We start from the raw sequence: 56,655 nt of genomic DNA, 5'->3' as shown, positions 1-56,655 counted from the left end.
CCCTGCCCGAGGAGCAGCACGCGGCCGCCGCGGAGTTCGGCATCCACCCCGCACTCCTCGACGCCGCCCTGCACACCAAGGCGTTCCTGAGCGACGGCGAGCACCGCACGATGCTGCCCTTCGCCTGGAACGGGCTCACCCTGCACGCCTCCGGAGCCGCGACCCTGCGCGTGCGGGCCGCTCGGCGCGCCCCGGACGCGCTGTCCCTGGAGGCCGCCGACGAGACCGGCAGCCCGGTCCTCAGCGCGGACTCGCTGGTGTTCCGCCCGGTCGCCGCCGAACAACTGCGCACCACGGGCGGTGGCGACACGCTCTTCGGCGTCGACTGGGTCCCGCTGCCCCGGCCCGAGGACCCGCAGGCCCCCACCTGGCTCCGGGTGTCCACCGCGGAAGAGGTGGCGACCCTCGCCGAGGACACCGCGGACGGCGCCGGGCTTCCCCGCGCCGTCGTCGTGGAGGCCGTCACCACAGGCCCCCACGACACCCCGCTCGCCGTGACCGACCGCACCCTGGAGGTCGTCCAGACCTGGCTCGCCGGTGGCGGCCTGGAGGACACCCGACTCGTCGTGGTGACTCGGGGGGCGGTGCCGGCCGGTGGTGACGCGGCGGTCACCGATGTGGGGGGTGCGGCGGTGTGGGGGCTGGTGCGGGCCGCGCAGGCGGAGAACCCGGACCGGTTCGTGCTGGTGGACGGTGACACGGACGAGGTGGATCTGGGTGTCGTCCTGGCGGCCGGTGAGCCGCAGGTGGCGGTGCGTGCGGGGGTGTTGTACGTGCCGCGGCTGGCCCGGCTCGCCCCGGTCGGGGCCGGGGAGCCGGTGCTGGATGCGGAGGGGACGGTGCTGATCACGGGTGGTACCGGTTCGCTGGCGGGTCTGCTGGCGCGGCATCTGGTGGTCCGGCACGGGGTGCGGCATCTGGTGCTGGTGAGCCGTCGGGGCATGCGGGCGCGGGGGGCCGCGGAGTTGGTGGCGGGGCTGGAGGCGCTGGGTGCCGAGTCGGTGGCGGTGCCGGCCTGTGACGTGACGGACCGGGAGGCGGTGCGGGCGCTGTTGGCCGGGCTGGGCGGCCCGCGGCTGACCGCTGTCGTGCACGCGGCCGGTGTCTTCGACGCGGGGGTGGTCGGGGAGATCGAGCCGGAGCGGCTGGCGCGGGTGTTCGCGCCGAAGGTGGCGGCGGTCGAGCATCTGGACGAGCTGACCCGGGAACTGGTGCCGGATCTGGACGCGTTCGTCGTGTACTCGTCGGTCTCGGGTGTCTTCCTCGGTGCGGGGACCGGCAGTTACGGTGCCGCCAACGCCTGCATGGACGGATTGATGGCCCGCCGTCGGGCGGCCGGGTTCCCGGCGCGGTCGCTGGCCTGGGGACTGTGGGAGCAGACCACCGGCATGGCGGCCGGCGCCGACGAACTCGTCCGCGGCCGGCTCAGCCGTCGCGGCGGCGTCCTCGCCCTCACCCCCGAGGAGGGCATGGAGCTGTTCGACGCGGCGCTGGCCGGTGACCGGACCCTGGTCGTGCCGGCCAGGATCGACCTGCGGGGACTGCGGGCCGACGCCACCGCCGGGACCACCGTGCCGCCCCTGCTGCGCGGCCTCGTCCGGGCGGGCCGGCAGTCGGCGCGGACCGCCGTCACCGGTGACGAGCGGCGCCGGCTCGCCGAACGCCTGGCCGGGCTGCCGGCGGCGGAGCGGACGGACGCCCTGCTGGAGCTGGTGCGCACCCAGATCGCCGTCGTCCTCGGCTACGCCGCCACCCACCGGATCGACGCCGACGAGGGCCTGTTCGAGATCGGCTTCGACTCGCTGACCGCACTGGAGCTGCGCAACCGCATCAGCGAGCTGACCGGCGCCAAGCTCGCCGCCGGCCTCGTCTTCGACCACCCGACCCCCGCACTGATCGTCGCCCATCTGACCGAGCGCCTGTACGGCGAGGACGCGGCCGGGCCCGTGGCCCTGTCCGTCTGAGGCGTCCACCCACCGCACCGCCCCCGAAGGAGCAGATGACCGCATGTTCGACGTGGATGCCTACCTCAGCCGCCTCGGCTGGGCCGGGCGACGACCGGAGCCGGACCTCGACACCCTGCGCACCCTGCACAAACAGCACCTGATGGCCCTGCCGTACAACGTCGCGGGACAGGGCTTCACCGACGGCGTCCACCTCGTGGACGTGGACGAGGACGAGACGTTCCGCACCGTGGTCACCGAGGGCCTGGGCGGCACCTGCTTCCAGCTCAACCGGCTCTTCTTCCGGCTCCTGTCCGAACTGGGCTACGAGGTGTCCCTGCTGGCCGCGAGCACCGCCGAGGGCCGGGAGAACTTCGGCACCGAGATCGAGCACATGTTCATCCGGGCCGTGCTCGACGGTGAGGAGTGGCTGGTCGACGTCGGCTATCCCGGACCGTCGTACATCGAACCGCTGCGCGTCGGCGACGAGGTGCAGACCCAGTACGGCTGCCAGTACCGGCTCGTACGCAAGGACGCCGGCGCCGACACCGTCGCCGGCGACGACACCGCCGGGGACGCCGACGCCGACGGCGGGCCGATCGCTCTGCAGCGGCGCGGGCGCGTCACCCGGTGGAGCACCGTCTACACGTTCCGGCTGCGGGCCCGCCAGTGGCACGACTGGAAGGAACTGGAGGACCGGGCCCGCGCCCACCACGCCACCGCCTCCGAGGACGACGGCCGGGGCACCCTGTGCGGCCGGACCTTCGCCAACGGCCAGGCCGTGCTCAAGGGCCGCCGCTACCTGGTCGTCCGGGACGGCCGCGAACACGTCCGCACCGTCGTGGACGACGAGGAACACCGCGCGCTCGTCGCCGCCGTCCTCACCGGCGACCTCGACCCCGCCGGCCCCGCGTGACCGGCCGGCACCCCGGCCGAACCGACATCACCAGCACACGACCGGAAGGACATCCCATGCGCAAGAACTCGACCGACGTCGTCGTCATCGGCGGAGGACCGGCCGGCGCGGTGAGCGCCTACCTGCTGGCCAAGCGGGGGCACTCCGTGGTGCTCCTGGAGCGCGACGAGTTCCCCCGGTTCCACATCGGCGAGTCACTCCTGCCGTACATGATGGGCCTGTTCGACCGGATCGGTATCCGGGACGCGGTCGAGACCCAGGGCTACGTCCCCAAGTTCGGCGGCGAGTTCATCGACCCGACCGAGAAGAAGTTCTTCTCCGGCGTCTTCCGCGCCGACTTCGGCAAGCAGGGCGAAGGCCGGTACGACCGGGCGTTCCAGGTCGAGCGGGCCAGGTTCGACAGCATGCTGGTGGAGGAGGCCGGCAAGGCCGGCGCCGAGGTGCACCTCGGCGCCCCCGTCGGCGAACTGCTGATGGAGGGCGACCGCATGGTCGGCGTCCGCTACACCGAGGACGGCGAGGAGCACGAGGTCCGCTCCCGGTACGTGATCGACGCCAGCGGGCGGGCCGGGCGCATCGCCAACAAGTTCGGGCTGCGCAAGACGCTGGAGAAGCTCCGCATGGTCGCGGTGTTCCGGCACTACGAGGGCCTGGACGAGACGCACAACCTCGGAGTCGAGGGCGACATCCAGGTCGGCGCCCACGCCGACGGCTGGGTGTGGGCCATCCCGCTGTCCAAGGACGTCATCAGCGTCGGCACCGTGATGCCCCGCGACGTGTTCCGCGCCTCCACCCCCGAGCAGGTGTTCGAGGAGCACAAGGGGCGGGTGCCGCGGATCACCGCCCGGCTGACCGGCACCCGCCCGATCATGGACCTCAAGGTCGAGACCGACTACTGCTACCACGCCGACACCGTCACCGGTCCCGGCTGGCTCATGGTCGGCGACGCCGGCTGCTTCGGCGACCCCATGTTCTCCGGCGGCGTCCTCGTCGCGTCGGCCACCGCGGTCCGCGCCGCCGAGACCCTCAGCGAGGCCCTGGACAACCCGCGGGACGCCGACCGGCTGATCGACGAGTACGCCAACTTCTTCAAGACCGGCTACGACACCTACATCCGGCTCATCCACGCCTTCTACGACGGCGAGCTGGTCGCCGTCGCCGCCGACGCCGGCCGCACCACCGACCGCGACACACTGGAGCGCTACCTGATCCGGCTGATCGGCGGCGACTTCTGGAGCGAGCACAACGCGGTCGCCCAGGAGATGCGCCGGCGTTCCGAGTGGGACAGCTTCGCGCCGTTCCAGCGGGTCTTCGGCTGCCCCTCCTACCCGCACCTGGACGAGCAGGACCGCAAGGAGCGCGCCGAGTCCCGCATCCGCCGGGTGACCGCCGGCCAGTAACCCCCGGGGCCCCGTCCGCACGGAGCCCGGCCACGGTGTGCCGCCGCCGGCCGGGCTCCGTGCGGCCGGCCGCGTCCACGCGCCACCGAACCGACCGAACGAGGTGAGGCGGAAGTGACAAGAAAAGTCCCGGTGCGCTGCGGCGACCGGTCCTATGAGGTGCTCATCGGCCCCGGAGTGCGCTCCGCCCTGCCCGGGATCATCGACAGGCTCGGCGCCCGGCGCGTGGCGGTGGTCTCGGCCCGCCCCGACGCGTGGGTGCCCGACACCGGCGCCGAGACGCTGCTGCTGCCCGCCCGGGACGGGGAACCGGACAAGAACCTCGCCACGGTCGAGGCCCTGTGCGCCGCGTTCGTACGGTTCGGGCTGACCCGCTCCGACGCCGTCGTCTCCGTCGGCGGCGGCACCACCACCGACGTCGTCGGACTCGCCGCCGCGCTCCACCACCGCGGGGTGCCCGTCGTGCACCTGCCGACCAGCCTGCTCGCCCAGGTCGACGCCAGTGTCGGCGGCAAGACCGCCGTCAACCTGCCCGAGGGCAAGAACCTCGTGGGCGCCTACTGGCAGCCCGCCGCCGTCCTGTGCGACACCGACTACCTGACCACCCTGCCGCCGCGCGAACTGCGCAACGGCCTGGGGGAGATCGCCCGCTGCCACTTCATCGGCGCCCCCGGCCTGCGCGGACTGCCGCTCGCGGAGCAGATCGCGGCCAGTGTGACGCTCAAGGCGGGCATCGTCTCCGCCGACGAACGCGACACCGGCCCGCGGCACCTGCTCAACTACGGCCACACCCTGGGGCACGCCCTGGAGGCGGCCACCGGCTTCGCCCTGCGGCACGGCGAAGGCGTCGCCATCGGCACCGTCTTCGCCGGCCTGCTCGCCGGCGCCCTGGGCCGGATCCCGCCCGGCCGGGTGGACGAACACCGGGAGGTGGTCGCCTCCTACGGCCTGCCCACCGCGCTGCCCGACGGTGCCGAGCCCCGCGCGCTGATCGCGTTGATGCGCCGGGACAAGAAGGCCCGCTCGGGCCTCACCTTCGTCCTGGACGGCCCGGCCGGCGCGGAACTCGTCACCGACGTGCCCGAGCCGGCCGTCACCGAGGCCCTGGCCCGGATGGAGCGCGCCCCCCTCGACCGGCTGGTGACCGGCGCCCCGGACGGGGTCACGGGGACGCAGGCGGCGGTGACATGACGTACCCACCACGCTGGCCGCCCGGCACCCCGGAGCGGGACCGGCTGACGGGGGTCGAACGCGCCCTTACCGGCCGGCTCGAAGCGGCCCTGGACCGGCCCGCCGCCCAGCAGCCCGGCTGGCCGGACCCGGCCCGGGCCCGGGCCGTGCTCCGCCGGCTGACCGCCGGCGAGCCCCTCGTCACGCCCTGCGAGACCCGGCGGCTGCTCGGCCGGCTCGAAGCCGTCGCCCGCGGCGAGGCCCTCCTGCTGCAGTCCGGTGACTGCGCGGAGACCTTCGCCGACACCACCGAACCCCATCTGCGGGCCAACCTCGGGCTGCTCCGGCGGATGGCGCTCGTCCTCACCCACGCCGCCGGCCTGCCCGTGGTCACGGTGGCCCGTGCCGCCGGGCAGTACGCCAAGCCGCGCTCCGCGGCCGTCGACGCCGACGGGCTGCCCGTGTACCGGGGCGACATCGTCAACTCCGCGGAGCCGGACCGGGCGGCCCGCACCCCCGACCCGGAACGGATGGCACGCGCCCACCACCACGCCCGGGAGGCGATGGCCGTGGTCCGCCGGCTCGCCCGCGGCGACCTCGCCGACGCGCCGGCCCTGCACGAGGAGAACCGGCGGTTCGTGAACACCGCGCCCGGAGGCCGCCGGCACACGGCACGGGTCGCGGAGATCGGCCGCGGGCTGCGCTTCATGACCGGCGTCGGCGCCCCCGCCCCACGGCTCGGCGAGATCTGGACCAGCCACGAGGCCCTGCTCCTCGACTACGAACGCACCCTGCTGTGGATCGACACCGAAGGCCCCGAACCCCGGCTGTCCAGCGGACTCGCCCACTTCCTGTGGATCGGGGAGCGCACCCGGCAGCCCGACGGCGCCCACATCGCCTTCGCCGAACTGCTGGCCAACCCCATCGGCGTGAAGATCGGCCCCGGCACCACCCCGGAGCAGGCCGTGGAGTACGTGCGCCGCCTGGACCCGCACGGCGTGCCCGGCCGGCTCACCCTGATCAGCCGGATGGGCCACGACCGGGTGCGCGAGGTGCTCCCGCCGATCGTGGAGAAGGTCACCGCGTCCGGCCGTCAGGTGATCTGGCAGTGCGACCCCATGCACGGCAACTCCCGCACCACCGCCACCGGTCACAAGACGCGCGACTTCGAGCACATCCTCGACGAGATCACCGGCTTCCTGGAGGTGCACCGGGCGCTGGGCACCCATCCTGGCGGCCTGCACCTGGAGGCGACCGGCGAGGACGTCACGGAGTGCACCGGCGGCGCCCGCGGCCTGTCCGAGGACGACCTGCCCGCCCGCTACCGCACCGCCTGCGATCCCCGGCTCAACGCCGAACAGTCCATGGAACTCGCCCTCGCTGTCGCGGAGTTGTACGCGGCCGGGGCGGCGCGCAGCACGGAGGCACGACGATGACCGACCCCCGACAGCCGACGGCCACCTCCGATCCGTCCGGCGCGGACACCGGCACGGCGTATCCGTCCGGCGCGGACACCGGCACGGCGTATCCGTCCGGCGCGGACACCGGCACGGCGTATCCGTCCGCCGCCGCCACTGCCGCGACCACCCCCACCCCCGCCCCCGCCACCGGCACGGCGCGGCCCCCCGCCACCGACTCCCCGCGACAGACCCTGGTCAGCGGAACCACCCGGCTCTACGCCGTCCTCGGCGACCCGGTCGGCCAGGTGCAGTCGCCCGGACTGCTCAACCCGCTCTTCGCCCGCCTCGGCATCGACGCCGTGCTCGTCCCCGTCCACGCCCGCCCCGCCGACCTGCGCACGGTCGTCCGGGGACTCCAGCGCGTCGGCAACCTCGACGGCCTCTTCGTCACCGTCCCGCACAAGGCGGCCGCCGCCCTGCTCGCCGACCGGCGCAGCCCCACCGTCGAGATCACCGGCAGCGCCAACGCGCTGCGCCGCGAACCCGACGGGACCTGGCTCGCCGAGAACTTCGACGGCTCCGGCTTCGTGTCCGGCCTGGACCGGGCCGGACACCGGCCCGAAGGAGCCCGGGTGGCGCTCGTCGGCGCGGGCGGGGCCGGCAGCGCCATCGCGGCGGCCCTGCTCGACGCGGGCGTGCGCCGGCTGACCGTCACCGACCCCGACACCCCGCGGCTGACCGCGCTCGTCGACCGGCTGGCCGCCCACTGGCCCGGACGCGTCCGGGCCGCCGGACAACCGCCCCTGTCCGACAGCGACATCGCCGTCAACGCCACCCCGCTCGGCCTGCGCCCCGACGACCCGCTGCCCTTCTCGCCGCGCGCGCTGCCGCCGGGCGCCGTCGTCGCCGACATCATCATGAAACCCCGTGACACCCGCCTGCTGCGCGAGGCCGCCGCCCAGGGCCTGCGCACCCACCACGGACACCACATGCTCACCGGTCAACTTGACTCCTACCGGGCTTTCTTCGGCCTGCGCGCACCCTGACCCGCCGCACTACCAGACCGGGGGATGGGAGGCCCGGCACGCCGCGTCCTAGTCTGAGGACGGCCAGCACCGCGCGCACCGTCCGGACCGGTTCCGTCGCCCTCCCCGCCTCGCCCGCTCTCTCTCGGACAGCCCGTTCCCGACGGACCTTTGGAGAACCATGAACGCGCGACCGACACCCGCATTCCCCACGTGGCCGCAGTACGACGACGACGAGCGGACCGGACTGGTCCGGGCCCTCGAACAGGGCCAGTGGTGGCGCATGGGCGGGGAGGAAGTCGACTCCTTCGAGCGGGAGTTCGCCGACTTCCTCGGCGCCCCGCACGCCCTCGCCGTCACCAACGGCACCCACGCCCTCGAACTCGCCCTCCAGGTCATGGGCGTCGGCCCCGGCACCGAGGTCATCGTCCCGGCCTTCACCTTCATCTCCTCCTCCCAGGCCGCCCAGCGCATCGGCGCGGTCGCCGTCCCCGTCGACGTCGACCCGGACACGTACAACATCGACGTCGCCGCGGCCGCCGCCGCCGTCACCCCGCGCACCCGCGCCGTCATGCCCGTGCACATGGCCGGCCTGATGGCGGACATGGACGCCCTCGGCAAGCTCTCCGCCGACACCGGCGTACCGATCCTGCAGGACGCGGCCCACGCCCAGGGCGCCCGCTGGCAGGGCAAGCGGGTCGGCGAACTCGGCACGGTCGCCGCGTTCTCCTTCCAGAACGGCAAGCTGATGACCGCCGGCGAGGGCGGCGCCGTCGTGTTCCCCGACCGCGACCGGTACGAGGCCGCGTTCCTGCGGCACAGCTGCGGCCGGCCGCGCACCGACCGCCGTTACCTGCACCAGGTCGCCGGCACCAACATGCGCCTCAACGAGTTCTCCGCCGCCGTGCTCCGCGCCCAGCTGCGCCGGCTGCCCGCCCAGACCGCACTGCGCGACGAGCGGTGGGCGCTGCTGTCCCGGCTGCTCGGCGCCGTCGACGGCGTCGTGCCGCAGGGCGGTGACGCGCGCGCCGACCAGAACACCCACTACATGGCGATGTTCCGGATCCCCGGCATCCGCGAGGAGGACCGCAACGCCCTGGTCGACCGGCTGGTCGAAGCCGGACTGCCCGCCTTCGCCGGGTTCCGCGCCGTCTACCGCACCGACGCCTTCTGGGAGATCGGCGCCCCCGACGAGACCGTGGAGCAGGTCGCCGAGCGCTGCCCGAACACCGAGGCCATCAGCGCCGACTGCGTCTGGCTGCACCACCGGGTGCTCCTCGCCGGCGAGCGGGACCTGGAGATCACGGCCGAGATCATCGCGGACGCAGTGGCCGCCGCATGAGCGTGCGGGCCGCCGTGGTGGGGCTCGGCTGGGCGGGGCGGGAGCTGTGGCTGCCCCGGCTGCGCTCCCACCCGGACTTCGACCTGGTCGCCGTCGTCGACCCCGACCCCGCGGCCCGCGCGGCCGTCGGCACGGCGACGGGCACCCCCGTCCACGCTCGGCCGGACGCGCTCGACGCCCGCCGTGTCGACCTCGCCGTCGTCGCCGTACCCAACCACCTGCACACCCCGGTCGCCGCCGGTCTGCTCGGCCGGGGCGTGTCCGTCTTCCTGGAGAAGCCGGTGTGCCTGTCCGGCGCCGAGGCCGACACCCTGGCCGAGGCCGAGCGCCACGGCGGCGTGCTGCTGGCCGGCAGCGCCGCCCGGCACCGCGCCGACGTACGGGAACTGGCCGCGCTGCTGCCCGAGCTGGGGCGGGTACGCCACGCCGACCTGGCCTGGGTGCGGGCCCGCGGGGTGCCGCGGGCGGGCGGCTGGTTCACCCGGCGCGACGAGGCCGGCGGCGGCGCGCTGGTCGACCTCGGCTGGCACCTCCTGGACACCCTGACCGCGCTGCTCGGCCCGTCCCCGGTCCGCCAGGCCGTCGGCGCCACCTCGAACGACTTCCTCAACGCCGGCGCCTGGGCCGCCGCCTGGCGCCGCGAGCGGCCCGCCGGCGCCCTCACCGGTGACGTCGAGGACACCGCCCGCGGGTTCCTGCTCCGCGCCGACGGCGTCTCCGTGTCCCTGCGGACCAGCTGGGCCTCGCACGAGGCGACGGACCTCTCCCTGATCCGGATCGAGGGCAGCGGCGGCACCGCCGAACTGCGCTGCACGTTCGGCTTCAGCCCCAACCGGCAGCCCGAGTCCGTGCTGACCCTCACCCGCGAGGGCACCACCCGCGCGCTGCCGGTGCCCGCCGAACCCATAGGCGCGGAGTACGGACGGCAGCTCGACGGCGTGCCGGCCCTCCTCGCCGACCCGGCCGGCCGGGGCCGGGCGATCGCCGAGGCACGGACCACCGTGGGGCTCGTGGAGCGCCTCTACGCCTCCGCCGGGGCCGTCCAGGACGGACCGGGCGAGCCCGTGCCCGAGCAGACCACCACCAGATGAGGACCCCATGACAGTCCACTCGCCCGACATCGCCCCGGCCGGCCTCCTGACGACACCCCGGCGGGCGGTCGTCTTCGACCTGGACGGGGTGATCGTCGACAGCTTCCCGGTCATGCGGGAGGCCTTCGCGGTCGCCTACGCGGAGGTCGTCGGCGACGGCCCGGCGCCGTTCGAGGAGTACGTGCGCCACCAGGGGCGCTACTTCCCCGACATCATGCGGATCATGGGGCTGCCGCCGGAGATGGAGGAGCCCTTCGTCCGGGAGAGCTACCGGCTCGCCCACCGCGTGGAGGTCTTCGACGGCGTCCTCGAACTCCTGCTGACCCTGCGGGTACGCGGCCTGCGGCTGGCCGTGGCCACCGGCAAGGCCGGGGACCGCGCCCGCTCGCTGCTCCGGGGACTGGGCCTGCTGCCGTTCTTCGCGCACGTCATCGGCTCCGACGAGGTGGCCCGGCCCAAGCCCGCGCCGGACATCGTGCGGCGCGCGCTGGAACTGCTGGACGTGCCGCCCGAACAGGCCGTCATGATCGGCGACGCGCCCACCGACCTGGCCAGCGCCCGCGGTGCCGGTGTCGCCTGCGCCGCCGCCCTGTGGGTCGGCCCCGACGAGGAGGAACTGCTCGCCGCCGGGCCCGACGCGGTGCTGCGCCGCCCCGGGGACCTGCTCGCCCTGTGCCCGGCCGTGGCGGGCGGCTGAACGTGCCGGCCCTCCGGGACCGGCGGCCCGGCGCCGCCCCCGCGCCGGGCCGCCTCGGCATCGACGTCGGCGGCACCAAGGTCGCGTTCCGCGCGGAGAGCGGCGACGGCCGCGTCGAGGAGTCGTCCTTCACCTGGGGTCCGCACCGGGACGCCGGCCGCGACCTGGCCGATCTCGCCGCCCACCTGGAGGCGTCCCCCGCCCTCACGGACGTACGGGCCGTCGGCGTGGCCATGCCCGCCACCGTCGGCCCCGACGAACGGATCACCGCCTGGCCCAGCCGCCCCGCCTGGGCCGGGCTCGCCCTGGGCCCGGCCCTGCGCGCCCTGTTCCCCGGCGCGGCGGTCGCCTGGGCGGACGACGGCGACCTCGGCGCCCTCGCCGAGGCGGACGCGGCGGACTGCGCCCACCTCCTCTACCTCGGGGTCGGCACCGGAGTCGGCGGCGGCCTCGTGCTGGGCGGCGCCCTGTGCCCCGGTCCCGCCCGCGGCTCCTTCGAGATCGGCCACCTCGTGATCGACCAGGACGGGCCCGCGTGCGTGTGCGGTCGCCGGGGATGCCTCCAGGCGACCGCGTCCGGACCGGCCACCCTCGCCCACGCCGCCTCGCTGCGCGGCGCCCCGGTCACCTTCGACGAACTGCGGACGGGACTGCGCGACCGCCTGCCCTGGGCGGTCGCGTCCCTGGACCGTACGGCCCGCGCCCTGGCGACGGCCATCGCGGGCGTCGGCGAACTCGTGCGTCCCGAACGCGCCCTGCTGGGCGGCGGCTTCGCCGCGGGCGTCCCGGACCTCCTGGCCGCCGTCACCGCCCACCTGACGTCCCTCGCCCGCCCCGGCCACCCCACCCCACCGCTCGCCCCGGCCCGTCTGGGCGGCCTGTCGTCCCTGCGCGGCGCGGTACTCCTCGCGCACCGCCTCTGACCCGCCCCGCCGGGGGCTTCCCGCCCCACCGGCACGGCGGCACCTGTCCGCACGGCGGCGATCGCCCGCGGGACGGTCGCCCGCGGGACGGTCACCCGCGGGGTGGTCACCCGCGGGGTGGTCGTGCCGCCCGGTCCGCCGCCGGCTTCTCGCCGCGGGGGAGCTGCCCGCGCGCGACGCCGACCGGCCACCGGGCGGTCGCGCCGTCCGGTCCGTCGTCCGTTTCCGGTCGGGCGGGCTATGTCTGGCTCCGTGTGCGGCCGGTCCTCTGCCGGGCGGTCGTGCCGTCCGGTCCGTCGTCCGTTTCCGGTCGGGCGGGTTATGTCTGGCTCCGTGTGCGGCCGGTCCTCTGCCGGGTGGTCGTGCCGTCCGGTCCGCCGCCCGTCGCCGACCGCGCGGTCGCCTCTGCTTCCGCGCGCCCCCGGTGGCCTGCCGGGCGGCCCCGCTGCCTCGGGTCCGGACCCGGCCCCGGACCCGAAGCAGCGCCCGCTCCCCGCCGGGCGCCCCGGCAGCCCGCGCCGTCCCGGCAGTTCCGTGCAGCACCCCTGTCCCCCCGTCACCTCCGTTGCCCCCGTCGAGCCCGTCACCCCTGTCGCCCCCGCCGAGCCCGTCACCTCCGTTGCCCCGTCGACTCCGCGTCTCCCCGGCCCGGCCCGGCCCGTCCTGGCCCGTCCCGTTCAGCCGACGCGGCTCGCGGGCGCCGGTGCCGGGGCGGGCGCGGTCAGCCGGGTGCGGAAGCCGTCCACCAGCGCGGCCACCCCGGCCGGACCGTCCGCCGCGCCGAAGACGTGGTAGTCGGGACGGACCAGCAGCGCGGTCGCCCCGTACCGGTCGAGGAAGCCGGACAGCACCCCGTCGCCGTCCACCGCGTCGACCGGCCCGCCCGCGCCCTCGTACGACGCGCCGGCCGGTCGCAGGCGGACCACCTCCGCGCCGACGGTCCGCAGGAAGGACAGCCGTTGCGGCGTGAGCGCCGACTCCGCCCCGGACGTGACGAACAGGACGAAACCACGGCCCACCGGGTCGTCCAGCATCTCCCCGTCGGCCGGCCGCAGCAGCCGGCCGTGCGGCAGCACCTCGCCCGCCGGCGGCACCCGGGTCTCCGCGCCGGCGCCCGGCGGGCGGTGCAGCAGGCCGCAGGTGACCGGCCGAGCCGGATCCGGCCGGCCCGGCCCCCGCCGGTTCGCCAGCACCGTCGCGTCGCGCTCCGCCGCGGCCGTCGCGTCCGTCACACAGATCAGCCGCCCCAGCTGCACCGACGCCAGGATCGACTCGCGCACCTGTGCACGGCGCTCCTCGGTGTAGGTGTCGAGCAGTGACCGGGGGGCGGTGCCGCGCAGCACGAGGTCCAGCCGCCACGCCAGGCCGGCCACGTCCCGGACGCCCGAGCACATGCCCTGCCCAGCGAACGGCGGCATCAGATGGGCGGCGTCCCCGGCCAGCAGCACGTGCCCCGTCCGCCACTCGTCGGCCCACCGGGCCTGGAAGATGTACGTCGTGCTGCGCAGCAGCCGGGCCGTGTCCGGGGTCACATCGAACGGGGCGAGCAGCCGCCACGCGGTCTCCTCCCGGTTCAGGTCGGCCGCCCGCTCGCCCGGCAGCCGCATGAACTCCCAGCGCCGGTGCCCCGGCCCGCTACCGACCATCGTGGTGGGCCGCGCCGGGTCGCAGAGCTGCACGTTGGTCGGCACGAACGCGCGCGGCTCGCGCAGCTCCACGTCGCACAGCAGCCACTCGTAGGAGAACCCGAGGTCGGTGACGGACACGCCCATCCGGTCCCGTACGAAGCTGTTGGCGCCGTCGCAGCCGACCACCCAGCGCGCCGGGAACGTCCGCGTCCTCCCGTCGTCGTCCTCGGCGGTCACCGTCACCCCGTCCGGGCCGTCGGCGAGGTCCACGACCCGCTGCCCGCGCAGCACCGTGATGCCCGGCAGCCGCGCGGCGCGGGCGGCGAGCAGCTCCTCCAGCGCGGGCTGGTGCATGGTGTTGGCGTCGGGCCAGCCGTAGGGGCCCTCGGTGGTGAACTCGATGTCCAGCAGCGTCTTCCCGTCCGCCGTCCGCCACTGGTAGCCGGTGCCCGGCTCGGTGATCCGGCCCAGCTCCCCGCCGATACCCGTACCGGCCAGCAGCCGGGCCGTCTCCCCGTCGAAACTCGTCGCCCGGGGCAGTGTGTACGGCCGCCGCCGGCGTTCGAGGACGGTGACCCGCCAGCCGCGCTGCGCCAGCAGCACGGACAGTACCGAGCCGACCGGCCCGTACCCGACGACGAGCACATCCGTCCCCGGTGAACTGGTGGACGTCGTCGCGTCGTCGGATGACACATCGGACATGGGAACCCCCTCGGTGCGGCCCGGGCGACGGCCCTGCTCGGGTGACTCCGGTGAGCGTACGGCCGGGCGGCGCGTTCGGGCGGGGTCGCGCGCGAGGGCTATCAGGTTGGGGGATACCGGCCCCGCGACGGCCCGGCCTACGCTGCCGAAGTCCCGCACCAGACGCTGATCCCCGCGGTCTCCGACGTGAAAGCGAGCCATTCGGCATGCCTGGAGCAACGGCACAGTTCGAGAAGTGGGTCAGTGTCTTCCGCCCCTCGCCGAACAGCGCGGTACGGCTCGTCTGCCTGCCCCACGCCGGCGGTTCGGCGAGCTTCTTCTTCCCGGTCGCCACGGCTCTCGCGCCCACGGTGGAGGTCCTGGCCGTCCAGTACCCGGGACGGCAGACGCGCCGCGACGAACCCGGCATCGACAACATCCCCGACTACGCCGACCAGATCTTCGCGGCCCTGCGCCACCTGGACGACCGGCCGCTCGCCCTGTTCGGGCACAGCATGGGCGCCGTCCTCGCCTACGAGGTGGCCCTGCGCATGCGCGAGGCCCGGATGCCCGCCCCGGTACGGCTGTACGCCTCCGGCCGGCGCGCCCCCTCCCGGTACCGCGACGAGCACGTGCACGCGGCGACCGACGAGGAGGTGCTGGCGGAGCTGCGCAACCTCAGCGGGCCCGGCCAGGAGATCCTCGCCGACCCCGAGGTGCTGGCGATGTTCCTGCCGGCGATCCGCAGCGACTACGCCGCCGTCGAGAACTACCGGCACGACCCCGGCCGGCTGCTCGACTGCCCGGTGACCGTGCTCACCGGCGACGCCGATCCCCGGACCACCCTGGACGAGGCACGCGCCTGGGAGGCGCACACCACCGGGCCGACCGACGTACACGTCTTCCCCGGCGGCCACTTCTTCCACGTCGAGCGGAGCGCCGAGGTCATCGCACTGCTGGCCCGCGGTCTGAGCGGCCAGGGCGCCGGAACCGTCCGCTGACTCCGTCGAACCGCTCCCGAAGAGGGAAGAGCCCATGACGCTCGCCAACCCGGTGCCGACCATGGCCCCGCACTCGCTCCTGGTCTTCCTCCTCCAACTCGCCTTCCTGCTGCTGTTCGCCCTCGTCCTGGGCCGGCTCGCCGAACGCTTCCGGATGCCCGCGGTCGTGGGCGAGCTGTGCGCGGGCATGCTGCTGGGACCGTCCCTGCTCCAGCACCTGCTGCCCGCCTTCTCCGACTGGCTGCTGCCCCGGCAGCCGGAGCAGATGCACATGCTCGACGCCACCGGCCAGCTCGGGGTGCTGCTCCTCGTCGGGGTCACCGGCGCCGAACTGAACTTCGGCCTCGTCCGCAAGCGCGGGGTCACCGCGGCCCGGGTCAGCGTCGCCGGCCTGGTGCTGCCGCTCGGCCTCGGCATCGCCACCGGGTTCGCGCTGAGCGGCGTTCTCCTGCCGGACGGCGTCGACTCCACGGTCTTCGCGTTCTTCCTCGGCGTGGCGATGTGCGTCACCGCGATCCCGGTGATCGCCAAGACCCTGCTCGACATGAACCTGCTGCACCGCGACATCGGCCAGCTGATCCTGTCCGCCGGTGTCGTGGACGACGTCGTGGGCTGGTTCCTGCTGTCCGTGGTCTCCGCGATGGCCACCGCCGGACTGACCGCGGGGGTCATGGCGGTCTCCGTGCTCTACCCGGTCGGTGCCGTGCTGTTCGCCCTGCTGATCGGCCGCCCGGTGGTGGGGGCCCTGCTGCGGTGGGCGGGACGGGCCGACGGCCCCGCGCCCACGATCATGACGGTCGTGGTCCTGGTCCTGTTCGGGGCCGCGGCCACCCAGGCCATGGAACTGGAGGCGATCTTCGGCGCGTTCGTCGTCGGCGCGCTGGTCGGTACCAGCCGGGACCTGGACCGGGAGAAGCTGGAACCGCTGAAGACCACCGTGCTGGCCTTCCTCGCGCCGCTGTTCTTCGCCACCGCCGGACTGCGGATGGACCTCACCGGCCTGCGCCACCCGGAGGTCCTCGCCGCGGCCCTCGCCGTGCTCGCCGTCGCCGTCGTCGGCAAGTTCTCCGGCGCCTTCCTCGGCGCCCGGTTCAGCCGCCTCAACCGCTGGGAGGCGCTGGCCCTGGGGGCCGGGATGAACTGCCGTGGTGTGGTGGAGGTCGTCGTCGCGATGACCGGCCTGCGCCTGGGCGTCCTGGACACCGACTCCTACACCATCATCGTCCTGGTCGCGATCGTGACCTCGCTGATGGCGCCGCCCGTGCTGCGGGTGGCGATGACCCGCGCCGAGGAACGCGCCGAGGCCGAACTCACCCGTGAGGACCCCGGCTCCGGCACCGCCGGGCCCCTGCCCGGTCCCGGGCGGCCCGGCGCGTCGAACAGTGAGGTGACCCCATGAGGACCCTGCTCCTGCTGAACGGCCCCAACCTCGGCATCCTGGGCCGCCGCCAACCGGAGATCTACGGCACCGAGACCCTCGCCGACATCGAGAAGTCCGTCACCGCCGAGGTGAGCGGCGCGGGCTGGCAGGTGCTCTCCCTCCAGCACGACTCCGAGGGCGACCTGGTGCGCGACATCAACCGGCACCACGACACCGTCGGCGCCATCGTCAACCCCGGGGCGCTGATGATGGCCGGCTGGAGCCTGCGCGACTCCCTCGCCGCCTACCCGCGGCCCTGGATCGAGGTGCACCTGAGCAACGTGTGGGCCAGGGAGCGGTTCCGGCACGAGTCCGTGATCGCCCCGCTGGCCTCCGGCGTCGTCGTCGGCCTGGGCGCCCTGGGCTACCGGCTGGCCGCGAAGGCACTGCTGGAACTGGCCGAGGCGGACCGCTGACGACCGGCGGACCAGCCCTGCCGTGCCCGCGCCCGCGCCTCACCGCACCCGCGTCCACGCCCTGCCGTGCCCGCGCCCGCGCCTCACCGCACCCGCGTCCACGCCCTGCCGTGCCCGCTCCTCACCGCACCCGCGCCTCACCGCACCCGCGTCCGCGTCGCGAAAGGAACCCGGCTCATGAAGCTCGCCCTGCACGAGGTCGGCGACGGCGACCGGACGGCCCTGCTCGTCCACGGCGTGATGTCGTCGGCGGCCACCTGGCGCCGGGTGGCCCCGGCCCTCGCCGAGCGCGGTTACCGCGTGATCATGCCGGACCTGCGCGGCCACGGGGACAGCCCGCACGCCGACGCGTACACGCCCGAACTGCTCGCCGCCGACCTGGTGGAGTCGGTCCAGACCCCCGTCGACCTGGCCCTCGCCCACTCCTTCGCCGCCCCCGTGCTCGCCCTCGCGGTGCCCGGCCTGCGCCCGGCCCGGGTCGTCTACAGCGACCCGGCGTGGCGGCTCGGCGTCAAGTCGGTCGACGAGGTACGGGAGTTCGCGCAGGCCACCAAGGCGGCGACCGCCGAGAGCATCCGCCGGCTCTGCCCCCGCTGGCAGCCCGAGGACATCGAGGCGGAGCTGGCCGGATACGCCCGCTGGGACGTCCGGGCCATCGAGTGGCTGCGCAGCGACCGCGACCTGGTCCCCGCGCGCGCCGAGGTGCCCACGCTCGTCCAGGGCGCCGGCGATCGCCACCTGGTACCGGACGAGATGGCCGAACGGCTCCGCGGGCTGGGCTGCGAGGTGGTGTACGTGCCGGACACCGGCCACTGCGTCCACCGCGACGACCTCGACGGCTTCCTGAAGTCCCTGGACGGCTGGCTCTGACCACGGGGCAGGGCGCCCGGCCGGCGCCCCGCCCCGTGCTAGGTTGACGCGATGTGCGCAGATCACCTCACGCGGGCACAGGCGGGGAGCGTCCCGGCCGCCGGCCCGACGCCCCGCGTGCTGCACGGCTCGTTCACGCTCGACCTGGACTTCTCGGTGCCCCGCGCCGAGGTCTTCCGCGGCTTCTCCGACCCGTCCCTGCGGCGCCGCTGGTCCCGCCTGCCGGGCGGGTCCGCCACCGCCGAGCACGAACTGGACTTCCGGGTCGGCGGCGGCGAGATTGCCCGCAACGTCTTCGTCTCGGGTGACACCGAGGAACACCTCGCCTACCGCTCCCGCTTCCTGGACATCGTGCCGGACACCCGGATCGTCCACGTCTACGAGGCCGAGGTCGACGGCATCACCCGCTGGGTCTCCCTCGTCACCGTCGAACTGGACGACGACCCCGCCGGTTCCCGTCTGACCTGGACCGAGCAGTACACGTGGCTGGTGCCCAGCGGGGACGGCACGCAGGACACCGCCCACCTCCGCGGCGGCACCCGCCTGCGGCTCAACGGCCTGTCCACGGTGGTGGACCCCGGCCGCCACCGCGGCCTGTACCGCCCCGGTGCGCCGACCGGCACCACCGCGCCGTAGCCGGCCTCGCGGACAACCACCGGCGTGCCGCCGGCTCTCCTCCTGTCCGTTCCCGCGGCCCCGTCGCGCCGACGGGACCGCCCCGGGTGATCCGGGAGGCGCCGGCCGGCGGCTGCCGTCGCGACCGGCGCCTCCCGCGTCCGGAAGACCGTCGGGTCCACCTCTGTGGCCGCCTGCCGGCCCCGGTCCCTCCTCTCCCGTACCCGTCGGGTGCGGTGCCGCGGCCACCGCTTCCCAGGACGCGACCGAGCCAGAAGCGCGGGCAGGACCGGACCCCCGCGGCCCCGGTGACGTACCGGCAGGCGGTCGTGGTCCCGATGCCGAAGCTCGCCGCGAGCTGGGTGTATGGGCGTGGCGCAGGTGGGCGAGCGCGAGCGGGTCCTGCCGGCCGGCGTTCAGCCGACGCCACCGGCTGCTGATCGCACGGCGGCGTTCACGCAGACGGGCGGTGAGGAAGTGATGATGCGCGCTGGACAGGTCCAGCCGGGACGGGCGGACAAGCGCGTGAAGCCTCCGGCGGAACGGGTGATCTTGGTTGTGAACCCGTCCGTCAAGGGCTTCACCCGTCTGTCACGCCAAGGGTCGAACCGCATCAGCACGTTGGAAAAGGATCATTGACAGTCCGAGCTGCGTCCGAGTCGCCCTGTGCCAACCGCGGGAAAAACACTCGCGGCCGTCGGCGCGGGTGGCTACGCTCATGTTCATTCTCGCGGCCGCTGCGTGCCGCTGTTGTCCGCTGTGCGTGATCTTGGAGGTGTTGACCGATGGCTGTCGTTGCGATGGGCGTTGCCCGCATCCGGAAGTTCATCAAGTCCACCTCTGTGGTCGCCGGCTGATCTCACTCTCATCGCGCGTCCGACCGCGCGGCGCCGGGGCCACCCATGCGAAGGGTCACCCCTTGTCTCTCTCCTCTCTGCCGAGTCCGGCTTCGTCGCATCCTCTGGCCCCGTATGGCTGGGACGCGAACTGGGCGTCCGAGTTCGCTCCCTACGCCGAGCAGGGTCTCCTGCCCGGCCGGGTCGTCCGGGTCGACCGTGGCCTGTGCGACGTCGTCACCCCGGCCGGCACCGTCCGCGCCGACACCGAGTTCGTCGTTCCCCGTGACCCGATGAAGGTCGTGTGCACGGGGGACTGGGTCGCTGTCGACCCGGAGGGCAGCGAGCCGCGGTACGTACGGACCCTGCTGCCGCGCCGCACCGCCTTCGTGCGCTCGACCTCCTCCAAGCGTTCCGAGGGCCAGGTGCTGGCCACCAACATCGACCACGTCGTCATCTGTGTGTCGCTCGCGGTCGAGCTCGACCTCGGGCGGATCGAACGGTTCCTGGCGCTCGCCATGTCCAGTTCGCACGGTGAGGCCCTGCTGCGCGGGCCGGCGCTCTCCCGGGAGCCCGGCGCGCAGCCCGTCGTCGTGCTCACCAAGGCCGACCTCGTGCCCGACCCGGTGACGCTGGCGCACCTCGTGCGGGACGTCGAGACCAGTGCGCCCGGTGTGCCGGTGCTGCCGGTCAGCGCCGCGCTGGGGGAGGGGCTGGACGTCCTCGGCGCCGTCGTCTCCGGGGGCACCGCCGTGCTGCTCGGACAGTCCGGCGCGGGCAAGTCCACCCTCGCCAACGCGCTGCTCGGCGAGGACGTCATGGACGTACGGGCCACCCGTGACGTCGACGGCAAGGGACGGCACACCACCACCACCCGCAACCTGCTCGTCCTGCCCGGCGGGGGTGTGCTGATCGACACGCCGGGGCTGCGCGGGGTCGGGCTGTGGGACGCCGGGCACGGCGTCGGTCAGGTGTTCGCCGAGATCGCGGAGCTGGCCGAGGAGTGCCGGTTCCACGACTGCGCCCACGAGAGCGAGCCGGGCTGCGCGGTGCTGGCCGCCGTCGACACCGGCGAACTGCCCGGACGGCGGCTGGAGAGCTACCGCAAGCTGCTGCGGGAGAACCAGCGGATCGTCGCCAAGAGCGATGCCCGGGTCCGGGCCGAGCTGCGCAAGGAGTGGAAGCGCCGGGGAGCCGAGGGGCGGGCGGCCATGGAGGCCAAGCGGGGCCGTCTCGGATGACCCCGCCGGACGCGGTGTCCGATTTCCGCCAGCCCGCAGGGGCGGGGTGGCGGAGACTGGACGGTGTGGAAGGCGACGACGACAGCAGGTACGAGGCCGTGCGGAGCCGGGACGGCCGGTTCGACGGGGTGTTCTTCTTCGCCGTCGAGACGACCGGTGTGTACTGCCGGCCGAGCTGCCCCGCCCGCACGCCGAACCGCTGCAACGTGCGGTTCTTCGTGACGGCCGCCGCCGCGCAGGGCTCCGGGTTCCGGGCCTGCCGGCGGTGCCGTCCGGACGCCGTGCCCGGCTCGGCGGAGTGGGACGTGCGCGCCGACGTCGTGGGCCGGGCCGTGCGGCTGATCGGCGACGGCGTCGTCGACCGGGAAGGGGTGGCGGGGCTCGCCGGCCGGCTCGGGTACAGCAGCCGGCAGGTGCAGCGCCAGCTCACCGCCGAGCTGGGCGCCGGGCCGGTCGCCCTGGCCCGCGCCCAGCGGGCGCACACCGCGCGCGTGCTGCTCCAGACCACCGGCCTGCCGGTCACCGAGGTCGCGTTCGCCGCGGGCTTCGGCAGCGTGCGGCAGTTCAACGACACCATCAGGAGCGTGTACGCCGACACCCCCCGCGGGCTGCGCGCCGCAGCCCCGGCCCGCGACCGGGCGGCCCCCGGCGCCGGCATACCGCTGCGGCTCGCCCACCGGGGGCCCTACCCGGCCGGGCCCGTCTTCGACCTGCTCCAGCGGGAGGCCCTGGCCAAAGTGGAGGAGGTGAGCGGGGTGCCCGGCCGCCGCGTCTACCGGCGCACCCTCCGGCTGCCCTACGGCACCGGCGTCGCCGCCGTCGACGAGCGGCCGGGCGGGCGGGGCGGGGGCTTTGGCGGCTGGCTCGACGCGCGGCTGCTGCTCACCGACCCGCGCGACCTGACCACCGCCGTACGGCGCCTGCGGCGGCTGTTCGACCTGGACGCCGACCCGTACGCCGTCGACGGACGGCTCGGCGCCGACCCCCGCCTCGCCCCGCTGGTCGCCGCCCGCCCCGGCCTGCGCTCACCGGGCGCCGCCGACCCGGAGGAACTGGCGGTACGGCTGCTGACCGGCGGGGCGGGCGCCGAACGGCTCGTCGCACGGTACGGCAAGCGGCTCGACGCGCCCTGCGGCGGCCTCACCCACCTCTTCCCCGAACCGGCGACGATCGCCGAGGCCGAGCCGCACGGCACCCTCGGCGCGCTCACCGCCGCCCTCGCCGACGGCACCGTACGCCTCGACGCGGGCGCCGACCGGGACGAGGCCGAGGCCGCCCTGCTCGCCCTGCCCGGCATGGACCCGGCGACCGTCGCCGCCGTCCGCACCCGCGCCCTCGGCGACCCGGACGCGGCCCCGCCCGGCGCCGACGTCCCCGACACCTGGCGCCCCTGGCGCTCGTACGCCCTGAACCACCTGCGCGCAGCGGGGGAGTTGGAGTGATCACACAGATGGACACGCACAGGAAGACGCACATGGACACGCGTACGTACTGGACCGAGGTCGACAGTCCCGTCGGGCCGCTGCTGCTGACCGCCGGGGCGGACGGGGCGCTGACCTCGCTGTCCGTGCCCGGGCAGAAGGGCGGGCGGACCGTCCGGGACGGCGAGGACTGGCGGGCCGACCCCGGCCCCTTCCGGGAGGCCGTGGCACAGCTCGGCGCCTACTTCGCCGGGGAGCTGACCGTCTTCCGGCTGCCGCTGCGCGCCGAGGGCACCGCCTTCCGGACGAAGGTGTGGGAGGCCCTCGACACCGTGCCCTACGGCACGACCACGACGTACGGCGCGATCGCCGCCCGGGTCGGCGCCTCCCGGGCCGCCGTACGGGCCGTGGGCGGTGCGATCGGCGCCAACCCGCTGCTGATCCTGCGCCCCTGCCACCGGGTGATCGGCGCCGACGGCTCCCTGACCGGGTACGCGGGCGGCCTGGAACGCAAGACGCGGCTGCTGCTCCTGGAGGGAGTCCTGGGCGCGGATCAGCCGGCGACCACCGCGCCCAGCCACGCCCCGGCGATCAGCAGGCAGGCGAACAGCTCCGTCAGCACGCTCCAGCCGCCCGAGCGCATCGCCGAGCGCACGGCCGCGACCGCCTCGCCGTGACGGCCCAGACGCAGCCGTTCGGCCAGGTAGATCCCGCCGAGGAAGCCGGGGACGGTGCCCACCACGGGGAGCAGGACGAACCCGAGGAGGGCGCCGCCGCCCGCGTACGCCGCCAGCCGGCCCTCGGCGTTTCCCGCCCGCCGCCGGGACGGCAGGGCCCAGCGCACCGCCAGGGACAGCAGCAGCACGCCCGTCGCGCCGGCCAGGACCGCCCAGGCCAGGGGGCGCGGGTCCTTCAGCGCCCACCACAGGACCGCCGCCCACACCAGCCAGGACCCGGGGACACCGGGCAGCAGGACGCCGCCCAGCCCGAGCAGGACGACCAGGCCCACGAGCAGGAGGTCCACCACTCCCATCCGACCAGGGTGCGCCCGCGGGCGCCCGTCCGCAGAACGGGGGGCCGGGACGTCAGCGCTCCCGGGTCACCCAGCCCCGCTCGTAGGCGTGCCAGCCCAGTTGCAGCCGGGTCGCCACGCCGGTCAGGTCCATCAGCCGCCTCACCCGGCGCTGCACGGTCCGCAGGCCCAGGTCGAGCTGTTTGGCGGCGCTCGCGTCGGTCAGCCCGGCCAGCAGCAGGGAGAGTATCTCCAGGTCGGTGGCGTCGGGGCGGCCGGGGGAGTCCTCGGTCACGCCGCGGGCGCCGAGCCGCAGCGGCAGGGCGTCCCGCCACACCGACTCGAACAGGCCGGTGAGCAGTTCCAGCAGGCCGCTGGCGTGCACCACCAGCGCGGCGGGCTCGGCGGACCGGGCGGTGAGCGGTACCAGCGCGAGGGTGCCGTCGACGACCAGCAGCTCGGCCGGCACCCGCTCCACCACCCGGACCTCCTCGCCGCGGCCGAGGGCCGCGGTCAGCTCGGTGACGCCGTCCGTCCGGTCCAGTACCGCCCGCTCCACCACCGCCCGGTAGCGCACGCCCCGCGCGGCGGCCTCCTCCCGCGCGTGGTCCTCCACGCCGGTGACGGCGACCGGGGCGCCGGTGACCAGCGCGCACACCTCCTCGGCCGCGCCCAGCCGGAGCTGGAGGAAGCGCCGGGTGACCGCCGCGGCACCGGTCACCACCTCGACCAGGTCGTGCACCGCGGGCTCGCCGGCCGCCGCGCGGTACTCCTCGGCCAGCAGGGCGGCGGCCAGTTCCGCCTTCTCCAGGGCGTGCCGGTGCTGGGTGAGCAGGGCGCCCAGCGCCACGCCCGGCGGCGCCGCCACCCAGCGGCCCGGCCGCACGGGGGACTGGGCCGCCAGACCGTTCTGTTCCAGCCGTCGCAGCGCCCGCTCGGTGTCCCGCTCGCCGAGCGCCAGCCGCCGGGCGAGATCGGGCACGTCGGCGGCGCCCACGGACACCAGGGCGCGGTACGCCGACTCCTGGGCCTCCTCCAGCCCCAGCACTCCCAGCATCGAACGCCGTCCCTCCCCTTGATCCCGGCTGACGCCGACCCGTGGACCGCTCTCCGTGGCGGGAAGCGGCCACGGCGCGAACCCGCCTCGGGAACATCATCGCGGTAGTGGCGGCCACCGCGCCAAGGCGGTGTCACCGAGCCGCCCGGTGGCGCCCGGCATCCGGCGGCCGTCGCGCCGCCGCGCCGTGATCGGAGCCCTGACCTGAGCCGACGCGCGCGGGGACACGGGACCGGTGCGCCGTGCTGCCGTCCCGCTGCCGCCGGGCGGTCCTCCCGTGGGGTGCGGGACTGCCCGGCGGCCCCCACCGCGCCGGTTCTTCCGGACGCGCCGTTTCCAACCGGCCCGGGCGGTGGACAATTGGGGGCATGAGTCAGCAGGGGGAAAGTCCCACCGGCCGGGAGGACCACTGGTGGGGGGAGCTGTACGACGACTCCAGCGACGACACCGGGGAGACGGCCGCGGCCGACTCCCTCGACGACCGGTTCGCCTCCGCGACGGGAGCGCTGGACGACCACCCCGGCCGGCGCCCCCCTCCCCCCACCTCACCCCCACCCCCGCTCCCCGCGAACTGGCCCCCGGCCCACCGCGACGACCCGTCCCCCGCGCCCCCGGCCCACCGCGACGACCCGTCCCCCGCGCCCCCGGACCCCCGAGCCGGGACGGACGGAGCGCCACCGGCCCCCGCCGGGTCGGCGTCCGGCCAGGCCGGCCGGCTCCGTCGGCCCGTTCGGCCCCGCCGGCCCGGCCGCCCCTTCGCGGCGGACCGCGTCGGCTCGGGCCCGCCCCCCTGCGACCCGGAGCCTGCCGCCCTGCCGCCCGCCGACCCGGAGGCCCTCGGCGACCTGGTCCCGGACACCGTGCTGGACGGCGCCCGGTACGGGGCCTGCACACTGCGGGCGCTGTCCGCGCGCGGCGACCTCGCGCGCCACCGGGGGGACCCGCGCCGCGACGCCCTGCTCACCGCCCGCTTCGGGACGGGCGACGACGCCCTGGTCCTGGTCGCGATGGCCACCGGCGCCCGCGCCGCGACCGGCGCCCACCGCGCCGCCGCCGAGCTGTGCCGCTGGATCGGCCGGGCCGTGGGCCGCAGCCACGTCCGGCTGGCCGAGGACCTGCGGGCCGCCCGCCGCGGTGAGCTGAAGTCCGGTCTGCGCCGCCTCACCGACCGCGGCCTGGGCCGGCTCCGGGCCAGCGCCACCGAGCAGGGCCTGGCGCCGGAGGAGTACACGGCCGGGCTGCGCTGCCTGCTGCTGCCCGCCGACCCCGGCTGCCGCACCCGGGTGTTCTTCGGCGTCGGCGCGGGCGGTCTGTTCCGGCTGCGGGACGGCGTCTGGCAGGACATGGAGCCCCCGCCCGCCGACCTCACCGGCGAACCCGTGGTCGGATTCGGTTCGCCCCCCGCCGGGGCGGCCCCCGAGGCCCCCGGCGGTGATCGGCTCACCCTGGACCTCGGCGCCCCCGCGCCGCCGGGCCCGTACGACGAGCCGGGCGCCGGGCCGCCCCGCCGGCCCTTCCGGTTCCGGGCCTCCGTCGCCCGCCCGGGTGATGTCCTGCTGCTGTGCACCGAGGGCCTGGCCGGCCCCCTGCGGGGCGAGCCCGCCCTCCGTGACCACCTCGCCGGACGGTGGTCCGGCCGCACCCCGCCGGGCCTGGCCGGCTTCCTCGCCGACGCCCGCGCCCGGGTCGAGGGGTACGCCGACGACCGTACGGCCGCCGCCGTGTGGGAGGCATGAACGGGGCCCTTGTGCCTACATGGACAGCATGGCCAAACAGAAGAACGTCGCCGAACAGTTCGTCGACATCCTCGTCCGCGCCGGAGTGGAACGCCTCTACGGTGTCGTCGGCGACAGCCTCAACCCGGTCGTGGACGCCGTGCGCCGCCACTCCGGCATCGACTGGGTGCACGTACGGCACGAGGAGACCGCCGCCTTCGCGGCCGGTGCCGAGGCGCAGATCACCGGCAGGCTGACCGCCTGCGCCGGGTCCTGCGGCCCCGGCCACCTGCACCTGATCAACGGCCTGTACGACGCCCACCGCTCCATGGCGCCCGTGCTCGCCCTGGCCTCGCACATCCCCTCCAGCGAGATCGGTCTCGGCTACTTCCAGGAGACCCACCCCGACCACCTCTTCCGCGAGTGCAGCCACTACTGCGAGATGATCTCCAGCCCGAAGCAGATGCCCCGGCTCCTGGACACCGCCATCCAGAACGCCGTCGGCCGCTCCGGCGTCAGCGTCGTCACCCTGCCCGGTGACATCGCCGGCGAGCCGGCCCCCGAGGCCGCCGTCGAGACCGCCCTCGTCACCTCCCGGCCCACTGTCCGCCCCGGCGACGAGGTGATCGACCGGCTGGTGAAGCTGATCGACGACGCCGACAAGGTCACCCTCTTCTGCGGCAGCGGTACGGCGGGCGCGCACGCGGAGGTGATGGAGTTCGCCGGGAAGATCAAGAGCCCCGTGGGACACGCCCTGCGCGGCAAGGAGTGGATCCAGTACGACAACCCGTACGACGTCGGGATGAGCGGTCTGCTCGGGTACGGCGCCGCCTACGAGGCCACCCACGAGTGCGACCTGCTGATCCTGCTCGGCACGGACTTCCCCTACAGCGCCTTCCTGCCCGACGACGTCAAGATCGCCCAGATCGACGTCCGGCCGGAGAACCTGGGCCGCCGCTCCAAGCTGGACCTGGCGGTGTGGGGCGACGTGCGGGAGACCCTGCGGTGCCTGATCCCGCGTGTCAAGGAGAAGAAGAGCCGCAAGTTCCTCGACCGGATGCTGAAGAAGCACGCGGACGCCCTGGAGGGCGTGGTCAAGGCGTACACCCGCAAGGTCGACAAGCACGTGCCGATCCACCCGGAGTACGTGGCCGCCGTACTGGACGAGGTCGCCGCCGACGACGCGGTGTTCACCATCGACACCGGGATGTGCAACGTCTGGGGCGCCCGGTACATCACGCCCAACGGGCGGCGCCGGATCATCGGTTCGTTCTCGCACGGCTCGATGGCCAACGCGCTGCCGATGGCGATCGGGGCCCAGTTCACCGACCGCGGGCGGCAGGTCGTCTCGATGTCCGGCGACGGCGGGTTCTCCATGCTGATGGGCGACTTCCTCACCCTCGTCCAGTACGACCTGCCGGTGAAGGTCGTGCTGTTCGACAACTCCTCGCTGGGGATGGTCGAACTGGAGATGCTGGTCGCCGGGCTGCCGTCGCACGGCACGGCCAACAAGAACCCCGACTTCGCCGCCGTCGCCGAGGCCTGCGGCGCCTTCGGGGTGCGGGTGGAGAAGCCCAAGGACCTGGCGGGCGCGCTGAAGGCGGCGTTCAAGCACAAGGGCCCGGCCCTCGTCGACGTCGTCACCGACCCCAACGCCCTGTCCATCCCGCCGAAGATCAGCGCCGACATGGTGACCGGGTTCGCCCTGTCCGCCTCCAAGATCGTCCTGGACGGCGGCGTCGGCCGCATGCTCCAGATGGCCCGCTCCAACCTGCGCAACCTGCCGCGTCCCTAGAAGGCCGGTGACGGCCGCGGGCGACGGTGTTCGGCCATTTCCTGGCCGAACACCGGGTATGGACGGTCACCGTGGGTGTCCGGATGACTGCCCGGCCCGCCACGGGGGCATGGAACACCGTGAACGTGTTCGAGCGCGGCGGAAGAGCGGTACCGGGACGCGGGCGGGGGACATGGAGCGGCAGGCACGCAGGGGCGGACCCGTGGCGGTGGGGATCCGCCCGGTGGACGAGGCGGCGGACGAGAAGGCCGGCGAGAAGGCGGACGACGGCGAGAAGGCCGGCGACGCGATGGACGGGGCGTCCGGGATCAGGTGCCGGCTCCGGCGGTGCGACCTGGAGGCGGTGCCCGAAGCGCGCCGGGCGTTACGGGCGCTGCTGCGGCACTGGGAGCGGCCCGGCCGCTCGGAGACCGCGGAACTGCTCGCCAGCGAGCTGGTCACCAACGCGCTGGTCCACACCGACCACGACGCGGTCCTGACCGCCACCCTGGGGCCCCGGGGGCTGCGGGTGGAGGTGCGGGACTTCGTGTCCCGGTGGCCCCGGCCGCGCGCCGTGGACCCCGGTGCCAGCACCAGCGGCAGGGGGCTGCTGCTGGTCCAGTCCCTCGCCGACGCCTGGGGGGTGCGGGCGCACGCCGTGGGGAAGTCGGTCTGGTTCGAACTGGACGCCTGACCCGCCTGAATTCGCAGGACGACGGGAACGCCGAAGGGGCGCGGCCCACGGGCCGCGCCCCTTCCGGCACCGGTGCGCCGGCGCCTAACCGAACTGCTGCTCGAGGTCCTTGAGCTTGCGCTCCAGGGAGTCCAGCCGCGGCAGCGCCTGGGTGTCGTCCTCGGCGGTGAGGTCCACGGTGACCGGGTCACTCGTGCCGCGTACGGGCTGCAACGAGGGAAGGCGGCGTGCGGGCAGTTGCTCCAAAGGCGCTATGGCAGGCTCCGCGGAGGCTTGATCGGAGCCCCGCTCCACGGCCTGCACCTCGACCTGGCGTCCGCCACGGCCGGGGAAGCCGCGGTGGCCCCGGCTGATCGCCTTCAGCTGCGCCCGCTCCAGCCGGCCGTGCTCGCGCTGGCGCCGCTTCTCCTCGTCCCTCTTGCGCTTGTCGTCGCGCACCTCCTCGACCGCCTCGTCCAGGCTGCGCACGCCCTCCAGGAGCATCAGCGACCAGGCGCCGTAGGTCTCCCGGGGAGCGCGCAGCCAGCGGACGATACGGATCTGCGGCAGCGGACGGGGCACCAGGCCCTGCTCGCGCAGCGCGGCCCGGCGGGTCTGCTTCAGCGCCCGGTCGAACAGCACGGCCGCCGACAGGGACATGCCCGCGAAGAAGTGCGGAGCGCCGGCGTGGCCCGCGCCCCGGGGGGCGTGCACCCAGTTGAACCAGGCCGCCGCCAGGGCGAACGTCCACACCAGAATGCGGGAGCCGAGCGCCGCGTCACCGTGGCTGGCCTCGCGGACCGCGAGGACGGAGCAGAACATCGCCGCACCGTCGAGGCCGAACGGGACCAGGTACTGCCAGCCGCCGCTCAGGCCGAGGTTCTGCTCGCCGAAGCCGACCAGACCGTGGAAGGAGAGCGCCGCCGCGACCGCGGCACAGCAGAAGAGGAGGAGGTAGGAGAAGGCGCCGTACAGGGTCTCCTTGCGCCTGCGACGCTCCTCTGCCCGCTCCCACGAGTCGTCCGCGCTCGCGTCCTTCCCCGAGGAGCGCTTGCCGCGCGCGAGCACCGCCACCGCCGCAAGCATGCCCAGGAGCAGTACGGCGCCCGGAAGCAGCCAGTTCAGCGATATGTCGGTCAGTCTCATCTAGGGGTCCCTTGCATTGGGATAGGGCGTAACGCCCGCCATAGTGGCCCAACTCCGCCTGCCCTCAGGGGTTTTCGGGGCAAGAGGCCGCCAAGGGAGTGCGTGGGGGCGGTCCGGGGCGGCATTCTGCTCGAACTGGCGCTGGAGTGGCGAGAGTTGAGTTCGAACAAGAATACCCGCACGGGTGGTTCCGTGGGAACTTCCTGCAACCCATGGGGAAGGTGTGAATGGGCGTGGCGGTGCGGGTGTCACCCGCGCGGACGATCTTAAGCGACGGCCGCGGCACTCCCGTCCGACGGGGTGCGTCACGGGGCGTCCGCCGGGCCCGGGCGGAGGCGGCGTCAGCCCGCCTGGGCGAGGAGCTTGCCGACGCGGTCCGCCTCGGGCGTGCGCGGACAGGCGGCGCAGGCGTCCTGGGGGCGCAGGGTGTAGAACATGCAGCAGCTCGCCCGGTCTCGGGTGGGCAGCGACTCGCCGTTCGGCCCGGTCAGCTCGCGGAACGCCGCCGCGCCGACGTACGGCCGGGTCGAGCCCGGCAGCAGCAGCTCCAGTTCGCGGCGGGCCCGGTCGCGCTCGCCGAGCAGGTGGGCGACGTACCACAGGCCCTCCACGACCTCGTCGGTCGCCATGCCCCACAGGGCCCGTCCGCGCCGGCGCATCCGGGGGCCGAAACCGGCCAGCAACGGTTCCAGGTGGTCCGCGACCGCGGCCCGCACCTCGGCGCGCAGCGCCTCCTCGTCGGCGACGACGCGGGCGCCGGGCAGGGCCGCGGCCGGATCGCCGGGCAGGCAGGCGAACCCGTCCGGGCGGACGGCCATGCGGCCCAGCGGCAGGTCCTCGGCGCCGCGGTGGTAGGCGACGCGCGTCACGGGCAGGCGGGGGACCCTGCGGTGCAGGAACCAGGGGACCGTGATCAGCAGACAGGCCGGCCAGGCGTACCGGTGCAGGCCGAAGGTCGCCACCACGTCCGGCCGCGCCCGCTGCCCGTAGTTCCGTACCACCTGCGCCTCGTCCCAGGCCAGGAACGCCTCCAGGGCGTCCCCGCCCTCCGCGAGCGCGGCGGCCGTCACCCAGCCGCCGCCCTCGGGCAGCGGCTCCTCAGGGGCCCGCTCCAGGGCGGCGAAGGAGGGCAGCACCTCGGACAGGCGGGCGTAGGAGTCCGCGACGGACGAGCGGGGCACGGGCATGCGGGGACCACCGATCCACGTCGGTCGAACGAGCTGTTTAAAGGTAAGCCTAACCTTACCCAAGATCCCCGGAATGTGAACTGGCGCGATGTGCCCCTAAGGTGCTTGACGGACGAGTGGCAACCCGCCGTAATGACCTCAAGTACCGACACGTCCCCAGGAGGACCCCGTGGACCCCGTGAGGGAGGGCGCGCAGAGCCTCGCCGAGACGGGGACCCCCGCCCTGCGGACGGCGTCGGCGGCCGGGGTGCCCGGGCCCGCGCCCGTACGCGGTGAGCACACCCGCGCCGGGACGCCGCCGCCCCCTCCCCGCCCCCGGCCCCTCGTCCAGCGGTCCTCCGTGCGCGGACAGGTCCTGGACGCCCTGCGCACCGCGCTGGCCGCCGGCGAACTGCGGCCCGGCGAGGTCTACTCGGCGCCCGCGCTCGGCGAGCGGTTCGGGGTGTCGGCCACCCCCGTGCGGGAGGCGATGCAGCAGCTCGCGCAGGAGGGAGCCGTCGCGGTCGTGCCGAACCGGGGTTTCCGGGTCGTCGAGCGGGGCGCGCGCGAGCTCGCCGAACTGGCCGAGATCCGTGCGCTGATCGAGGCCCCGGTACTGCTGCGGCTGTCCCGTACGGTGCCCGCCGAACGCTGGGCAGAGCTGCGCCCGCTGGCCGAGGCGACCGTCCGGGCCGCCTCCTCGGGCACCCGCGCCGGCTACGCCGAGGCCGACCGCGCCTTCCACCGCGCGGTGCTGGCGCTGGCCGGCAACGAGCAGCTGGTGCGGATCGCCGAGGACCTGCACCGCCGGGCGCAGTGGCCGCCGGCCGGCGTCCCCGTCCCGCGCGGCCGGGCCGACCTGATCGCCGACGCCCACCAGCACACCGCGCTGCTGGACGCGCTGATCGCCGGGGACGCGGAGCTGGTGCGGACCCTGGTGGGGGAGCACTTCGCGACGGAGGGCGGGCCGGCGTCCCCGTGAGGGGCGTCGCGCCGCAGGTCACGCCGTGGCCGCCCCCGCCGCCGGCGGACTCAGCTGCCGGGCCAGCCAGGTCGGGACGCCGCCGAGGAGGCGGAACAGGCGGCGGGCCTCCTCGCGCAGCCGGGACGCCTCCGGCTCCGGTTCCGTCTCCGCCAGGGAGACCAGCGCCGGGGCGGTGCCCACGAGGTACCCCAGCTCCTCCCGGATCCGCAGGGACTCGCTGAAGCCGTGCCGGGCCTCGGCCCGTTCACCGTCCCGCAGGGCCAGCCCGGCCAGGTGCCGCCACGTGCACGACAGCAGCAGCGGGTCGGCGTGCGCGGTGGCCCCGGCGTGCGCCCGCCGGTAGGCGGCCCGCGCGGCCTGCGGGGAGCCGGTGAGGTTCTCTGCGAGCAGCCCGCGCCGGAAGTCCAGCAGGGCCCGTCCCGGCGCTCCCGGGGTGATCAGCGCCGCCGCCCGGCCCAGCGCCGCCCGCGCCTCGTCGGCCCGGTCCCGCACCCCGTGCAGCGTCGCCGCGTACGCGAGCTGTCCGCGTTCGCAGGCGGCGGCCCCGCGCTCGTCGTCGCTGTCCGCCAGCGCCTCCGCCGTGCGCAGCGCGTCCTCCGCCTCCGCCCAGCCCTGCTCGGTGTACAGGCACCGCTCCACCAGCAGCGCGGCCCGCTGGAGCGCCAAGGCCGCGGTGGCCGGTTGCAGGAGGGCGGCGGCGTCGGCCCAGCAGGCCCGCGAGCGCAGCCGCCACACGGCGGTCCCGAGCGGATCGTCACTGGCGGTGGTTCCCGTACCGGACATGGCGGAGTGCGCCACGTTGCCCTCCCTAGCACGCCGTCGAGCCCGAGTGGTGGCCGCATCTCAGCACGGAACGAGGGGCCCGGCCAAGGGGGCGGGTGAAGGATTTCACAAAGTCGTGGGACTCCGGGCGGGGAGGTCCGGCGCGGTCCCTCAGCCCATCCGCAGCGCCAGGAAGAAATCCAGCTTGTCCTCCAGGCGCGACAGGTCACGCCCCGTCAACTGCTCGATCCGCCCGACGCGGTAGCGCAGCGTGTTGACGTGCAGGTGCAGCCGGCCCGCGCAGCGCGTCCAGGAGCCGTCCGACTCCAGGAACGCCTCCAGCGTCGGGATCAGCTCGGCGCGGTGGCGCCGGTCGTACTCCCGCAGGGGGTCCAGCAGCCGGGCGGTGAAGGCCCGGCGCACGTCGTCGGGGACGAAGGGCAGGAGCAGGACGTGCGAGGCCAGTTCCTGGTGCCCGGCCGCGCAGACCCGGCCGGGCCGCGCCGCGGCCACCCGCCGGGCGTGCCGCGCCTCCTCCAGCGCGCCGCGCAGCCCCTCCGCCGAGTGCACGGCCGCGCTCACCCCGACCGTGACCCGCCCGTCGTCGCCGAGCCCGGCCGACAGCGGTTCCCGTACGGCCTCCAGGAGGGCGTCGGCGAGGAAGCCCGCCTCACCGCCGTCGTGCTCCCGGGCGACCGCCGGCAGCGGTACGAGGGCGACGGCCTCGTCACCGGCGTGCGCGACGGCGATCCGGTCGGAGTGCTCGGGCCCGCGGGCGCCGGGGTCGACCAGGATCTCCTCCAGCAGCGCCTGGGCGACCGCGCCGGTGCCGGCCGCCGGTCCCTCGGGCCGCCCGGCCTCCCCGGCTCCCCCGGACTCCACCCGCGCCACGACCACCTGCCAGTGCGGGGCGGCGCCGAGGCCCGGCAGCAGCACCGGCGCCGCGACCCGCAGCCGCGCCGCGATCTCGGCGGGCGCGGCGCCCGACTGGACCAGTTCGAGGATCTCCTGCGCCAGGCGCCGCCGGACCGTGCGGGCCGCCTCCCGGCGGTCCCGTTCGACGGCTATCAGCTGGGTGACGCCGTGCAGCAGGTCCAGCCGCTCCTCCGCCCAGTCCCCGGCGTCCGCCTCGACGGCCAGCAGCCACTCGGAGAGCACCGCCTCCCGCACGCCGGGGGAGGCCCCCGCACCCCGGCCGGGCCGCTGCCCCCCGCCGCGCACCGGGAAGAGGCTGTACGCCGTCGGGCCGACCCGCACCCGGTGCGGGGGCCGCCGGCCGGCGCGCGTGGCCGCCAGGTGCTCCGCCGCGAGCCGCGCGCGCACCTCACCGGGGAGCGCGGACCCCGCCGTCTTGGCGCCCGCGACCTGCCGCCCGGTCGGCGACAGCACCCAGGCCCGCAGGTCCAGGTCGGTGCCGAGCAGCTCCAGGACGACGTCCGGGCCGCCGCCCGCCGGGCCGGAGGACATCATCCGGCGGTGCCGGTCGACCACGGCCGCGAGGTCCCCGGCGCGCTCCCCGGAGACCTGCCGTACCACGTGCTCGGTGATCGTCGCGAACGCCACCGACTCGTGCACCGCGAACAGCGGCAGCCGGTGCCGGGCGCACGCCACCACCAGGTCCTCCGGGACACTGCCCAGCTCCGCCTCCCCGGCGGCGAGCGCGGCCACCCCGTTGCGCACCAGGATGCGGACGAACGGGTCGGAGTCCGCCGCGTCGCGCCGCCAGGCCAGCCCGGTCAGGACCAGTTCGCCGCCGGAGAGGTAGCGGCTGGGGTCCCGCAGGTCGGTGGTCATCACGCCGCGCACCGCACGGTCCAGCTCGTGCTCGCCGCCGAGCAGCTTGAGGCCCAGCGCGTCGGTGTCCAGCAGTGCCCGCAGCCGCATGTCGTCGCCGCCGTTCCCTGTCTCGAAGCGGTCTTCCGGGTCACGCCGACGGGTCGCGCGTTTCCACGGGGAATTCGGAGAGGTTGCCGAAGACCTCTGTTCATATGAATCTACAAGATGACCGCGCTGGCCAGCCAACTCCTTCATGGTTTCCGCGGCTGACACCGGCGGGGCACAGGGCTGTGCGCCGGGAGCGCGCCACGTGAACAGCGCGTGAACGAGCCGGGGCCGCCGCGCCCGGTGTGGCTCGTTCCGTGCGGCCCGCACGATGAGGATGAGGGGGAGAGCCGCCCACGGACTTCCTCCGCCCCGCCGGCTGGGAGGAGGCGCTCGCCGCCGGGGCCGCGCACCCCACCGCCGTACCGGTCGCGGAAGGCACCGACGCGGCGGCCGGGACCAGCTTCGGCCACCGCAGGCCCGAGTACCTGGTGGACCTCGGCCGCGTCACCGGGCTGAGCGGGCGGGAGGGGGCGGGACGGGCGTGTGGCGGCCGCCGCCGGGGAACCCGTCCGTCCGCCCCGTTGCCGAGGAGACCGACAGATGCTGGACATCGCCGAACAGCTGCACCGGTGGGTCGAGCAGGGCCGCGACTTCGCCGTGGCCACCGTGGTGGCCGTCAGCGGCAGCGCGCCCCGCCGGCCCGGAGCCGCCCTCGCGGTGGACACCGGGGGAACCGCGCTCGGGTCGGTCTCCGGGGGCTGTGTGGAGGGCGCCGTCTACGAGCTGTGCCGGCGGGCGCTGACGGACGGCGAGAGCGTGGTCGAGCGCTTCGGACACAGCGACGCGGACGCCTTCGCGACCGGGCTGACCTGCGGCGGCGTCATCGACATCCTGGTCACGCCGGTACGGGCGGACGATCCCGTCCGCCCGGCGCTGGCCGCCGCGCTGGCCGCCGCCGCCCGCGGTGAGGCGGCGGCCGTGGCGCGGATCGCGGCCGGCCCCGCGGACCTGGTGGGCCGCGCGCTCACCGTCCGCCCCGACGGCACCCGGTACGGCGGCCTCGGCGCCGGCCCGGAGCTGGACCGCGCCGTCGCCGCCGAGGCGGGCGCCTTCCTGGACGCCGGCCGCACCGGCACCGTGGCGACGGGCGCGGCGGGCTCGCGGTGCGGGGCGCCGCTGACGGTGCTGGTGGAGTCCTCCGTACCGCCCCCGCGGATGATCGTCTTCGGCGCGGTCGACTTCGCCGCCGCGCTGGTGCGGGCCGGGAAGTTCCTCGGCCACCGGGTCACGGTCTGCGACGCCCGGCCCGTCTTCGCCACCGAGGCCCGCTTCCCCGACGCCGACGAGGTCGTCGTCGCCTGGCCGCACGTCTACCTGGAGGCGACGGACGTCGACGCCCGGACCGTCCTGTGCGTCCTCACCCACGACGCCAGGTTCGACGTGCCGCTGCTGGAGCGGGCGCTGCGGCTGCCGGTGGCGTACGTCGGCGCGATGGGCTCGCGCCGCACCCACCTGGACCGGGAGGCGCGGCTGCGCGCGGCCGGCCTGGGCGACCCGGAGCTGGCCCGCCTCAGGTCCCCGATCGGCCTCGACCTCGGCGCCCGCACCCCCGAGGAGACGGCGCTGTCCATCGCCGCCGAGATCGTCGCCGTCCGGCGCGGCGGCACGGGCGTCCCGCTGACCGGCGCGCGCACCCCGGTCCACCACGACGCGGCGCCGGTTCCGGCCCGCCCTGCGTCCCGCACTCCCTGAGGTACGGTCCCCGGGCGGCCTTCGTCGCCGAGCGGTTGCTCGCCGCGCCAGTGCCGTGCCCGCGCCGCGCCGGCCCCGCCCCGGCGTGCCCGCGGGCCGGGGGACCGGCGGGCCGGGGGCGGCGGGCGGTGGACCGGCGGGGTGGTGGCGCCGCTGCCGTCCGCCGGGCCGCCGGGTGCCTTCGGCGGTGGGGTGTCTCCGGTGGTCGGGTGCCTTCGGCGGTGGGGTGTCTCCGGTGGTCGGGTGCCTTCTGCGGCGGGGTGTCTCCGGTGGTCGGGTGCCTTCTGCGGCGGGGCGCCTTCGGTGGTCGGGTGCCTTCTGCGGCGGGGCGCCTTCGGTGGTCGGGTGCCTTCTGCGGCGGGATGCCTTCGGTGACGGGGTGCCGAGGGCGGGTACGCCGTGCTCACGGCGGTGGCCGCGGTCGTGGGGCCCGCTCCGGGCGGGGCCGCCGGGCACGGGGACGCGCGCCCCGCGCGGGACCACGCGTCCGCCGCGCGGTGACCCCGTGCCGCATCCTGTACAGCCGTACCGCCGACGAAGGGACACCGCACCCATGCGCATCGCACTGAGCCAGCTGACCACCGGTACCGATCCGGCGCGCAACCTGGAGCTGATCGGGCGGGAGACCCGGCGGGCCGCCGAGGCCGGCGCGCGGGTCGTGGTCTTCCCGGAGGCGTCGATGACCTGCTTCGGCACCTCGCTGAGGCCGGTCGCCGAACCGCTGGACGGCCCCTGGGCCGAAGGCCTCCGCGAGATCGCGGCGGCCTCGGGGACCGTGGTGGTGGCCGGCATGTTCACCCCCGCTCCGGACGGCCGGGTCACCAACACGCTGCTGGCCACCGGCCCCGGCGTCGAGGCGTCCTACGACAAGATCCACCTCTACGACGCGTTCGGCTTCGCCGAGTCGGACACGGTGGCCCCCGGCTCGCGGGTCGTCACCATCGACGTGGACGGCGTCCGTCTCGGCCTCGCGACCTGCTACGACGTCCGTTTCCCGGAGCTGTTCCGGGCGCACGCCGACGCGGGCGCGGTCGCGACGCTGCTGGCCGCGTCCTGGGGCGCGGGGCCGGGCAAGCGGGAGCAGTGGGAGCTGCTGGTGCGGGCCCGCGCGCTGGACGCCACGCTGTTCGTCGCCGCCGTCGACCAGGCCGACCCGCAGGCGAGCGGCACGCCGGTGCCGCCGAAGGCGCCCACCGGCATCGGGTACAGCCTGGTGGCCGGCCCGGACGGCACGGTGCGCCGGGCGGCGGGCGCGGGGCCGGAGCTGGTCGTGGCCGACCTGGACCCGGCGGAGGTGGGGGCGGTGCGGGAGAGGATCTCGGTACTGGCGAACCGGCGGCTGTGAGTCCGGTGCCGGCGGAGGCCCGGCCGGGAACGGCCACCCCGTGCCCGCCGGTGGACGGCGGCCGGCCGTGTCAGGGCCGTCTGAGGAGCCGGTTGACCGCCCGTCCGAAGACGTACCGGCCGAAGCGCTCCAGGGCCGCGTCGAGCGCCGGCGGCAGCGGGCGGACGGTCAGCTCCTCGTGCCAGCGGACCCGGGTGCGGCCGCCGGGGCCGGGGCGGACCTCCAGCTCCGCCCAGCCCCGCACCACCCGGCCCCGCTTCTCCAGGCGGCACCGGCCCGGTGTGCCGTTGCGCGGCGGTTCCCAGACGGTCACCTCCATCGGGTCGTCGACGGTGAACGGCCCCAGGCCCGTGCGGGCGACGAAGCGGGTGCCGGGGCCGGTGGGCGGGGCGGTGGTGACGGTGATCCGGGTCAGCGGTATCGCGTCGCCGTGCCGGTGCCACTCGGTGAGCCGGCGCCAGGTCTCGTCCAGCGGGAGCGGTGCCGTGCGTTCGAGCAAGAAGGTGGCCACGTCACGATCGTAGGGAATCCGCCGCCGGGTCTCCTCCCCGCGGCCGGCCGCGGCACCCGCCTCGAATGCGAGTTCGGGGTACGGGGGGCCGTCACCGGTTACCCGCCGACACGCAAGTGAACACGAGAGTGAGGAGAGCCCCGTGAGCGAGAGCCTCGTGAGCGAGAGCCTCGGCGGCGGCCGGACCTGGCGCCGGGCGCTGGTCACCGGCGGCGCCGGATTCGTGGGATCCCACCTGTGCGGCCGGCTGCTCGCCGCCGGCGCCGAGGTCGTCTGCCTGGACAACCTGGCCACCGGCGCCCGGAGCAACGTGGCCGCGCTGGAGCGCGGGCGGGGCTTCCGCTTCGTCCACGCCGACGCCACCGACCCCGCCGCCCTGCGCGGCCTGCCCGGCCGGTTCGACCTGGTCCTGCACTTCGCCTGCCCCGCCTCCCCGGCCGACTACCTCCGCCTCCCGCTGGAGACCCTCGACGTGGGCAGCAACGGCACGCGCAACGCCCTGGAGCGGGCCCGTGCCGACGGCGCCCGCTTCCTGCTCGCCTCCACCTCCGAGGTCTACGGCGACCCGCTGGAGCACCCCCAGCGCGAGAGCTACTGGGGCAACGTCAACCCGGTCGGCCCGCGCAGCGTCTACGACGAGTCCAAGCGGTTCGCCGAGGCCCTCACCACCGCCCACCGCCGGGTGCACGGCACCGACACCGCCATCGTCCGCATCTTCAACACCTACGGCCCCCGGATGCGCACCGGCGACGGCCGCGCCGTGCCCACCTTCATCGCCCAGGCCCTGGACGGCGTACCGCTCACCGTCGCCGGCGACGGCGGCCAGACCCGCTCCCTGTGCTACGTCGACGACACCGTCGACGGGGTCCTCGCCCTCGCCGCCTCCCGGGAGACCGGGCCGGTGAACATCGGCGGCGGCGAGGAGATCACCATGCTGGAGCTGGCCCGCCGCGTCGTCGATCTCACCGGCTCCCGCTCCCGCATCCGCTTCGTCGAACGCCCCGTCGACGACCCCGGGCGCCGCCGCCCCGACACCACGCTGGCCCGTGAACGGCTCGGCTGGCGGCCCCGCACCGACTGGAACGAGGGCCTGGAGCGCACCATCGGCTGGTTCACGCACGCCGTCGCGGCCTGAACCCCTGGGGCGGACGACTACACAGGGTGCTTTTGTCCTTTCTTTCCGGAGATGAGCTGTTTTCAAGTGTTTGAGACAGCTGTCCCGCGGCACCCGCGACCCGGAAGCGACACAGGACGGAGCACATCCCATGCGCATCCTCGGTATCAACGCCCTGTTCCACGATCCCGCCGCCGCCCTCGTCGTGGACGGCCGGACCGTCGCGGCGGCCGAGGAGGAGCGCTTCAGCCGGCGCAAGCACGGCAAGCGGCCGGTGCCGTTCTCCGCCTGGGAGATGCCGGAGCTGTCGGCCCGCTGGTGCCTGGAACACGCCGGTGTCCGCCCCGGGGAACTGGACGCCGTCGCGTACTCCTTCGACTCCGGGCTCGCCCGGCCCGCCCGGGACATGGGCCTGGACGACCCCTGGGACCCGCTGCGCCTGGAGTACGCCCGCCGCGCCCCGCGGTTCCTCGCCGACGCGCTGCCCGGACTCGACCCCGACCGGGTCGTCTTCGTCCCGCACCACGTCGCGCACGCCGCCTCCGCCGGACCGGCCTCCCCGTACCCCGACAACGACGTCCTCGTCCTCGACGGACGCGGCGAGTGCGCCTCCCACCTGGCCGGCCGCTACCGCGACGGCAAGCTCGACGTCCTCGCCGCCCAGGCCCTGCCGCACTCGCTCGGCCTCGTCTACGAGGAACTCACCGAGCACCTCGGCTTCCTGCGCAGCAGCGACGAGTTCAAGGTCATGGCCCTCGCCTCCTACGGCAGGCCCCGCTTCGCCGACCGGATCCGCGAGCACGTCCACGCCACCGGCGACGGCGGCTTCCGCGCCCACGGCGTCGACTGGGCCGCCCTCGCCCCGGCCCGCCCCGCAGGCCAGGAGTGGACCCAGGTCCACGCCGACCTCGCCGCCAGCGCCCAGGCCGTCCTGGAGGAGACCCTCCTCGACCTCGTCCACTGGCTGCACCGCGAGGCCGGCGGGGACTGCCTCACCCTGGCCGGCGGCGTCGCCCTCAACTGCGTCGCCAACACGAGGATCGCCCGCGGCGGTCCCTACCGGCACGTCTGGGTGCAGCCCGCGGCCGGCGACGCCGGGACCGCCCTGGGCGGCGCCCTGCACGTCGCCGCCGCCCAGGAGGGCACCGCCCCCCAGCCGATGCCCGGCGCCGACCTCGGCCGCGGCTGGAGCGACGCCGAGATCCGCGCCTGGCTGGAGACGGCCGCGGTCCCCTACGAGGAACCCGGCGACATCGCCGAGACGGTCGCCGAGGAACTGGCCCGAGACGGCGTCGTCGCCTGGTTCCAGGGCCGTAGCGAGTACGGGCCGCGCGCCCTCGGACACCGCTCCCTGATGGCCCACCCGGGCCGCGCGGAGAACCTGGAGCGCCTCAACGCCGTCAAGGGCCGCGAGGAGTTCCGCCCCGTCGCCCCCATGGTGCTCGCCGACCGCGCCGCCGAGATCTTCTCCGGCGGGCCGCTGCCCAGCCCGTACATGCTCTTCGTGCACGACGTCGCCGCCGCCTGGCGGGACCGTGTCCCGGCCGTCGTCCACGTCGACGGCACCGCCCGCATCCAGACCGTCGAGGAGCGCCGCGAGCCGCTCGTCGCACGGGTGCTGCGCGCCTTCGAACGGCGCACGGGACTGCCGGTCGTCGTCAACACCAGCCTCAACACCGCCGGCCGGCCCATGGTCGACGACCCGCGCGACGCCCTGGAGTGCTTCGGCTCCGCGCCGGTGGACCTCCTCGCCATCGGACCGTTCGCCGTCCGCCGGGGGAGGGCCTTCGCATGACCGGGCACTCCGAGAGCCGCTCGCCCGGCTACTCCGTGGTGGTCCCCACCCTCGTCCGGGCGACGCTGGCCGACTGCCTGGCCGCGCTGGCCGCCGCGACCGGACCGAAGCCGGACCGGATCGTCCTCGTCGACGACCGGCCCGCGCCGGACGCCGACGCCGAGCCCGGCGCGCTGGAACACCCGCTGGCCGTCCTCGGCGAACTGCGCGAGCGCGCCGTCGTGCTGCGCGGCGGCGGACGCGGACCGGCCGCCGCCCGCAACACCGGCCTGCGCGCCGTCACCACCGAGTGGACCGCGTTCCTCGACGACGACGTCCAGGTCGGCCCCCACTGGTGCGACCAGCTCGTCCAGGACCTCGCCGGGGCCGCCCCCGACACCGGCGCCGTCCAGGGCGTCATCGCCGTGCCGCTGCCCGGCGAACGCCGCCCCACCGACTGGGAGCGCGGCACCGCCGGCCTCGCCACCGCCCGCTGGATCACCGCCGACATGGCCTACCGCACCGAAGTGCTCAGGGAGGTCGGCGGCTTCGACGAACGCTTCACCCGCGCCTTCCGCGAGGACGCCGACCTCGCGCTGCGCGTCCTCGACTGCGGCTGGCGCATCCGGCAGGGCCGGCGCACCACCCGGCACCCGGTGCGGCCCGCCTCGCGCTGGGTGTCCCTGAGACAGCAGCGCGGCAACGCCGACGACGCGCTGATGCGGCGCCTGCACGGCCCCGACTGGTGGGACAAGGCGGTCGCGCCCCGGGGCCGGATCCGCCGCCACATGGCCGTCACGGCGGCCGGCGCCGCCGCCCTCGTCCTCGCCGCCGCCGGACGCCCCCGGGCCGCCGCCGTCGCCGGACTCGGCTGGGCCGCCGGCACCGCCGAGTTCGCCTGGGCCCGTCTGGCGCCCGGCCCGCGCACCCGCGACGAGGTGACGACCATGCTCGTGACCAGCGCGCTCATCCCGCCGGCCGCCACCTGGCACCGGATCGGCGGAGAGCTGCGGCACCGGTGCGCCCCCGCCTGGCGGGAGGTGGCCGCATGAGGACCGGCGAGACCGCCGCCGGGCCGGACGCCACCGCCGTCGAGGCCGTCCTGTTCGACCGCGACGGCACCCTGGTGCACGACGTCCCCTACAACGGCGACCCCGAGCGGGTGCGCCCGGTCGACGGTGCCCGCGAGGCCCTGGAGCTGCTGCGCGCGCACGGCGTCCGCACCGGCGTCGTCACCAACCAGTCCGGCGTCGCGCGCGGCCTGCTCACCGACGCCGACGTACGCCGCGTCAACCGCCGGATCGACGACCTGCTCGGCCCCTTCGACGTGTGGGCGGTCTGCCCGCACGGCCCCGACGACGGCTGCCACTGCCGCAAGCCGCGGCCGGGGATGGTCCTGTGGGCGGCCGGCCGGATCCGCGCCGCCCCCGCCGCCACCGTCGTCATCGGCGACATCGGCGCCGACGTCGAGGCCGCGCGCCGGGCCGGCGCCCACGGCGTCCTCGTCCCGAACGAGGCGACCCGCCCCGAGGAGACGGCCGCCGCCGCCCATGTGGCGCCGGATCTGCTGACCGCCGTACGGGCGCTGCTCGACGGCCCGCCCAGGGGCCGGGTCCTGGCCGACGAACGCCCCGTCGCGAACGCCTGCGCCCTCGGCGGCCCGGCCGCCCCGGCGGACACGGCGACCCGGCGGGCCCCGGCCGCCGGCGACACCCCCGGGAGGCCGCGATGAGGGCGATCGTCACGCGGCTGGACAGCTTCGGCGACGTGCTGCTGGCCGGGCCCGCCGTCCGGGCCGTCGCCGCCCGCGCCGACCACGTCACCCTGCTGTGCGGCCCCCGCGGCGCCCCCGCCGCGCGGCTGCTGCCCGGCGTGGACGAGGTGCTGGTGTGGGACGCGCCCTGGGGCGGGTTCCAGCCGCCCCCCGTGGACCGCGCCGGGATCGACGCGCTCACCGCCCGGATCGACGCCGACACCGGCCTGATCCTGACCTCCTTCCACCAGTCCCCGCTGCCCACCGCGCTGGTGCTGCGCCTGGCCGGCGTCCGCCGCCTCGCCGCGGACAGCGTGGACTACCCCGGCTCCCTGCTCGACGTGCGCCACCGGCGCGCCCCGCACGCCCACGAGGCCGAAGCCGCCCTCGACCTGGCGGAGGCGGCCGGCTTCCCGCGCCCCGACGACGGCCGGCTGCGCGTGCACGAGCCGCCCGACACCCGGCGGCTGACCGGGACCGGCCGGTACGTCGTCCTGCACCCCGGCGCCAGCGTCCCCGCCCGCGCCTGGAGCCCCGGCCGCGCCGCCGAAGCCGTACGCGAACTGGCCGCCGCCGGACACCGCGTCCTGGTCACCGGCGGCCCCGGCGAACGCGAGCTGACCGCCCACGTGGCGGGGGAGCACGGCACCGACCTCGGCGGCCGCACCGAGGCCCCGGAACTCTCCGGCGTCCTCGCCGGCGCGGACGCCGTCGTCACCGGCAACACCGCCCCCGCCCACCTCGCCGCCGCCGTCGGCACCCCCGTCGTCTCCCTGTTCGCCCCGGTCGTCCCGGCCGAACGCTGGCGGCCGTACGGGGTGCCTCACGTCCTCCTCGGCGACCAGGACGCGCCCTGCGCCGGCAGCCGGGCCCGCCAGTGTCCCGTACCGGGCCATCCCTGCCTGAACACCGTCACCGCCACGGACGTGGTGGCCGCCGTCGAGAAACTCGTGGGGGAGACGTCATGAGGATCCTCATCTGGCACGTGCACGGATCGTGGACCACCGCCTTCGTGCGGGGCCCGCACACCTACGTCGTCCCCGTCACCCCCGACCGCGGCCCCGACGGCCTCGGCCGCGCCCGCACCTGGGAGTGGCCGCGGTCGGTGATCGAGGTCCCCCCGGAGAGGCTGCGCGACGAGGAGATCGACCTCGTCGTCCTCCAGCGCCCCCACGAACTCGGCCTGGTCGACCGCTGGCTGGGCCGCCGCCCGCCCCTGGTCTACCTGGAGCACAACGCCCCGCACGGCTCCCCCGGGGTGCCCGACACCCGCCACCCCGCCGCCGGCCTGCCCGGCGTCACCCTCGTCCACGTCACCCACTTCAACCGGCTGATGTGGGACGCGGGAACGACCGAGACCACCGTCATCGAACACGGCATCGTCGACCCCGGCCCCCGCTGGACCGGCGAACTGGACCGGGCCGCCGTCGTCGTCAACGAGCCGATCCGGCGCGGCCGCACCACCGGCACCGACCTGCTGCCCGCCTTCGCCCGCGCCGCCCCCCTCGACGTCTTCGGCATGGGCACGGACGGACTCGCCGCCCACCTCGGCATCGACCCCGACCGCTGCCGCACCCGGGACGTCCCGCAGAGCGACCTGCACACCGAACTCGCCCGCCGCCGCCTCTACGTCCACCCCGTCCGCTGGACCTCCCTGGGCCTGTCCCTCCTGGAGGCCATGCACCTGGGCATGCCGGTGGTCGCCCTCGCCACCACCGAGGTGACCGAGGCGGTCCCGCCCGGCGCCGGAGTGGTCTCCAACCGCCTCGACGTACTGACCGACGCCGTACGCGACTTCCTCGCCGACCCCGCGCACGCCCGCGCGGCCGGCGAGAAGGCCCGGGCGGCGGCCCTCGCCCGCTACGGGCTGTCCCGCTTCCTGGACGACTGGGAGCGGCTGCTGAAGGAGGTGACCCGATGAGGATCGCCATGGTGTCCGAGCACGCGAGCCCGCTCGCCGCGCTCGGCGGCGTCGACGCCGGGGGACAGAACGTCTACGTGGCCCGGCTCAGCGAGGAACTGGCCCGGCGCGGCCACGACGTCACGGTGTACACCCGCCGCGACGGCCTCGACCTGCCCGACCGGGTACCGCTGCCCGGCGGCGCGGTCGTCGAACACGTACCCGCCGGGCCGGCCGAACCCCTGCCCAAGGACGACCTGCTGCCGTACATGCCCGCCTTCGGCGCCCACCTGGCCCGGGCCTTCACCCGGGAGCGGCCCGACGTGGTGCACGCCCACTTCTGGATGTCGGGCCTCGCCGCCCAGATCGGCGTACAGCCGCACGGCATCCCCTTCGTGCAGACCTTCCACGCCCTGGGCACCGTCAAGCGGCGCCACCAGGGCCTCAGGGACACCAGCCCGCACCAACGCGTCGGCATCGAGCGGCAGCTCGGCCGCTCCTGCGCCCGGGTCCTGGCCACCTGCACCGACGAGGTCGTCGAACTGGGCGACATGGGCGTGCCCCCGCGCCAGGTCTCGGTGGTGCCGTGCGGGGTGGACTCCCGCCACTTCCGCCCCGGCGCCGACACCGGCCGCGCCCCCGCGCGCCGCCACCGCCACCGGCTGCTGGCCTGCGGACGGCTCGTCCCCCGCAAGGGCTACGACCTGGCCGTCCGCGCCCTCGCCGACATCCCCGACACCGAACTGCTCGTCGCCGGCGGCCCGCCCGCCGACGACGTCGACACCGACCCCGAGGCCCGGCGCCTGACCGCCGTCGCCCGCCGGGCCGGCGTCGCCGACCGGGTACGGCTGCTCGGCGCGGTCGACCCCGAGCACATGCCGACCCTGATCGGCAGCGCCGACCTCGTGCTGTGCACCCCGCACTACGAGCCGTTCGGCATCGTGCCGCTGGAGGCGATGGGCTGCGGCGTGCCCGTGGTCGCCACCGACGTCGGCGGCCACCGCGACTCCGTCGCCGACGGCGTCACCGGCCGGCTCGTGGAACCCGGCAGCCCCCGGGCGATCGCCGACGCGGCCCGCGGCCTCCTCGCCGACGAACGGCTGCGCCGCGCCCTGGGCACCGCCGGACGCGAACGCGTCCTCAAGCACTACACATGGCGGCGCGTCGCCGACGGCGCCGAACAGGTCTACCGCCTGACCCTCGCCGACCACGAACTGTCCCAGGAGGTGGCGTGATGACCGTGCACCCGCCCGTCGTCGGGCACTGCGACGAACTCAAGGACGCGCTGGCCGCGTTCCGCGCCTCCGCGCACGTCACCCAGCGCTGGGGCGAACAGCTCGCCACCGTCCTCTGCGGCGGCGGCCGGCTGCTCGCGGCCGGCAACGGCGGCAGCGCCGCGCAGGCCCAGCACCTGACCGCCGAACTCGTCGGCCGCTACCGCGACGACCGGCCGCCGTTCTCCGCGATCGCCCTGCACGCCGACACCTCCTCCACCACCGCCATCGCCAACGACTACGGCGTCGACGAGGTCTTCGCCCGCCAGGTCCGCGCGCACGGCCGCGAGGGCGACGTCCTGATGCTGCTGTCCACCTCCGGCGCCAGCGCCAACCTGCTGTCCGCCGCGGACGCGGGCCGCGCGGCGGGCATGCGGGTGTGGGCGCTGACCGGCTGCGAACCCAACCCGCTGATGGCGGGCAGCGACGAGGCCCTGTGCGTGGAGGCGGCCACGTCGGCGACCGTCCAGGAACTCCACCTGGTCGCCGTCCACATGATCTGCGTGGCCTTCGACGCCGCCTTGGACCAGCGCGAGCGGGGCCGGGGCGCGCGGGGAGGAGGCACCCATGAGTGACAGGTCCCCGCTGGTCGTCGTCGGGGACGCGCTGCTCGACCGCGACCTGGCCGGCTCCGCCGACCGGCTCGCCCCCGACGCGCCCGTGCCGGTGGTGTCGGAGTGCGCCGAACGCGTCCGGCCGGGCGGCGCCGCGCTCGCCGCCTACCTCGCCGCCCGCGACGGCCGCGACGTCACCCTGATCACCGGCCTGGGCGACGACCCGGCCTCCGGCGAACTGCGGGAACTCCTCGAACCCTGGCTGACCCTGGTCCCGCTGCCGCTGGGCGGCACCCTGTCCGAGAAGACCCGCGTCCTGGCCCAGGGAAGCCCCGTCGTCCGCCTCGACCGCGGCGGCGGACGCGCCCGCGCCGCCACCGACGAGGCCCGCGCCGCCCTGCGCTCCGCGCCCGCCGTACTGGTCTGCGACTACGGCCGCGGCGCCGCCGACGCCCTGCGCGAGGAACTCGCCGGCCACCCGCCCCTGGTCTGGGACCCGCACCCGCGCGGCGGCGTTCCCGTGCCCGGCACCCGGCTGGTGACGCCCGCCGAGAAGGAGGCGCACGGCTTCGCCCCCGGCGACGCCCGGCCGGACGGCACCCTGCGCGCCGCCGCGCACATCGCCGCCGACCTGGTCCGCGACTGGCGGGTGGCCGCCGTCGCCGTCACCCTCGGCGCCCGCGGGGCCCTGCTCTCCTACGGCGACCACCCCCTCCTCGTTCCCGCGCCCGCCGCCCACCCCGGCGACTCCTGCGGCGCCGGTGACCGGTTCGCCGCGACGGCCGCCGGACTCCTGGCCGACGGGACACTGGTCGGTGAGGCCGTGGAGGGCGCGGTGGGCGCCGCGAGCGCGTTCGTCGCCGCGGGCGGCGCGGGTGCGCTGCCGCGCGCCGACTCCCGGCCGCGCGCCGTGCCGTCCCCCGACCGCGACGACCCGCACGCGCTGGCCGCGCGGATCCGTGCCCAGCACGGCACCGTCGTCGCCGCGGGCGGCTGCTTCGACCTGCTGCACGCCGGGCACGTCGGCCTGCTCCAGGCCGCCCGCGGGCTCGGCGACTGCCTGGTGGTCTGCGTCAACTCCGACGCCTCCGTCCGCCGCCGCAAGGGCGAGGGCCGGCCCGTCAACCCCCTCGCCGACCGCATTCGCGTCCTGCGCGCCCTGGCCTGCGTGGACGCCGTCGCCGTCTTCGACGAGGACACCCCCGAACGGCTCCTGGGAGACCTGCGCCCCGACGTCTGGGTCAAGGGCGGCGACTACGCCGGCGCGGACCTCCCCGAGGCCGCGCTCCTGGAGGAGTGGGGCGGCCAGGCGGTGCTCCTGCCCTACCTGGACGGCCGCTCGTCCACGGCCCTGATGGTCCGGGCGGCGGAGGGGGTGCGGTGACGGTCCCCTTCCGGGCCGGACACCCCGCCCCGCCGGCGCCGGCCACCGGCCACCGGGCCACCGACGCCACCGGGACAGCGGTACGGCCGACGGGGTCCGATGACGGGGCCCGGATCGGTTCGGGGGCGGTACGGCCGACGGGGTCCGATGACGGGGCCCGGATCGGTTCGGGAGCGGTGCGGCCCTCGGGACCCGGTGCCGGGGATCGGGCCGGTTCGGGGGCGGTGTGGCCGTCGGGGTTCCCTCCCGCGGCCCAGTCCGGCTCGGGAACGGTGCCGCTTCCGGTGCTCGTGCGGGGCGGGCGGGACCCGGCGGGGCGTGGTGCCGCGGCCTCGTCGTCCGGGGACCGGTCCGGTGCCCGGGACCGGGCCGGTTCAGGTGGCCGGCCGGCGGTGGCCGGGGCGCGGGCCGGGACGCCCGGCGTGCCGGGCGACGGCCACGCGCCCCGTCTCCTCGTCCTGCGCGCCCTCGGTCTCGGTGATCTCCTCGCCGGGGTTCCCGCGCTGCGCGCCCTGCGCCGGGCGTACCCCGGCCACGAACTGGTGCTGGCCACCCCCGCGGAACTGGCCCCCGTCGTGACCGCGACCGGCGCCGTCGACCGTCTGCTGCCCGCCGCCGCACCCGGCCGCGCCGTACCCCGCGCCCTCGACTGGACCGGCCCGCCCCCCGACCTCGCCGTCGACCTGCACGGCAACGGCCCGGCCAGCCACCGCCCGCTGGCCGCCCTGCGCCCCCGCAGGCTCCTGGCGTTCGCGGCGGCCGACGGGCCGCCCTGGTTCGCCGAGGAACACGAACGCGCTCGCTGGTGCCGCCTGCTCGAGGCGTACGGCATCGACGCCGACCCCGCCGACCTGCTGCTGCCCCGCCCGCCGGTGCCGTCCCCGGCCCCCGGCGCGGTGGTCGTGCACCCCGGCGCCGGCGCCCCCTCCCGCTGCTGGCCGACCGAGCGGTACGCGACCGTCGCCGGGACACTGCGCGCCCGCGGCCTGCGGGTGGTGGTGACCGGCGGACCGGACGAGAACGACCTCGTGGCCCGGCTGGCCAAGGACGCCGGCCTGCCCGACACCGACGTCTTCGGCGGCGGCCTGCCCTACGACCGGCTCTCCGCCCTCGTCGCCGACGCCCACGCCGTGATCAGCGGCGACACCGGCGTCGCCCACCTCGCCGTCGCCCACGCAGCCCCCTCCGTCACCCTCTTCGGCCCCGTCCCGCCCAGCCGCTGGGGGCCGCCCCCGCACCCCCGTCACCAGGTCCTGTACCGCCCCGGCCCGGACGACGACGGCGACCCGCACGGCGACACCCCCGACCCCGCGCTGCTGCGCATCTCCGCCGACGACGTCCTGCACGCAGTCGACACCCTGAGCGAGGCACCATGAACCACGCCCCCACCACCACCCCCGGACACACCCGCGCCGACCAGAAGCCGCACGCCCCCGTCGGTGTCGTCATCGCCACCCGCAACCGCTCGGCACGCCTCGCCACCACCCTGCGCCACCTCCTCGACCTCCCCGAACGCCCCGAGATCCTCGTCGTCGACAACGCCTCCACCGACGACACCCGCGCCATGCTCACCCGCGACTTCCCGCGGGTGAGAGTGGTGTCCATGCCCGTCAACCGCGGCGCCCTCGCCCGCACCCACGGCGTCCGCGCCCTGGACACCCCGTACGTGGCGTTCAGCGACGACGACTCCTGGTGGGCCCCCGGCTCGCTCGCCACCGCCGCCCGCCTCTTCGACGAACACCCCCGGCTCGGCCTGCTCGCCGCCCGCACCCTGGTGGGCCCGGCCGAGTACGCCGACCCGCTCAACGGCGTCCTCGCCGCGTCCCCCCTCGGCCCGGCCACCGACCTCCCCGGCACCCAGGTCCTGGGCTTCCTCGCCTGCGCCTGCGTGGTCCGCCGTGAGTCCTACCTCGACGCGGGCGGCTACCACCCCCTCCTCTTCTTCGGCGCCGAGGAGACCCTCCTCGCCTACGACCTCGCCGCCCGCGGCTGGGGCGTCACCCACTGCCCCGAGGTGACCGCCCACCACGACCCCGACCCGAACCCGCGCGCCGACCGTCCGTCCGTCGCCCGCCGCAACGAACTCCTCACCGCCTGGCTGCGCCGCCCCCTGCCGCACGCCCTCGCCCGCACCCGTGCGCTCGCCCTCGAAGCCCGCCGCGACCCGCACGCCCGGCACGCCCTGCGGGAGGCCCTCGTCCGGCTGCCCGCCGCGCTCCGCGACCGCAGGGCCCTGCCCCCGCACGTGGAACGGGCCGCCCGCCGCCTGGACGGAATAGGAGCGGCCCCATGACCGACCCCCGCACCACCGTCGTCGTCATCACCCACAACCGGTGCCCCGAACTCCTGCGCACCCTCGGCCACTTGGCCGTCCTGCCGGAGAAACCCCCGGTCATCGTCACCGACAACGCCTCCACCGACTCCACCGCCGCCGCCGTCGCCCGCCACCACCCGGAGGTGCGGCTGCTGCGGCCCGGCCGCAACCTCGGCGCCGTCGGCCGTAACCTCGCCGTCCGCCAGGTGCAGACGCCCTACGTCGCCTTCTGCGACGACGACTCCTGGTGGGCGCCCGGATCGCTCGCCGGGGCGGCCGACCTCCTCGACCGGCACCCCGCGCTCGGCGCGGTCACCGCCCGGATCGTCGTCGAACCGGACGGCACGGAGGACCCGATCGTCGAGGAACTGCGGGACTCACCCGTCCCCGGCCCGTCCTGGCTGCCCGGCCCCGCCCTCGGCTCGTTCCTGGCCGCCGCGACCGTGCTGCGCGCCGACGCGTTCCGCGCGGCGGGCGGCTTCCACCCCCGGCTGTGGCTGGGCGGCGAGGAGGAACTGCTCGCCGCCGACCTCGCCGCGGCCGGCTGGTGGCTGACCTACGCCGACCACCTGACCGTCCATCACCACCCCTCGCGGGTACGGGACGCGACGCTCCGGCGTACGCACGGCATCCGCAACACGCTGTGGTTCACCTGGCTGCGCCGCCCCGCCGGGTACGCCCTGCGCCGCACCTGGCACCTGGCGCGCACGGTCCCCCGCGACACCGCCTCGCTGCGCGCCTTCGCCGAGGCGACCGCCGCCCTGCCCTGGGTCCTGCGGGAACGGCGTGTGCTGCCGCCGGACGTCGAGGCCCGGCTGCGCACCCTGGAACCGGAGCAGCGCCGGTCGACGGCCCGCAGCTACATCGGCTGACGCCGGTCAGGAGCTTTCCGTCCAGCGGCACAACAGCCGGAACACCGCGCACAGCGTGAACGGCCACACGGCGGCGAACGCCCAGATCACCCCGGGTTCGGAGGTGATGATGCCGGTCACCATCAGGACGACGGAGACGGCGAGCAGCAGCGGGACCGTCAGGGCGCGCGGCCGGCCGACCGGCCGTCGCGCCGGGCCGGACCGACGGCTCGGGCGGAAGGTGCGCAGCCGCCGCTCCAGCCGGCGGTCGCGACGCAGCGCCCGTTCGATCTCGTCGAGGACGCGCTGCTCGTGCTCGGAGAGGCGGCCGGGGTTCACGGTGTCTCCTCCGGGGCCGGGGCCGGGGCCGGGGACGGGCCGACGGCTCGCCGAGTGCCCCCGTCGGCCCCCGTCCAACGGATTCCGAGCGCCTCGGCCAGCCCGTCGGCGGCGTCCGCCACGGCGCCGGCCCGGAACGCCGTACCAATCCGCCGGGCCGTCTCCCGCCCGTCGTCGCTCAGGCACCAAGCCCACCACCGCTCCAGCTCCCTGGTTCCCGGCTTCTCGGTTCCTGACTTTTTGGGTCCCAGCTTTCCGGTCCCCGGCTTCGCGGGGCCTGGCTTCGCGGGTTCCAGCTTTCCGGGCCCCAGTTCCTCAGTTCCCGGCTTCGCGGGTTCCAGCTCTCCGGGCTCCGGCTTCGCGGGTTCCAGCTCCCCGGGCTCCGGCTCTCCGGGTCCCAGCTCTCCGGGCTCCGGCTTCGCGGGTTCCAGCTCCCCGGGCTCCGGCTCTCCGGGTCCCAGCTTTCCAGTCCCCGGCTTCTCGGGTTCCGGCTTCTCGGGTTCCGGCTTCTCGGGTTCCGGCTTCTCGGTCCCCAGCTTTCCTGGCCCCAGTTCCCCGGTCCCCGGCTCTCCGGTCCCCAGCTTCGCGGGCCCCGGTTCTGCGGGTTCCAGCTTCTCGGCCGCGACCAGTGCGGGCCAACCGCAGGCGCGGGCCTGTGCGGTGACCTTCGCGCCGCCCGCGACCGGGTCCACCGCGAGCGCCGGCACCCCGGCCCGCAGCGCCAGCACCAGTCCGTGCAGCCGGTCGGTGACGACCAGGTCCAGCCGGGCGAGGACCGCCTCCAGTTGGGCCGGGGTCGCGCACAGCCGCCAGTCCTGGGTGTCGAGCCGGGTCTCCAGTTCCAGCCGCGCGCACTCCTTGCCGCCCAGCCATCCCGTCACCGCCTCGGCGACCTCGGCGTGCCGCCGCCGGCCGCCGTACTCGCGCTGCCCGTGCGTGAGGATCACCCCGACGACCGGCGGGGCGGCCACAGCGGGAGCGCGGGCGGCGAGGTCCGTGGTCGGCCCGGTGCCGGGCGCGTCGCGGGCCAGGATCCGGTGGAAGCCGGTGACGGCCGCGGAGCCGGGATCCACCACCGAGACACCGACGGCGATCCGCACGCAGTGCGCGAACCGCCGGTGCACCTCCTCGACCCGCGGCCCGTGCGCGGGCCCGCACACGAAGACCAGATGCGTGTACGCGGCCGGATCGACGTCCTCGAAATGCGTACCGTCCGCCCGGAACCCGGGGCTCCACACGACGTCGTACGCCGCCCCCGCCTCCCGCAGCACCGCCTCCACCCGCTCCAGCGCCAGCACGTCACCGGCGGTCGCCTCCCCGTGCAGGAAGCTGAACCACCCGGTCACCAGGATTCTGCGGGGTCCGTGCACAGTGCCCCCGGGTGCCCGGCCGGCCGGGAGCCACGCGCCCCGGCCGGGGAAGCACCGGGCCGACGGAAACGCGAACACATGGCGGAAGAGTGCCACCTCCCCGCTCACATGAGCGAGTAGATGACGGCGGAGGCGGAAGTGCTCACCGTTTCCGTCACGGCAGGGAACCGCGCGCGATACGGGTGACCGCGGACGGAACCCGTCCGCCACCGGCGCTGCCGTGCGCGGTAGCGACGCCCAGGCGTCCGCGGTACCCGCTCCCGTCCTCGGCCCCGTGCGCTCGGCCGCGCCGCCCGCGTCCGCCGACTCCCGTCGGCCCCTGCCGCGCCGCTCCCCGGTGACCGCCGAAGCCGCCGTCACCCGCCTCGTCGGCCTCCGGGCGCGGCCGGCACGTCCACCCGCACGTGGTGGGAGGCCGGACGCGGTGGGAGGCCGGACGCGGTGAGAGGAGGGGACGGCCGCGGCGGAGCGGACGCACGCGACGGTGCGCCCCGGACACCCCTGCGGCATCCGCTCCGGCACGCTACGGGGTGGGTGTCCACCCTGTTCGGGACTGGTGCGACCAGGGCGGACGACCCGAAGATGGCAGCGAGCCGCCCGGAGATGATCCGGCACCGAGGAGGACACGATGACGACGGCGACGGAGAGCTTCCGCGAGGCCCGCGACTTCCTGCTGGAACACCGCGAGGACTACGCGACCGCCCACGCGGGCTTCGCGTGGCCCCGCCCCGAACACTTCAACTGGGCCCTGGACTGGTTCGACGTCATCGCGGACGGCAACGACCGTACGGCGCTGCACATCGTGGAGGAGGACGGGACCGAAACCCGGCGGTCGTTCGCCGAGATGTCCGCCCGTTCCGACCGGGCCGCGAACTGGCTGAGGCGGCGGGGAGTCGCGCCGGGCGACCGCGTCCTGGTCATGCTGGGCAACCAGGTCGAGCTGTGGGAGACGGCCCTGGCCGCGATGAAACTCCGCGCGGTCGTCATCCCGGCCACCCCCCTGCTCGGCCCCGCCGATCTGCGGGACCGGGTGGAGCGCGGCCGGGTGGCCCATGTGATCGCCCGCGCCGAGGACACCGCCAAGTTCGCCGACGTGCCCGGCGGTTACACGCGCGTCGCGGTCGGCGGAGCACCGGACGGCTGGCAGCCGTACGAGGACGTGGACACCGCCCCGGAGGCGTTCGTCCCCGACGGGCCGACCCGCGCCGACGACCCCCTGATGCTCTACTTCACCTCGGGCACGACCGCCCGCCCCAAGCTGGTCGAGCACACCCACGTCTCCTACCCCGTCGGGCACCTGGCGACGATGTACTGGATCGGCCTGAAGCCCGGGGACGTGCACCTGAACATCTCCTCGCCCGGCTGGGCCAAGCACGCCTGGTCCAACCTGTTCGCCCCGTGGAACGCCGAGGCGACGGTCTTCCTCCACAACTACACCCGCTTCGACGCGGCCCGTCTGATGGCCGAGATGGACCGCGCCGGCGTCACCACCTTCTGCGCCCCGCCCACCGTCTGGCGCATGCTGGTCCAGGCCGATCTGACCCGCCTGGCCACCCCGCCCCGGGAGGCCGTGGCGGCCGGCGAGCCCCTCAACCCCGAGGTGATCGAACAGGTCCGCCGCGCCTGGGGCGTGACCGTCCGCGACGGCTTCGGCCAGACCGAGACGGCCGTACAGATCTCCAACAGCCCGGGCCAACTGCTCAAGACCGGCTCGATGGGCCGTCCCAGCCCCGGCTACCGCGTCGAACTCCTCGACCCGGTCACCGGGGAACCGGGCGCGACGGAGGGCGAGATCGCCCTCGACCTCTCCACCCGTCCCGTCGGCCTGATGGCCGGCTACCACGGCGACCCGGACCGTACGGCCGAGGCGATGGCGGACGGCTACTACCGCACCGGTGACATCGGCTCCCGCGACGCCGACGGATACCTCACCTACGTGGGCAGGTCCGACGACGTCTTCAAGGCCAGCGACTACAAGATCAGCCCCTTCGAGCTGGAGAGCGCGCTGCTGGAACACGAGGCGGTCGCGGAGGCCGCCGTCGTCCCCGCCCCCGACGAACTCCGCCTCGCCGTGCCGAAGGCGTACGTCGTCCTGGCGGCCGGCTGGCAGCCCGGCCCCGACACCGCGAAGGTCCTCTTCGAACACTCCCGCCGGACCCTGGCCCCCTACAAGCGCCTGCGCCGCCTGGAGTTCGCCGACCTCCCCAAGACCGTCTCCGGCAAGATCCGCCGGATCGAACTCCGCGAGGCCACGGCCGCGGGCTCGAAGGCGGAGTACCGGGAGGAGGACTTCCGGTAGCGGCGAAGTCCCGCTGACACGAGGTCACCACCGAAGGGAGCGGGCCGGCCCGCGCCTGCCGCGCGGTGCCGCGCCCCGCATCTGCCCGGACCCGGACCCGGGCGTGGCACCGCGCCGGAGTTCCCGCACGGTCCGTTCACGTCCGCTCGCGGCGCCGGTCGGAGGGCGGCCGGCGCAGGGAGCGGACGCCTGGCGGGCAGTGCGCGGGCGGTGCTGGCCGAGGCCGTCGGAGCGTACGGCGTCGGCGGGCGGTCGCTCGTCCTTCCCGGCCCCGGCGACCCGTCCGGCACCGCGCCGGAGTTCCCGCACGGTCCGTTCACGTCCGCTCGCGGCGCCGGTCGGAGGGCGGCCGGCGCAGGGAGCGGACGCCCGGTGGGCAGCGCGTGGGCGGTGCTGGCCGAGGCCGTCGGAGCGTACGGCGTCGGCGGGCGGTCGCTCGTCCTTCCCGGCCCCGGCGACCCGTCCGGCACCACGGCGGAAGGCGCGGACCCGCCGCCGTACGGCGGTGACCCCGGGGGCGTCGCGGATCTCGCGAGCGGGCCGCGCAGGCCCGCCCGCGCGCCCAGGCGGGATCCGGTGGCCGCCCGCCGGCGCGAACCGGGTCAGTCCGCGTCGGGGGCGTCGATCACCCTGCCGTTCCCGTCCAGCGTGTGGGTGCGCCAGTACACATCCCACTTGTCGTCGACCTGCCGCGGCACCTTGCCCTCCGGGTAGCGCGCGTAACCCGCCGGCGGCTCCTCGTCGTCCGGCACACAGGCGGAGCCGGTGCCGCCCACGGAGAGAACGGGGTACTCGCCACCGCCGCAGACGTCCTCCTGGTACCCGAGGCCGGCACATCCGGTGAGGGCCACGACCGCGGCGCCGCCCGCGAGGGCGGCGAGGAGCAGGCGGAACCGTCCGGTTCGCGAGGGGGTGGTCATGAGGGGCGGGCGCATCGTCTTCTCCAGTCGCTCGGTCTGCCCCCACTCTCGCCGCCGCGGGCCCCCGCGCCCTGAGTACGCGTACTCAACCCGGCCCGCGCGGGCACCCAGACGGTCCTCGGCTCCCGCCCCGTCACCTCATCCGGCGCCGTCGGCGGCCGTCGCGGCCAGGGCCGCCGCCGGGGCGTTGGCCGGGCGGGGGCCGGTGCCGGGGCCGAGGACGAACAGCGCGACGTGCAGCAGGTCGGCGCGGGCCCGGACGTCGGCGGGGTACGCGGCCAGCGAGAAGTGCAGGGCACGCCGGGCCGAGCGGGACACGGCCGTCAGCCACAGGCACTCCACGTCCCGCGCGGTGGCGGGGGAGCCCGTCGGGTCGACCTGGACGAGGACGCCGCCTCCGGCGAGCCCGACGCCGGCCGTGAGCCCGCGCCGGGCGCGGTGCAGGTCGTGGTGGCCGAGCGTGCGCAGGTACCGCACGACGGCCGTGACCGAGTCGAAGGGGGCGTGCACCGGCAGGCTCAGCACCGTGCCGCAGGGACAGCCCAGTTCCGGCCGGGGCCACTGCCCCTCGTCACCGCAGGCGGCGCAGCGCACCCCGATCCACTCCTCCTCCCAGGCGCGGTGGCGGACCTCCGCCACCGCTCCGTCGGGGTCCAGCGCGGGGGCGACCGGCACTCCGCAGGCGCACGGATACGCGGGTGCCGTGTAGCGGTGCGCGCGTCGGCAGACCGGGCAGCGCACCGTGAGGCTCTCGGTCATGCCCCTCATCGTCCTCCCTCCGCGCTCCCCGGCCACCCGCTTACCCGACTTCCGGCATGCGAGGGACGGATTCCGTCATACGGAGGCGTGGACGTTGTCCGGAGCGGACGCGATTCGGCGCGGACGCGACGGGCGTGGTTCCGATCAGGTCCCGGCCGGCGGGAGCACTCGATGACCCGTACGACCGTTGTCCGCACGGCGGTCGGGAGCCTGGAGCGCGAGGACGTCACCGCCGCGTCCGGTGTGCCGGGAGCGGCGATCGACCCCTTCCGCGCGGTGCTCGAGGCAGCCG

General features: G+C 75.8%; 47 protein-coding genes and 4 pseudogenes (1 of these 51 cut by a window edge). 38 read left to right on the top strand and 13 right to left on the bottom strand.

The annotated features are described in order from the left end of the window. The 10 genes from ACY1JF_RS19750 to ACY1JF_RS19705 all read left to right on the top strand — a co-directional run. Window positions 1–1,964 carry part of the coding region annotated (locus ACY1JF_RS19750) for a type I polyketide synthase (protein ID WP_462706475.1) on the top strand (this coding region is incomplete at its 5' end). The annotated region extends 1,145 nt beyond the left edge of the window, so 1,964 of the 3,109 annotated nt are shown. A 43-nt stretch (window positions 1,965–2,007) separates the two neighbouring features. Beyond that, window positions 2,008–2,859: an arylamine N-acetyltransferase gene (locus ACY1JF_RS19745; protein WP_462706474.1), complete on the top strand. Its 852-nt coding sequence runs from the start codon at window positions 2,008–2,010 to the stop codon at window positions 2,857–2,859. Between the two features lie 56 nt (window positions 2,860–2,915). Continuing rightward, window positions 2,916–4,259 carry an NAD(P)/FAD-dependent oxidoreductase gene (locus tag ACY1JF_RS19740; protein ID WP_462706473.1) on the top strand — a complete coding sequence of 448 codons (1,344 nt, stop codon included), beginning with the start codon at window positions 2,916–2,918 and terminating at the stop codon, window positions 4,257–4,259. Window positions 4,260–4,373: 114 nt separating this feature from the next. Continuing rightward, window positions 4,374–5,450, top strand: coding sequence for a 3-dehydroquinate synthase family protein (locus ACY1JF_RS19735; protein WP_462706472.1), 1,077 nt, complete (start codon window positions 4,374–4,376; stop codon window positions 5,448–5,450). Continuing rightward, entirely contained in the window at window positions 5,447–6,865 is a 1,419-nt protein-coding gene (locus ACY1JF_RS19730; protein ID WP_462706471.1) for a 3-deoxy-7-phosphoheptulonate synthase, read from the top strand. The genes ACY1JF_RS19735 and ACY1JF_RS19730 overlap by 4 nt, the downstream gene beginning before the upstream one ends. Next, complete coding sequence (locus ACY1JF_RS19725; RefSeq protein WP_462706470.1) at window positions 6,862–7,875, top strand: shikimate dehydrogenase family protein; 1,014 nt, start codon at window positions 6,862–6,864, stop codon at window positions 7,873–7,875. Before ACY1JF_RS19730 ends, ACY1JF_RS19725 begins: the two co-directional genes overlap by 4 nt. 160 nt (window positions 7,876–8,035) lie before the next feature. Continuing rightward, entirely contained in the window at window positions 8,036–9,196 is a 1,161-nt protein-coding gene (gene rifK, locus ACY1JF_RS19720) for a 3-amino-5-hydroxybenzoate synthase (protein WP_462706469.1), read from the top strand. Beyond that, window positions 9,193–10,287: a Gfo/Idh/MocA family protein gene (locus tag ACY1JF_RS19715; RefSeq protein ID WP_462706468.1), complete on the top strand. Its 1,095-nt coding sequence runs from the start codon at window positions 9,193–9,195 to the stop codon at window positions 10,285–10,287. The genes rifK and ACY1JF_RS19715 overlap by 4 nt, the downstream gene beginning before the upstream one ends. A gap of 7 nt (window positions 10,288–10,294) precedes the next feature. Further along, window positions 10,295–10,984, top strand: coding sequence for an HAD-IA family hydrolase (locus ACY1JF_RS19710; RefSeq protein ID WP_462706467.1), 690 nt, complete (start codon window positions 10,295–10,297; stop codon window positions 10,982–10,984). 2 nt (window positions 10,985–10,986) lie between these two features. Further along, entirely contained in the window at window positions 10,987–11,907 is a 921-nt protein-coding gene (locus ACY1JF_RS19705; RefSeq protein WP_462706466.1) for an ROK family protein, read from the top strand. 677 nt (window positions 11,908–12,584) lie between these two features. Here ACY1JF_RS19705 and mhpA read toward each other — a convergent pair. Then, the gene (gene mhpA / locus ACY1JF_RS19700) at window positions 12,585–14,237 is read right to left on the bottom strand and encodes a bifunctional 3-(3-hydroxy-phenyl)propionate/3-hydroxycinnamic acid hydroxylase MhpA (RefSeq protein WP_462706465.1); all 1,653 of its coding nucleotides are present in this window, start codon (window positions 14,235–14,237) and stop codon (window positions 12,585–12,587) included. A 206-nt stretch (window positions 14,238–14,443) separates the two neighbouring features. Between mhpA and ACY1JF_RS19695 the strand changes: the two genes are divergently transcribed. The 5 genes from ACY1JF_RS19695 (at window position 14,444) to ACY1JF_RS19675 (ending at window position 18,559) form a co-directional block, all read left to right on the top strand. Further along, window positions 14,444–15,217, top strand: coding sequence for a thioesterase II family protein (locus tag ACY1JF_RS19695; protein ID WP_462706464.1), 774 nt, complete (start codon window positions 14,444–14,446; stop codon window positions 15,215–15,217). A 34-nt stretch (window positions 15,218–15,251) separates the two neighbouring features. Then, a complete protein-coding gene (locus ACY1JF_RS19690; RefSeq protein ID WP_462706463.1) occupies window positions 15,252–16,616 on the top strand; it encodes a cation:proton antiporter in 1,365 nt (454 codons plus the stop codon). Beyond that, window positions 16,613–17,053, top strand: a complete 441-nt coding sequence (locus ACY1JF_RS19685; RefSeq protein ID WP_462706462.1) for a type II 3-dehydroquinate dehydratase — start codon at window positions 16,613–16,615, stop codon at window positions 17,051–17,053. Before ACY1JF_RS19690 ends, ACY1JF_RS19685 begins: the two co-directional genes overlap by 4 nt. 177 nt (window positions 17,054–17,230) lie before the next feature. Continuing rightward, window positions 17,231–17,923, top strand: coding sequence for an alpha/beta fold hydrolase (locus ACY1JF_RS19680; RefSeq protein ID WP_462706461.1), 693 nt, complete (start codon window positions 17,231–17,233; stop codon window positions 17,921–17,923). 51 nt (window positions 17,924–17,974) lie between these two features. Beyond that, window positions 17,975–18,559 carry an SRPBCC domain-containing protein gene (locus ACY1JF_RS19675; RefSeq protein ID WP_462706460.1) on the top strand — a complete coding sequence of 195 codons (585 nt, stop codon included), beginning with the start codon at window positions 17,975–17,977 and terminating at the stop codon, window positions 18,557–18,559. A 280-nt stretch (window positions 18,560–18,839) separates the two neighbouring features. Here ACY1JF_RS19675 and ACY1JF_RS19670 read toward each other — a convergent pair. Then, window positions 18,840–19,042 (bottom strand): annotated as a pseudogene (locus ACY1JF_RS19670) (transposase family protein); the annotation flags it as partial. Window positions 19,043–19,457: 415 nt separating this feature from the next. Here ACY1JF_RS19670 and rsgA point away from each other — a divergent pair. The 3 genes and pseudogenes from rsgA to ACY1JF_RS19655 form a co-directional block, all read left to right on the top strand. Continuing rightward, on the top strand, window positions 19,458–20,615 hold the full coding sequence (gene rsgA / locus ACY1JF_RS19665; RefSeq protein WP_462706459.1) for a ribosome small subunit-dependent GTPase A: 1,158 nt from the start codon (window positions 19,458–19,460) through the stop codon (window positions 20,613–20,615). Beyond that, the gene (locus tag ACY1JF_RS19660) at window positions 20,612–22,057 is read left to right on the top strand and encodes a DNA-3-methyladenine glycosylase 2 family protein (RefSeq protein WP_462706458.1); all 1,446 of its coding nucleotides are present in this window, start codon (window positions 20,612–20,614) and stop codon (window positions 22,055–22,057) included. Before rsgA ends, ACY1JF_RS19660 begins: the two co-directional genes overlap by 4 nt. A 32-nt stretch (window positions 22,058–22,089) precedes the next feature. Next, a pseudogene (locus ACY1JF_RS19655) lies at window positions 22,090–22,581 on the top strand (methylated-DNA--[protein]-cysteine S-methyltransferase); the annotation flags it as partial. A gap of 8 nt (window positions 22,582–22,589) precedes the next feature. Here the strand turns inward: ACY1JF_RS19655 and ACY1JF_RS19650 are convergent. Then, a complete protein-coding gene (locus ACY1JF_RS19650) occupies window positions 22,590–23,069 on the bottom strand; it encodes a DUF456 domain-containing protein (protein WP_462706457.1) in 480 nt (159 codons plus the stop codon). A 52-nt stretch (window positions 23,070–23,121) separates the two neighbouring features. After that, window positions 23,122–24,105, bottom strand: a complete 984-nt coding sequence (locus ACY1JF_RS19645) for a helix-turn-helix domain-containing protein (RefSeq protein ID WP_462706456.1) — start codon at window positions 24,103–24,105, stop codon at window positions 23,122–23,124. Window positions 24,106–24,473: 368 nt separating this feature from the next. Here ACY1JF_RS19645 and ACY1JF_RS19640 point away from each other — a divergent pair, with 368 nt between their 5' ends. The 3 genes from ACY1JF_RS19640 to ACY1JF_RS19630 all read left to right on the top strand — a co-directional run bounded on the left by ACY1JF_RS19640 (window position 24,474) and on the right by ACY1JF_RS19630 (window position 28,288). Beyond that, window positions 24,474–25,841, top strand: coding sequence for a protein phosphatase 2C domain-containing protein (locus ACY1JF_RS19640; protein WP_462706455.1), 1,368 nt, complete (start codon window positions 24,474–24,476; stop codon window positions 25,839–25,841). Between the two features lie 28 nt (window positions 25,842–25,869). Then, window positions 25,870–27,615: a pyruvate dehydrogenase gene (locus tag ACY1JF_RS19635; protein WP_462706454.1), complete on the top strand. Its 1,746-nt coding sequence runs from the start codon at window positions 25,870–25,872 to the stop codon at window positions 27,613–27,615. A gap of 289 nt (window positions 27,616–27,904) precedes the next feature. After that, entirely contained in the window at window positions 27,905–28,288 is a 384-nt protein-coding gene (locus tag ACY1JF_RS19630; RefSeq protein WP_462706478.1) for an ATP-binding protein, read from the top strand. Between the two features lie 84 nt (window positions 28,289–28,372). Here ACY1JF_RS19630 and ACY1JF_RS19625 read toward each other — a convergent pair whose 3' ends face one another. After that, window positions 28,373–29,413: a DUF2637 domain-containing protein gene (locus ACY1JF_RS19625; RefSeq protein WP_462706453.1), complete on the bottom strand. Its 1,041-nt coding sequence runs from the start codon at window positions 29,411–29,413 to the stop codon at window positions 28,373–28,375. Between the two features lie 341 nt (window positions 29,414–29,754). Beyond that, a complete protein-coding gene (locus tag ACY1JF_RS19620) occupies window positions 29,755–30,600 on the bottom strand; it encodes a (2Fe-2S)-binding protein (RefSeq protein WP_462706452.1) in 846 nt (281 codons plus the stop codon). 169 nt (window positions 30,601–30,769) lie between these two features. Between ACY1JF_RS19620 and ACY1JF_RS19615 the strand changes: the two genes are divergently transcribed. Further along, window positions 30,770–31,561 carry a GntR family transcriptional regulator gene (locus ACY1JF_RS19615; RefSeq protein WP_462706451.1) on the top strand — a complete coding sequence of 264 codons (792 nt, stop codon included), beginning with the start codon at window positions 30,770–30,772 and terminating at the stop codon, window positions 31,559–31,561. Between the two features lie 18 nt (window positions 31,562–31,579). On the opposite strand, the gene ACY1JF_RS19610 is transcribed toward ACY1JF_RS19615, so the two are convergent. Next, window positions 31,580–32,362 (bottom strand): hypothetical protein, encoded by a 783-nt coding sequence (locus tag ACY1JF_RS19610; RefSeq protein WP_462706450.1) that lies wholly within the window; start codon window positions 32,360–32,362, stop codon window positions 31,580–31,582. A gap of 135 nt (window positions 32,363–32,497) precedes the next feature. Then, on the bottom strand, window positions 32,498–34,210 hold the full coding sequence (locus ACY1JF_RS19605; protein WP_462706449.1) for a PucR family transcriptional regulator: 1,713 nt from the start codon (window positions 34,208–34,210) through the stop codon (window positions 32,498–32,500). Window positions 34,211–34,450: 240 nt separating this feature from the next. Between ACY1JF_RS19605 and ACY1JF_RS19600 the strand changes: the two are divergent. The 3 genes and pseudogenes from ACY1JF_RS19600 to ACY1JF_RS19590 form a co-directional block, all read left to right on the top strand. Beyond that, window positions 34,451–34,668: pseudogene (locus tag ACY1JF_RS19600) on the top strand (FAD binding domain-containing protein); the annotation flags it as partial. Between the two features lie 82 nt (window positions 34,669–34,750). Beyond that, window positions 34,751–35,902 (top strand): XdhC family protein, encoded by a 1,152-nt coding sequence (locus tag ACY1JF_RS19595; protein WP_462706448.1) that lies wholly within the window; start codon window positions 34,751–34,753, stop codon window positions 35,900–35,902. Window positions 35,903–36,455: 553 nt separating this feature from the next. Next, window positions 36,456–37,247 (top strand): carbon-nitrogen hydrolase family protein, encoded by a 792-nt coding sequence (locus tag ACY1JF_RS19590; RefSeq protein WP_462706447.1) that lies wholly within the window; start codon window positions 36,456–36,458, stop codon window positions 37,245–37,247. Window positions 37,248–37,317: 70 nt separating this feature from the next. Here ACY1JF_RS19590 and ACY1JF_RS19585 read toward each other — a convergent pair whose 3' ends face one another. Further along, on the bottom strand, window positions 37,318–37,758 hold the full coding sequence (locus tag ACY1JF_RS19585) for an SRPBCC family protein (RefSeq protein WP_462706446.1): 441 nt from the start codon (window positions 37,756–37,758) through the stop codon (window positions 37,318–37,320). A 142-nt stretch (window positions 37,759–37,900) separates the two neighbouring features. Between ACY1JF_RS19585 and ACY1JF_RS19580 the strand changes: the two genes are divergently transcribed. From ACY1JF_RS19580 to ACY1JF_RS19525, 12 genes are all read left to right on the top strand, one after another. Continuing rightward, window positions 37,901–38,893 (top strand): UDP-glucuronic acid decarboxylase family protein, encoded by a 993-nt coding sequence (locus ACY1JF_RS19580; RefSeq protein ID WP_462706445.1) that lies wholly within the window; start codon window positions 37,901–37,903, stop codon window positions 38,891–38,893. 130 nt (window positions 38,894–39,023) lie between these two features. Further along, window positions 39,024–40,667 carry a carbamoyltransferase family protein gene (locus tag ACY1JF_RS19575; RefSeq protein WP_462706444.1) on the top strand — a complete coding sequence of 548 codons (1,644 nt, stop codon included), beginning with the start codon at window positions 39,024–39,026 and terminating at the stop codon, window positions 40,665–40,667. Then, the gene (locus ACY1JF_RS19570; protein WP_462706443.1) at window positions 40,664–41,698 is read left to right on the top strand and encodes a glycosyltransferase family 2 protein; all 1,035 of its coding nucleotides are present in this window, start codon (window positions 40,664–40,666) and stop codon (window positions 41,696–41,698) included. Before ACY1JF_RS19575 ends, ACY1JF_RS19570 begins: the two co-directional genes overlap by 4 nt. After that, entirely contained in the window at window positions 41,695–42,378 is a 684-nt protein-coding gene (locus ACY1JF_RS19565; protein ID WP_462706442.1) for a D-glycero-alpha-D-manno-heptose-1,7-bisphosphate 7-phosphatase, read from the top strand. The genes ACY1JF_RS19570 and ACY1JF_RS19565 overlap by 4 nt, the downstream gene beginning before the upstream one ends. After that, a complete protein-coding gene (locus ACY1JF_RS19560) occupies window positions 42,375–43,367 on the top strand; it encodes a glycosyltransferase family 9 protein (protein ID WP_462706441.1) in 993 nt (330 codons plus the stop codon). The genes ACY1JF_RS19565 and ACY1JF_RS19560 overlap by 4 nt, the downstream gene beginning before the upstream one ends. Continuing rightward, complete coding sequence (locus ACY1JF_RS19555) at window positions 43,364–44,320, top strand: glycosyltransferase (RefSeq protein ID WP_462706440.1); 957 nt, start codon at window positions 43,364–43,366, stop codon at window positions 44,318–44,320. Before ACY1JF_RS19560 ends, ACY1JF_RS19555 begins: the two co-directional genes overlap by 4 nt. Beyond that, the gene (locus ACY1JF_RS19550) at window positions 44,317–45,534 is read left to right on the top strand and encodes a glycosyltransferase (protein WP_462706439.1); all 1,218 of its coding nucleotides are present in this window, start codon (window positions 44,317–44,319) and stop codon (window positions 45,532–45,534) included. The genes ACY1JF_RS19555 and ACY1JF_RS19550 overlap by 4 nt, the downstream gene beginning before the upstream one ends. Further along, on the top strand, window positions 45,534–46,148 hold the full coding sequence (locus tag ACY1JF_RS19545) for a D-sedoheptulose-7-phosphate isomerase (RefSeq protein ID WP_462706438.1): 615 nt from the start codon (window positions 45,534–45,536) through the stop codon (window positions 46,146–46,148). Before ACY1JF_RS19550 ends, ACY1JF_RS19545 begins: the two co-directional genes overlap by 1 nt. Then, the gene (rfaE2, locus tag ACY1JF_RS19540) at window positions 46,141–47,511 is read left to right on the top strand and encodes a D-glycero-beta-D-manno-heptose 1-phosphate adenylyltransferase (RefSeq protein WP_462706437.1); all 1,371 of its coding nucleotides are present in this window, start codon (window positions 46,141–46,143) and stop codon (window positions 47,509–47,511) included. The genes ACY1JF_RS19545 and rfaE2 overlap by 8 nt, the downstream gene beginning before the upstream one ends. Window positions 47,512–47,903: 392 nt before the next feature. Beyond that, on the top strand, window positions 47,904–48,887 hold the full coding sequence (locus tag ACY1JF_RS19535; RefSeq protein ID WP_462706436.1) for a glycosyltransferase family 9 protein: 984 nt from the start codon (window positions 47,904–47,906) through the stop codon (window positions 48,885–48,887). After that, complete coding sequence (locus ACY1JF_RS19530) at window positions 48,884–49,804, top strand: glycosyltransferase family 2 protein (RefSeq protein WP_462706435.1); 921 nt, start codon at window positions 48,884–48,886, stop codon at window positions 49,802–49,804. Before ACY1JF_RS19535 ends, ACY1JF_RS19530 begins: the two co-directional genes overlap by 4 nt. After that, window positions 49,801–50,697 (top strand): glycosyltransferase family 2 protein, encoded by an 897-nt coding sequence (locus tag ACY1JF_RS19525; RefSeq protein WP_462706434.1) that lies wholly within the window; start codon window positions 49,801–49,803, stop codon window positions 50,695–50,697. Before ACY1JF_RS19530 ends, ACY1JF_RS19525 begins: the two co-directional genes overlap by 4 nt. A 6-nt stretch (window positions 50,698–50,703) precedes the next feature. Here ACY1JF_RS19525 and ACY1JF_RS19520 read toward each other — a convergent pair whose 3' ends face one another. After that, the gene (locus ACY1JF_RS19520) at window positions 50,704–51,015 is read right to left on the bottom strand and encodes a DUF3040 domain-containing protein (RefSeq protein ID WP_462706433.1); all 312 of its coding nucleotides are present in this window, start codon (window positions 51,013–51,015) and stop codon (window positions 50,704–50,706) included. A gap of 605 nt (window positions 51,016–51,620) precedes the next feature. Further along, window positions 51,621–52,361 (bottom strand): annotated as a pseudogene (locus tag ACY1JF_RS19515) (polysaccharide pyruvyl transferase family protein); the annotation flags it as partial. A gap of 652 nt (window positions 52,362–53,013) precedes the next feature. Between ACY1JF_RS19515 and ACY1JF_RS19510 the strand changes: the two are divergent. After that, window positions 53,014–54,684: an AMP-binding protein gene (locus tag ACY1JF_RS19510; RefSeq protein ID WP_462706432.1), complete on the top strand. Its 1,671-nt coding sequence runs from the start codon at window positions 53,014–53,016 to the stop codon at window positions 54,682–54,684. 602 nt (window positions 54,685–55,286) lie between these two features. Here ACY1JF_RS19510 and ACY1JF_RS19505 read toward each other — a convergent pair. Both ACY1JF_RS19505 and ACY1JF_RS19500 read right to left on the bottom strand, forming a co-directional pair. Beyond that, window positions 55,287–55,604, bottom strand: a complete 318-nt coding sequence (locus tag ACY1JF_RS19505) for an SCO0607 family lipoprotein (protein WP_462706431.1) — start codon at window positions 55,602–55,604, stop codon at window positions 55,287–55,289. A gap of 138 nt (window positions 55,605–55,742) precedes the next feature. Then, complete coding sequence (locus ACY1JF_RS19500) at window positions 55,743–56,363, bottom strand: hypothetical protein (RefSeq protein WP_462706430.1); 621 nt, start codon at window positions 56,361–56,363, stop codon at window positions 55,743–55,745. Window positions 56,364–56,655 lie beyond the last annotated feature (292 nt).

Source organism: Streptomyces sp. SYSU D01066-1 (assembly GCF_054956795.1).
This window is presented reverse-complemented; position numbering and strand designations above follow the sequence as displayed.

Excerpts from the sequence above, each read along its gene's own strand:
- ACY1JF_RS19745 (WP_462706474.1), top strand. The coding sequence starts at position 2,008 with ATGTTCGACGTGGATGCCTACCTCAGCCGCCTCGGCTGGGCCGGGCGA.
- ACY1JF_RS19740 (WP_462706473.1), top strand. The coding sequence starts at position 2,916 with ATGCGCAAGAACTCGACCGACGTCGTCGTCATCGGCGGAGGACCGGCC.
- ACY1JF_RS19730 (WP_462706471.1), top strand. The coding sequence starts at position 5,447 with ATGACGTACCCACCACGCTGGCCGCCCGGCACCCCGGAGCGGGACCGG.
- ACY1JF_RS19725 (WP_462706470.1), top strand. The coding sequence starts at position 6,862 with ATGACCGACCCCCGACAGCCGACGGCCACCTCCGATCCGTCCGGCGCG.
- rifK (WP_462706469.1), top strand. The coding sequence starts at position 8,036 with ATGAACGCGCGACCGACACCCGCATTCCCCACGTGGCCGCAGTACGAC.
- ACY1JF_RS19715 (WP_462706468.1), top strand. The coding sequence starts at position 9,193 with ATGAGCGTGCGGGCCGCCGTGGTGGGGCTCGGCTGGGCGGGGCGGGAG.
- ACY1JF_RS19710 (WP_462706467.1), top strand. The coding sequence starts at position 10,295 with ATGACAGTCCACTCGCCCGACATCGCCCCGGCCGGCCTCCTGACGACA.
- mhpA (WP_462706465.1), bottom strand. The coding sequence starts at position 14,237 with ATGTCCGATGTGTCATCCGACGACGCGACGACGTCCACCAGTTCACCG.
- ACY1JF_RS19695 (WP_462706464.1), top strand. The coding sequence starts at position 14,444 with ATGCCTGGAGCAACGGCACAGTTCGAGAAGTGGGTCAGTGTCTTCCGC.
- ACY1JF_RS19690 (WP_462706463.1), top strand. The coding sequence starts at position 15,252 with ATGACGCTCGCCAACCCGGTGCCGACCATGGCCCCGCACTCGCTCCTG.
- ACY1JF_RS19685 (WP_462706462.1), top strand. The coding sequence starts at position 16,613 with ATGAGGACCCTGCTCCTGCTGAACGGCCCCAACCTCGGCATCCTGGGC.
- ACY1JF_RS19680 (WP_462706461.1), top strand. The coding sequence starts at position 17,231 with ATGAAGCTCGCCCTGCACGAGGTCGGCGACGGCGACCGGACGGCCCTG.
- ACY1JF_RS19675 (WP_462706460.1), top strand. The coding sequence starts at position 17,975 with ATGTGCGCAGATCACCTCACGCGGGCACAGGCGGGGAGCGTCCCGGCC.
- ACY1JF_RS19660 (WP_462706458.1), top strand. The coding sequence starts at position 20,612 with ATGACCCCGCCGGACGCGGTGTCCGATTTCCGCCAGCCCGCAGGGGCG.
- ACY1JF_RS19650 (WP_462706457.1), bottom strand. The coding sequence starts at position 23,069 with ATGGGAGTGGTGGACCTCCTGCTCGTGGGCCTGGTCGTCCTGCTCGGG.
- ACY1JF_RS19645 (WP_462706456.1), bottom strand. The coding sequence starts at position 24,105 with ATGCTGGGAGTGCTGGGGCTGGAGGAGGCCCAGGAGTCGGCGTACCGC.
- ACY1JF_RS19640 (WP_462706455.1), top strand. The coding sequence starts at position 24,474 with ATGAGTCAGCAGGGGGAAAGTCCCACCGGCCGGGAGGACCACTGGTGG.
- ACY1JF_RS19635 (WP_462706454.1), top strand. The coding sequence starts at position 25,870 with ATGGCCAAACAGAAGAACGTCGCCGAACAGTTCGTCGACATCCTCGTC.
- ACY1JF_RS19630 (WP_462706478.1), top strand. The coding sequence starts at position 27,905 with ATGGACGGGGCGTCCGGGATCAGGTGCCGGCTCCGGCGGTGCGACCTG.
- ACY1JF_RS19625 (WP_462706453.1), bottom strand. The coding sequence starts at position 29,413 with ATGAGACTGACCGACATATCGCTGAACTGGCTGCTTCCGGGCGCCGTA.
- ACY1JF_RS19620 (WP_462706452.1), bottom strand. The coding sequence starts at position 30,600 with ATGCCCGTGCCCCGCTCGTCCGTCGCGGACTCCTACGCCCGCCTGTCC.
- ACY1JF_RS19605 (WP_462706449.1), bottom strand. The coding sequence starts at position 34,210 with ATGCGGCTGCGGGCACTGCTGGACACCGACGCGCTGGGCCTCAAGCTG.
- ACY1JF_RS19595 (WP_462706448.1), top strand. The coding sequence starts at position 34,751 with ATGCTGGACATCGCCGAACAGCTGCACCGGTGGGTCGAGCAGGGCCGC.
- ACY1JF_RS19590 (WP_462706447.1), top strand. The coding sequence starts at position 36,456 with ATGCGCATCGCACTGAGCCAGCTGACCACCGGTACCGATCCGGCGCGC.
- ACY1JF_RS19575 (WP_462706444.1), top strand. The coding sequence starts at position 39,024 with ATGCGCATCCTCGGTATCAACGCCCTGTTCCACGATCCCGCCGCCGCC.
- ACY1JF_RS19570 (WP_462706443.1), top strand. The coding sequence starts at position 40,664 with ATGACCGGGCACTCCGAGAGCCGCTCGCCCGGCTACTCCGTGGTGGTC.
- ACY1JF_RS19565 (WP_462706442.1), top strand. The coding sequence starts at position 41,695 with ATGAGGACCGGCGAGACCGCCGCCGGGCCGGACGCCACCGCCGTCGAG.
- ACY1JF_RS19560 (WP_462706441.1), top strand. The coding sequence starts at position 42,375 with ATGAGGGCGATCGTCACGCGGCTGGACAGCTTCGGCGACGTGCTGCTG.
- ACY1JF_RS19555 (WP_462706440.1), top strand. The coding sequence starts at position 43,364 with ATGAGGATCCTCATCTGGCACGTGCACGGATCGTGGACCACCGCCTTC.
- ACY1JF_RS19550 (WP_462706439.1), top strand. The coding sequence starts at position 44,317 with ATGAGGATCGCCATGGTGTCCGAGCACGCGAGCCCGCTCGCCGCGCTC.
- ACY1JF_RS19545 (WP_462706438.1), top strand. The coding sequence starts at position 45,534 with ATGACCGTGCACCCGCCCGTCGTCGGGCACTGCGACGAACTCAAGGAC.
- rfaE2 (WP_462706437.1), top strand. The coding sequence starts at position 46,141 with ATGAGTGACAGGTCCCCGCTGGTCGTCGTCGGGGACGCGCTGCTCGAC.
- ACY1JF_RS19530 (WP_462706435.1), top strand. The coding sequence starts at position 48,884 with ATGAACCACGCCCCCACCACCACCCCCGGACACACCCGCGCCGACCAG.
- ACY1JF_RS19525 (WP_462706434.1), top strand. The coding sequence starts at position 49,801 with ATGACCGACCCCCGCACCACCGTCGTCGTCATCACCCACAACCGGTGC.
- ACY1JF_RS19510 (WP_462706432.1), top strand. The coding sequence starts at position 53,014 with ATGACGACGGCGACGGAGAGCTTCCGCGAGGCCCGCGACTTCCTGCTG.
- ACY1JF_RS19505 (WP_462706431.1), bottom strand. The coding sequence starts at position 55,604 with ATGACCACCCCCTCGCGAACCGGACGGTTCCGCCTGCTCCTCGCCGCC.
- ACY1JF_RS19500 (WP_462706430.1), bottom strand. The coding sequence starts at position 56,363 with ATGACCGAGAGCCTCACGGTGCGCTGCCCGGTCTGCCGACGCGCGCAC.